This is a genomic window from Paraburkholderia sp. Cy-641 (genome assembly GCF_011752945.1).
In the GTDB taxonomy this organism is placed as follows: domain Bacteria; phylum Pseudomonadota; class Gammaproteobacteria; order Burkholderiales; family Burkholderiaceae; genus Paraburkholderia.
On the sequence record NZ_VWWM01000030.1, the window covers coordinates 1 to 57,671 of the forward strand.

A 57,671-nucleotide genomic window follows, 5' to 3' on the forward strand; every position below is an offset into this window, starting at 1 on the left:
TGGGCGTGCCGACCGCGATGTTCACGCCGATCTTCGTGATCGCGCGCACGGCGGGCTGGAGCGCGCACATCATCGAGCAGCGCATCGACAACAAGATCATCCGGCCGAGCGCGAATTACACCGGCCCCGAGAATTTGAAGTACGTGCCGCTAAATAGGAGAAAATAGCGCTCGCTGCGCGCTTTCGAAGCGCGCGCAGTTCAACCCGCGCGGCCCCCGGAACCGGTCTCCCGTGCACTGTTTAACTGAAATTAGATAGAAAGGTTTTCTCCATGAAAAAGCTGATGATCGCCGCCGTGATTGGCGCCCTGTCCACGACGATGCTGTCCGTCTCGACTGACGCCGCCGCGCAAACGGCGACCACCACGAAGCCGACCACCAAGCCGGCTGCCAAGAAGGCCGTCGCCAAGCGTCCGGAACCGCGCCGCCTGATCAAGCGCAAGCCGAACCCGGCGAAGGAAGCGAAGGTCGATCCGGTACCGGACGGCGCCGAAAAGTGGTCGTGCAAGGACGGTCTTTCTTTCGAAATGAAAGGCGACATGAAGCGTGACCAGATCGTCACGGTTCACTGGGCCAACAAGAACTACAACCTGCCGCGCGAAACGACCACCACGGGCGCGGACCGCTTCCACGACGCCGCAAGCGGCATGGACCTGGTCGTGATCCCGACCAAGGCGATGCTGTTCCAGGACAAGGACAGCTCGCGTCTCGCCGACGAGTGCCAAACCGCAGCCATGGCGCAAGGCGCGCCGGCAGCGACGCAATCGAACGCGATCAACAAGCTCGGCAACTAACTGATTTCCGCCGTCAGGAACGCTCCCCGATGTCTGCTCCGCTGATGTCAACGATATCGAACGTACGACCCGCCCCGGACACCGTCCTGGCGGATATCGTCGACTACGTTCTGAACTATCGGATCGACAGCACGCTCGCGCTGGAAACCGCGCGGCACTGTCTGATCGACACGCTCGGCTGCGGACTCGAGGCGCTCACCTACCCGGCCTGCACCAAGCTGATGGGACCGATCGTGCCGGGCACGATCGTCCCCAACGGCGCCAGGGTGCCCGGCACGTCGTTCCAGCTCGATCCGGTTCAGGCCGCCTTCAATATCGGCGCGATGATCCGCTGGCTCGACTTCAACGACACCTGGCTTGCCGCCGAATGGGGTCATCCGTCGGATAACCTCGGCGGAATTCTCGCGACGGCCGACTGGCTCTCGCGCACCGCCATCGCAGCGGGCAAGGCGCCGCTGACGATGAAAGACGTCCTGATCGCAATGATCAAGGCGCACGAAATTCAAGGCTGCATCGCGCTCGAAAACTCGTTCAACCAGGTCGGGCTCGATCACGTGCTGCTCGTCAAGCTCGCCTCGACCGCCGTGGTCGGCCAGCTGATCGGCCTCACGCGCGACGAACTGATCAACGCGGTATCGCAGGCGCTCGTCGATGGGCAGGCGCTGCGCACCTACCGCCATGCGCCGAACACGGGCTCACGCAAATCGTGGGCAGCCGGCGACGCGACTTCGCGCGCGGTGCGCCTCGCGCTGATTTCGAAGACCGGCGAGATGGGCTATCCGTCGGTGCTCACGGCAAAAACGTGGGGCTTTTACGACGTGCTGTTCAAGGGCAACGCGTTCAGGTTCCAGCGTCCGTACGGCTCGTACGTGATGGAAAACGTGCTGTTCAAGATTGCGTTTCCGGCCGAATTCCACGCGCAGACCGCCGTGGAAGCCGCGCTCGCGCTGCATGCGCAACTGGCCGCGCAAGGCCGGCGCGTCGAAGACATCAGCAAGATCACGATTCGCACGCACGAAGCGGCGCTTCGTATCATCGATAAGAAAGGGCCGCTCGACAATCCGGCCGACCGCGATCATTGCCTCCAGTACATGGTCGCGGTGCCGTTGATTTTCGGCCGCCTCACGGCCGCCGATTACGAAGAGTCGGTCGCGCGGGACGCACGCATCGACGCGCTGCGCGCGAAGATGGCATGCGTCGAAGACGCGCAATTCACGAAGGATTATCACGACCCGGAGAAGCGTTCGATCGCCAATGCATTGACGATCGAATTCGACGACGGGGCGAAGTTCGACGAAGTCGTAGTCGAATACCCGATCGGGCACAAGCGCCGTCGCGAAGACGGTATCCCGTTGCTGGTCGAGAAGTTCAGGACCAACCTCGCGCGGCGCTTTCCGGTCAAGCAGCAACTGGCGATTCTCGGCGTGTCGCTCGATCAGGCCAGGCTCGAATCGATGCCGGTCAATGAGTACGTCGATCTGTACGTCATCTAGGTTAAGTACTGTAGTTCCGCGATCCAAACCAAGGAAAACACCATGGCCCACAACCTCCACAAAACGCTCAAGGAATTCGACAGCGGTTCCGGCAAAGGCAAGTTCTACTCCCTGCCGCAACTCGGCAAGGCACTGAACATCAAGATCGACCGCCTGCCGGTTTCGATCCGTATCGTGCTGGAATCGGTGCTGCGTAACTACGACGGCAAGAAAATCGCCGAAGAACACATCACGCAACTGGCGAACTGGAAGCCGACCGCCGCGCGCGTCGACGAAATCCCGTTCGTCGTGTCGCGCGTCGTGCTGCAGGACTTCACGGGCGTGCCGCTGCTCGCCGACATCGCCGCAATGCGCGGCGTCGCGAAGGCCGTCGGCAAGAACCCGAAGTCGATCGAGCCGCTCGTGCCGGTCGACCTCGTCGTCGACCACTCGGTGCAGATCGACCACTTCCGCGAGAAGGGCGCGCTCGACCTGAACATGAAACTGGAATTCCAGCGCAACAACGAGCGCTACCAGTTCATGAAGTGGGGCATGCAGGCATTCGACACGTTCAAGGTCGTGCCGCCGGGCGTCGGCATCGTTCACCAGGTGAACCTCGAATACCTCGCACGCGGCGTGCACAAGAAGGCTGACGGCGCGGACACCGTGTACTACCCGGATTCGCTCGTCGGCACCGACAGCCACACGACGATGATCAACGGCATCGGCGTAGTCGGCTGGGGCGTGGGCGGCATCGAAGCCGAAGCCGGCATGCTCGGCCAGCCGGTGTACTTCCTCACGCCGGACGTGGTTGGCGTGAACCTGAAGGGCAAGCTGCGCGAAGGCGTGACCGCCACCGACCTCGTGCTGACGATCACCGAACTGCTGCGCAAGGAAAAAGTGGTCGGCAAGTTCGTCGAGTTCTTCGGCGAAGGCACGCGCTCGCTGTCGCTGCCGGACCGCGCGACGATCGGCAACATGGCGCCGGAATACGGCGCGACGATGGGCTTCTTCCCGGTCGACGAAAAGACCATCGACTACTTCAACGGCACGGGCCGCACCGACGCCGAAATCTCCGCGTTCGAAAACTACTTCAAGGCGCAGGAACTGTTCGGCATCCCGAGCGAAGGCGACATCGACTACACGAAGGTCGTCACGCTCGATCTCGGCACGGTCGCGCCGTCGCTGGCCGGTCCGAAGCGTCCGCAAGACCGCATCGAAATCGGCAACGTGAAGTCGACCTTCAGCGACCTGTTCTCGAAGCCTGTCGCCGAAAACGGTTTTGCGAAGAAGGAAGCTGATCTCGACGCGCAATACACGACGAGCAACGGCGTCGACGTGAAGAACGGCGACGTGCTGATCGCCGCGATCACCTCGTGCACGAACACCTCGAACCCGAGCGTGCTGCTGGCTGCCGGTCTGCTCGCGAAGAAGGCTGTCGAGGCTGGCCTCACGGTCGCGCCGCACATCAAGACGTCGCTGGCGCCGGGATCGCGTATCGTCACCGAGTACCTGACGAAGACTGACCTGCTCAAGTACCTCGACAAGCTCGGCTTCACGCTGGCCGCTTACGGCTGCACGACCTGTATCGGCAACGCGGGCGACCTGACGCCGGAACTGAACGAAGCGATCACGAAGAACGACATCGTCGCGGCAGCGGTGCTGTCGGGCAACCGTAACTTCGAAGCGCGTATTCACCCGAACATCCGCGCGAACTTCCTCGCCTCGCCGCCGCTCGTCGTCGCCTACGCGATCGCCGGCAACATCACGCGCGACCTGATGACCGAGCCGGTCGGCAAGGGCAAGGGCGGCAAGGACATCTACCTGGGCGACATCTGGCCGACCAGCGAAGAAGTCAACGCGCTGCTGAAGTACGCGCTCGACGCCGACGCGTTCCGCAAGAACTACTCGCAGCTCACGAAGAAGGGCGACCTGTGGAGCAAGATCGAGGGCGAGGAAGGCCAGGTCTACGACTGGCCGAAGTCGACCTACATCGCCGAGCCGCCGTTCTTCGGCAAGGACTTCTCGATGACGCCGGACACCAGCATCGCGCCGGTCAAGGGCGCGCGCGCACTGGGCATCTTCGGTGACTCGGTCACGACCGACCACATCAGCCCGGCCGGCTCGATCAAGGAAGACTCGCCGGCAGGCAAGTGGCTGAAGGCGAACGGCGTGCAGAAGGCCGACTTCAACAGCTACGGCTCGCGCCGCGGCAACCACGACGTGATGATGCGCGGCACGTTCGCGAACGTCCGTATCAAGAACCTGATGATTCCGGCGAAGGCGGACGGCACGCGCGTCGAAGGCGGCCTGACGATTCACCAGCCGAGCGGCGAACAGCAGTCGATCTACGACGCAGCGATGAAGTACATCGACGCCGGCACGCCGACCGTCGTGTTCGCGGGCGAAGAGTACGGCACGGGCTCGTCGCGCGACTGGGCGGCGAAGGGCACGCAACTGCTCGGCGTGAAGGCCGTGGTCGCACGCAGCTTCGAGCGTATCCACCGTTCGAACCTCGTCGGCATGGGCGTTCTGCCGCTGCAGTTCAAGGGCTCGGATAGCGTGCAGTCGCTCGGCATCACCGGCGAAGAAACGTACGACATCGAAGGCCTCGGCGACGACTTCAAGCCGCAACAGGAAGTCACGCTCGTGATCCACGGCAAGGACGGCGACAAGCGCGTTCCGGTCCTGCTGCGTATCGATACGCCGATCGAAGTCGACTACTACAAGCACGGCGGGATTCTGCCGTTCGTGCTGCGTTCGCTGCTGGCTGCTTAAGCTCGGCGACGACGCAAACAGCCTCGCTGTTTTGCAGGGGCTGCGTCCTGTGGAGGGCGCAGCCGACTTTGAAGCCCGACCTTTGGTCGGGCTTTTTTTGTCAAGATTCGAACAGGCAATCAGCGACTCGCCGGCTGCAGTTCAAAACGTTGAATCTTTCCGACGACGAACAGGTAGCAGACGATTGCAATGAGCGCATTGGCGCTCACGAACACCAGCGCGGCCGCGAACGAACCCGTCCCCTGGACCAGATAGCCGATCACGATCGGCGTGGTAATGCCCGCGGTGTTGCCGAACGTGTTGAATAGCGCCGCGCACAGGCCGCTTGCCTGCTTCGGCGCGGTGTCCGCGACGACCGCCCAGCCGAGCGCGCCAATGCCCTTGCCGAAGAAAGCCGCGGCCATGATGCCGACCACGATCCACTGATTGTCGACATAGTTGCAGGCGATCATGCAGGTCGACAGCAGCATCCCCACGACAATGGGCACTTTGCGGGCCGCCGTCGTGGAAAAGCCGTGCTTCATCATGCGGTCCGAAATCACGCCGCCGAGCACGCCGCCAAGAAAGCCGCATATCGCCGGAATGGACGCGACGAAGCCGGCCTTCAGAACGGACATATGGCGCTCCTGCACCAGGTAAATCGGAAACCACGTCAGGAAGAAATAGGTCAGCGTGGTGATGCAGTACTGTCCGACGAAGACCCCCATCATCATTCTGTTTTTCAGAAGCTGCCCGACCACGCCGGACGATTTCGCAGCCGCGGACTGGCCCGTCGATTGCGCCGCGCGGCGCTCTTCGGCGAGCACCGGGTCTTCGAGATCGACAAGCGCGCCGCCGTCGGCGATGAAGCGGACTTCAGCCTCGTTCGCGAGCGGATGGGCTTTGGGCGCATAGACCGTCTTGACCCAGATGCCCGCGATCACCACGCCGATCCCGCCCATCGTAAAGAACACGTACGGCCAGCCGTAGGCGTGCGTGATCCAGCCCATCAACGGCGTGAAAATCACCGCCGCGAAGTACTGCGCGGAATTGAAGATGGCGCTGGCGGTGCCGCGTTCGTGCGTCGGGAACCATGCCGCGGTCAAGCGCGAATTGCCGGGGAATGCCGGTGCTTCGGCGGCGCCGACCAGAAACCGCAACACGAACAGCGTGGCGACGGCCATCACCGCAGGCAGCAGCGTAACCACCCCCTGGAGCGCGGTCAGAATCGACCAGAACAGGATGCTGCCGGCATACACCCGCCTTGTGCCGAAACGGTCGAGCAGCCACCCGCCCGGTATCTGCGCGATCACGTACGACCACGCGAACGACGAAAAGATGTACCCCATCTCAACGGGGGACACGCCGAGCGAATGCTGGATCGACGAGCCCGTGATCGAAATCGTCGCGCGATCCGCGAAGTTCAGGGTCGTGACCACGAACAGCATCGCAACGATCAGGAATCGCGCCCGGCTTCTACCGGCATGCGGATCGGTCCGCCCCCCGGCCGAAGGCAGCGAGCCTGCTCCGAGGTCCGGTCCGGGTGCCGCGCTGCCCTGCATCTCACCTGTATGCCCAGGTCCTTGTCGCATCTGTGCCTCCGATTTTTATCAGATGTCCTATGACTTCGACAGATTATGTTTGCGCAAACATTTTTAAAATAAGGGTTTCCCCGGTGTTTTAGGCTATCTAAACATACGATGTCATATGATATATATCGCGTTTTCCCAGACCTTTAACCCCGGCACACAACGGGGAGGCGGAAAAAATCCGCTTAAAATAACGTCCACCGACGGAGCAAGGAATGGACGAAGCTTTGACACAAGACGCCGCAGGACAGGCCCCCCGGACCGGCGCGAGCGTTACCCTGGAAGATGTGGCCCGGGTCGCGGGCGTCACCGCGATGACGGTGTCCCGCGCACTGAATCGCCCCGAACTCGTCCGCAGTGAAACGCAAAAGCGGGTTATCGAGGCGGTGCGCAAGACGGGCTACGTGCCGAACATGCTGGCCAGCGGATTGACGAGCAACAGGAGCCGGCTGGTGGCCTTGCTGTTGCCCACCATTGCGACGTCCATCTTTACGGATATGGTCCAGGCGCTGATGCACACGCTGTCCGCGTCGGGCTACGAGACCCTCCTCGGCCTGACGGAATACTCCTCGATGCGCGAGGAAGAACTGGTTCGCACCCTGCTCGGCCGGCGGCCCGACGGGATCGTCCTGACCGGCACCGACCACACGGACCTCACGCTCGAACGGCTGAGCCAGGCCAACGTGCCCATCGTCGAGATCTGGGACCTCACCGATAAGCCCATCGACATGCTGGTCGGGTTCTCGCACGAGGCGCTCGGCTCGGCGGTCGCGCGGCACCTCATGGAAAAGGGCTACAAGCGGTTCGGCGTCGTTTCCGCGGACGACCCGCGAGGATTGAGGCGGAGCCACGCCGTCATCAACGAACTGCAAAAGCACAGTGCGTCGCCAATTCCCCTTGAAGTGCTCCCCGCACCGGCGACGCTCCAGACCGGCAGGGAAGGCCTGACGCGGATGCTCGAAGCGGGGCTGCCGGAAGTCATCGTCTGCAGCACCGATACGCTGGCTCAAGGCATTCTGGCCGAGGCGGCAAGCCGCGGCCTGCGCATTCCCGAAGACGTCGCGGTCATGGGATTCGGCGACCTGAGTACGGCCGCTCATGTTTATCCCGCGCTATCGACCGTGCGCGTCGATGGAGCCGCGATCGGCAAGACCGCGGCCGAAGCGTTGCTGGGCCGCTTCGGTGCGCGCGAGAGCGCCTCTTCGGCGCCCGTTCGGGTCGATACGGGGTTTTCGATCATCGACCGGGCGAGCGCATAGCGGCGCGTGCCGCGATTGATATGCGCGGTATCGACGTCTCAAACAGCGGACGCGTGCGGGCTCACGCGCACGATCAGCGCATCACCCATCCCCCATCCACGGACAGCGTCTGCCCGGTAATGAACCCCGCTTCCTCGGAGGCGAGAAAGACGACCGCGGCGGCAATATCGTTCGCGTGGCCGCGCCGCTTGATGGACTGGCGCTCGAGCACCATGCGCTCGTAACCCGGCAGGTCGGGATGGATGGCCTCGGCCGCCGTCGGAAATGCGCCCGGCGAGATCGCATTGCAGGTGATGCCCTCGGCGCCGAACTCCCGCGCGAGCGCGCGCGTGTTGCCGACCATCGCGCCCTTGGATTCCACATAGGGCTGCAACCGCTCCCAGCCGCCCGAAAGCGTGATGGACGCGACGTTGATAATGCGGCCCCATCGCTGTTCGCGCATGCCCGGCAGCGCCGCGCGAACGATCTGCAGTGCGGCCGAAACGTTCACGCGGTAAATCAGCGCGCGCTCGTCGTCGGAATACGCTTCGAAAGGCCTGGACGGATAAATGGCCGCGTTGTTGATGACCACATCGAGCGGCGCCTCGGCCGTCAGCCGGTCCAGCGTCCGCTGCAACGCGGCTGCGTCGGCGAGATCGATCTGCAGGGTTTGCAATGAGTCGGCGAACGCGGGCCCCGCCGCGTCGCGCAACCGCGCCAGCGCCTCGACGTCGCGATCGAGCGCGAGCAGGCGCGCGCCCTGCCGCAACAGCGCCAGGCTCATGCCGTGGCCGAGCCCGCCCGCCGCGCCGGTCAGCAACACGCGCCGGCCACGCAAGGAAAACTGCATCGCTTGCGCGCTCATACGGCGGCTCCTCGTCCTTCGCGTCCGCTCAACGGCGCAAACTGGCCGGAGAGTTCGGGGTAGTCGTCGGACGGCTGTTCGGCAATCGCGCGAATGCGCCGCTCGCTGCCGGCAATTTCATCCGCGCCGGCGAGGATGCGGATGTTGGTCCGATAGCGGCGCTCGTCGCCATGTTCGAGCCAGATCAGTTCGCCGCGCTCGCGCGCGCCGCCTTCTCCGAGCACGTGATTCGTCGAGGGCTCGATGCCGAGCGCGTACTGTCCGGCCTGCAGGTTCTGCCATTGATACTGACAGGGAAACTGGTCCTTGCGGGTCGTCACTTCCACGCCGATGCCGAGCCGGTCGTTGACCAGCGCCACGGGCACGAGGCCCGCGTCGTCCGCCTTCATTTCGTGCTGCCAGACCTGCTCGTGAAAACCCAGCTGGGGCGCCGGCATGCGCCGATAGCCGACTCCCTGGGCACGGTACGCATCGGCATGTGCCGCCCATACCGCGTGCCGGATCGGCGCGAGGTAGCGGGCGCCCTCGTCGAGCACCGGGTAGCCGATGTTCAGGTGGTAGCACAGCATGTGCGGCGTGCGGTAGAAACCGCGATTGACCACGCGGTCGCTCAGTTGAATGTCGTTGGTGCCCACCTCGATCTCGATGCGCCGATGCAATTCCAGGTGCTCGCCGAACACCGTGCCCTGCGAAACGATGCCCTCGGCCCACAGGAAGCAGCGCTCTCCGTCCCAACGCTCGCCATAGCCCGCGAGGCGCGCCGGGATCGTGCCGACCCGGCCGTGGATCGAGTGCTGCACCTTCTGGCGCGGCTTGTACACGTAGTTGTCCGCGGGCGCGTCATGCATGAAGAGGATATGGTCCAGCCCGCAGGTGACCATCAGGCCCGAAAACGACCGCAGCCAGCCGAGACCGCCCTCGCCCTCGTACTCGTGCAGGCCGGGATGCCGGAAACCGGCGGGCGAATGCCAGCCCACCGCATAGCCGCGAAACTCGCAGTCGGCGATATCCATCGCGCGATCCACCAGCACGGTAAAGCGCAGACCCGTGCCGCTGCGAAACTCCAGTTGCCGGATGCCGCGCTCCAGGCCATCTTCGAGCGTGACCAGTCGCACGCCGGCAAACTGGGCCAGTTGTCCGCAGCGCGCTTCGATCTGCTGCCGGTTCATCGTCGTGGCGTATAGCTGCACCATGTGTACGTCTACTCCGGAAACCGGCACTCGCGGTGCCGGGTTGATGTGGAAGGCGGGAACTCGCGGCGCGGCGGCGCGCCATTTTCAAACCCCGTTGGCGCGCAGCTTGCCGTCCAGAAACGCCTTGGCGCGCGGCACGTCGTCTTCGGTCAGGTGCTCGATGATGATGGGGATGTTGGGGTGACGCTTCGCGAGGCGCCGCAGGTACAGGTCGTAGTTCAACGCGCCGAGCCCCGGCGCCGGTAACTCGATCTCGCCGACACCGCGAAACGTATGGCTCTCCGCCGCATCGGCATCGCCGATATCGGAGTGCTTTTCCGACTTGTCGCCGCCGGCACGTTTGACGTCCTTCGCGTGAGCAATGCAGATCTTGTCGGACAGCGCATCGAACACCTGGTTGAGCGTCTTGTCCATCTGGTCGATGTTATGGTCTTCGAAGTAATTGGTCGGGTCCATCAATAACCCGAGTCCCGGATGATCGACTTCGGCGAACATGCGCAGGGTTTCTTCCACCGAGCCGACGACGTTGTTCACGTAGGTTTCGAGCAGGAACACGGCGCCATGATCATAAGCATGCTGCGCCAGTTCCTGAATCACGGCCCGGCATTGTTCCCAGCCTTCCTCGGTCTTGTTGCGGGGGTGATGAACCCAGTCGCTGTCGGTCGCGAACGTACCCGTCTCCGAGATCACATACGGCGAGCCCAGATACTGCGCATGAGCGATGATTTCCTTCAGATAGTCATTGCGCCGCTGCCGTTCCTGCGCATCGGGATGCACGATGTTGGTATAGCCGGAGATGCATGAGACCGGCAGGTTGTGATCGCGGAACGTGTTGCGGATGCGCTCGCATTTGTCCCGGGTGATCTGGCCGCGGCCGAGGTCCATGTCCTTGAAGTGCAAGTCCAGTTGCACGGTGTTGAAGCCGTGCGCGCGAATCTTGCCCGCCGCGGTGGCCAGGTCGTACGGAAAATAGCCTGAGAAAATGCCGGGTTGAATCATCCTCTGTCTCCTTGGGATGAGCCGGCCGCCTCATGGGGCAACCGGTTGCCTGCCTGCCAAGTGGTCCTGCGGGAACGGAAACGGCTGGGAACCTGAGGCAACGCTCCTAGCCGGGAAGCGGAATTTCGGTCATGCGCACGGTACGGCGCTCGGTGGCGGACCGATACGCGGCCTCGACCAAGGCCATGGTCCTGACGTTGTCGGCCACCGTCAGCGCGGGCTCGGTGCCGCTCGCGAGCGCGTATTGCAACTGCTCCATCACGCCGATGAAAGCGTGCGGGAACCACATCGTCGACCATTCGGGCGTGACCCACTGGCCGTCCGTCATGCGTTGCGACGCGTAGCTCAGCGTGGAGGGCTTGCCGTGCGGCCAGCCGATCGTGCCCTTCGCCACGCCCTCGGTGCCCTCGACGCGCCAGTTGATGTATTGATCGTCCGCGAAACCGTCGTGGCGCGGTCCGGCCCAGACATCCTCGAGCGAGAAGGCGATCACGCCCGAATCGAACCGTAGCGTCGTCCCCACGATGCCGTCCTGATGCGCGAAGCGCGTACGCGGGTCGGTGCGCACCACGCTGGTGACTTCCGTGGGCTCGCCGAACAGATGGCGCAGAACATCGAGGTGATGCACGCTCATGTTGGACAACGTGAGCCGGTCGTAGCCTTCGAGAAAGCCCTGCCAGTGCGGAATCGCATGCATGTCGATCTGGGCCAGCACCGGTTCGCCGAGCGCGCGTTCATCGAGCAGCTGCTTGAGCACGCGCATGGACTGGTCGTAGCGCATGTTCTGGTTGACCGACAGAAGCTTGCCGGCCCGGCGCGCCTCGTCGCGCAACGCCAGCGCTTCCGGCAACGACAGGGCCAGCGGCTTTTGCGCGAGCACGGCCTTGACGTGGGGTGCCGCCAGCGCGGCGCGAATCAGCGCGGGTTGTTGATCGGGGGGAAACGCGATGTCCACGATCTGCACCTCGGGATCGTCGATCAACGCCTGGGGCGTGTCATGCACGCGCCCGATCGACCATCGCTGCGCCACCGCCTGCGCCCGGCCGGGCGTGCGCGAGGCGATCGCCGCGACCTTGAAGCCGGCCTCGCGATAGGCGGCCAGATGGCAATCCGCCATGATCATGCCGGCGCCGATGCAGCCAATGGTGTAGCCGCGTTCGCGCACAGGCGCATCGGGTTGGAAGCCGATTACGGACATGCTCGTCTCCTGTTGGTATCGGCCGGCGAAAACCGCCCCGCTCGCCTGCCGGGGGCCGATCGATCGCCGATCCGTTTAGACGCGAATATCACATCTTTTTTATTTGAATGCAACATCATTTTGCTTACTAATTTCACTTTATTAACATCAATTTGATGTTATCGCTATTCCATGCTGCCAGTCTGCTGCGACCTGAAACGCAACGCCTGTAATGCCTTACCGGTGCGAGAGATGAGCCTCAAACCACAAGCCGTAGTCAGCCAGTATCAACCCATCAAAATGAGGCAATTCAATCAAAATGATGTGATATGATCGGCTCATGAACCCAACCACCGAGCCAATCACGCCATGACCCGCGCCACCATCACGGCCATTGCCGAAGCCGCGGGCGTCTCGACCGCCACGGTGGACCGCGTCCTGAACGGGCGCGAAGGCGTGCGCAGCCACACCCGCGACCACGTGCTGGCCGTTGCACGCAAGCTCGGTCACGCCGGGGAAGCGGACCAGGGCGCCCAGGCCGGCATCCGCCTGAGCTTCGTCCTGCCCGCCGGCGACAACAGCTTCATGTCCCTGCTGCATCAGCATCTGCTGGTGGAAGCGCAATGCCGGCCGGAAGTCCAGGCAAGAATGCATCTGGTCGAGGGCTTCAACGCCGAAAAGCTCGCCGCCCAGTTGCATCAACTGAAGGGCAATACCGATGCGGTCGGGCTCGTCGGGCTCGATCATCCGCAGGTTCGCGATGCCATTGCCGCCTTGCAGGCAAGCGGCGTCCATGTCTGCACGCTGGTCTCGGATATCCCGACGTCGGCGCGCATGGCCTATGTGGGTATCGACAATCGCGCGGCCGGGCGTCTCGCCGCATGGCTGCTGGGGCGCTTCCTGCCGCAGGGCGTGCCGCAGGAAGTCGCGGTGTTTCTCGGCTCGCTGGCCTACCGGGGACACGAGGAGCGCGAAATGGGATTTCGCGCGTTGCTCAGCGAAGAGTTTCCGCACATCAGGATCGCCCGCATGCTCGAAATCGGCGACGACCGTGCCCGCGCCTACGAGCTGACCCGGCAGATGCTGCAGCAGGGAACGCCCGCAGGCATCTACAACATCGGCGCGGGCAATTCGGGAATCGGCCGCGCCTTGCAGGAAACCGGGCTGCAACGCCAGATCATGTTCGTCGGCCATGACCTCACCCACATTTCCCGGCAATTCCTGCTGGATCGCACCATGGACGCGGTCATCGAACAGAATCCCCGCGTCGAGGCGCGCGAAGCGGTCCGGTTGCTGGCGTCGGCGGTGCGTGGGCAAACCGAACCGACCTATATGCCCCGGCTACAGGTCATCTTCCGGGAAAACATTCCGCTGAGTTGATGAGCGCACGGGCCTGACAAACAGGCCCGGCCTGCAACACAACCCCGTAAAACTAGGTACTTTCTCTGACGACGAGATCGAAGCCCACGTCGAGCGCCTCGGTCTCCAACGGCTGCTTGTTCAGGCGGCGCACGAGCAGGCGTGCCGATTGCGCGCCGATGTCGCGTGCCGGCACATGCACGGTCGTCAGTCCCGGATGCAACTGCCCGGCAAAGTCGTAGTCGCCAAAACCCGTGATGGCGATTTCATCAGGAACCCTGATGGACGCGCCGATGCACTCGAGCAACGCGCCACCCGCAAAGACGTCGCTCGAAAACACGATCGCATCCGCCTCCGGGTAACGCTGCCTGATGTCGTGGAAAAGCTCGGCGCCGACGCTCATCGATAGAGGCCGGTCGCGATAGATCACCTCGCGCACCTTCTTGCCCTTGAAGTGTTCCGCGACGCCTTCAAGAAAGCCCGCGTGGCGCTGCTCGGCCCGATAGTCGCCCGGAAAGATGACGGCGGCAAAGGCGAGCTTTTTGTAGCCACGCCCGGCGAGATGCGCCACCACCGCGCGGGCGGCGTCGCGATTCGAGAAGCCGACCAGCATGTCGATCCGCTCCTCGGTCCAGTCCCAGGTTTGCACGACGGGAATCCCCGCCTTGCGTAGCAGCGAAATCGTCTCCGGACGATGCACCGTGCCGATCAGGCAGACGCCATCGGGACGGCGGCCCAGCATGCTGCGCACGAGTTCGTACTCTTTCTCGGGCGAGTAGTCCGTGTGACCGAGAAAAAGCTGATACCCCTCGGTCAGCAATACGTCGGACATGCCCTGCACGGTCTCGGCGATCACCGAGGCCGCGAGCGTCGGAATGATCATCGCGATCGTCTTGCTGCGGTTGGACGCCAGCTGGCTCGCGGAAAGATTCGGTACGTATCCGGTGGCCTCGACCGCGGCCGTAATGCGCGCGAGCGTGTGCCCGGCGACCGTGTCCGGAAATCGCAAGGCTCGCGATACGGTCTGCGCCGACACGCCCGCCTGCGCGGCGACCTCGGCCAGCGTGACCGTATAAGAAAGCGATTTGCGACGTGATGCGGGCCGATCCATTCCTGCTCCAGTTAAGGGTTTGCCGCCGATGCGGCGGTGCAAACCATCATTTTCGTCAGATTTCCGCGGTTCCACCACCTTCACCCCCTGCGCCGGGTAAACACCTGGTTTCGATCGCCACATCTCAACGCTAACATTAACGCTAACATTAGCGCTAGCGAAAATTTCGTTCGAGTCGCGCAAGTACACAAAGAAGGGACCAAAGGAGACAAGGATGGCCGGCACTTCCCAACCACGGCAGAAGCTGTGGATTCCCCTTACCGCCAGCGCGGTAGGGACGTTCGTCGAATGGTTCGACTTCATTCTGTACGGCGCCGCGTCCGCCTTGATCTTCAACAGACTGTTCTTCCCGAGCTTCGATCCGGTCACGGGCACGATGGCCGCCTTCTCCGCCTACGCGGTGGGCTTCTTCTTCCGGCCGCTCGGTGGCGTGGTGTTCGGTCACTTCGGCGATAAATACGGCCGCAAGCCCGTGCTGATCGTAACGCTGTGCATGATGGGGCTGTCGACGGCCGCGATCGGGCTGCTGCCCACGTATCAGCAGATCGGCATCTGGGCGCCCGTCATGCTCGTCGTTCTGCGCATCGTCCAGGGCTTGGGCGCCGGTGCGGAATACGGCGGCGCGGTGCTGGTGGCAGCCGAGGCCGTCAACCGGCGGCACGGCTTTTTCGCCAGCTTCCCCGCGGCGGCAGTCGATCTGTCGCTGGTCTGCGCAACCGGCGCGATCGCGCTGTTCAGCCTGATGCCGAGCGAGCACTACCTGACGTGGGGCTGGCGCATTCCGTTTGTCGGCAGCCTGCTCGTGCTCGCGTTCGGCCTCTTCGTACGCCGCAATCTCAAGGAAACGGACGACTACCGGCGCGGCACCGACAGGCAGGCGCGCAAGATGCCGCTGCGCACGCTGCTGCGCGAACACAAGGCTCGCCTGCTGGTCGCCATGGGGGTCAATCTCACCCCGAGCCTGTCCTACGTTTTCCAGATCTTTGCGTTGTCCTACGCAACGAAGCAGCTGCATATGCCGCAGGACACGATCCTGATCGGCGTGATCCTGTCGGGCATCTGCGGTGCGATCGCGACCGTGGGATTCGGCGCGCTCTCCGACCTCGTCGGCCGGCGCACGGTGATTTTCGGCGGCGCGATCTTCGTCTGCCTGTTCGTCTTCCCGTTCTTCAGGATGCTCGACAGCGGGACGCCGTGGATCGTCTGGGCCGCGGTCGTGCTCGCCCATCTCGGCGAACGCGCGGTCTTCGGCGTGCAACCGGCCTATTACCGCGAGCTGTTCCCGGTGGAAGTGCGCTACAGCGGCATTTCGGTCGCTCGCGAGGTGACGGGTTCGCTGATCGCCGGCCCGCTGCCGCTCGTCGCCACCGCGCTGATCGCCTCGACGAGCGGACAGACATGGCCGCTGGCGTCTCTCGTCATCGGCCTCGCGGGTCTGACCGCCATCTCGATCCTGTGCGCGGGACGACTCGATCGCCCGGCCGCCAACACGAACCCAGCCACGGCGAACGGCTGATACTTTTTATAGGAAGCATGCAACATGCAAAAGAATGAACCCCGCGGCGCGCTGAGCGGATACCGCGTACTCGACTGCTCGATCGCAATGGCGGGCCCGTTCGCGGCGCAACGCCTGGGCGACCTCGGCGCGGACGTCATCAAGGTGGAACCGACCACCGGCGAATGGCAACGCCACACTTCGGCGGGCGGCGCGCGCGGCAACCAGATCAACGTCTCGTTCCTTTCGCTGAACCGCAACAAGCGTTCCGTCGCGATCGACCTGAAGGCCGAAGAAGGGAAAGCGGCCCTGTACGAACTCGTCAAGAGCGCGGACGTGTTCCTGCAGAACTACCGCCCCGGTGTGGCGAAGCGGCTCGGCGTCGACTACGACACGCTCAAGGCGCTGAATCCGAAGCTCGTGTACGTCTCGATGTCGGGATACGGCGAAGACGGCCCCTACGTGCAGCGTCCGGGCCAGGATCTGCTGCTCCAGGGGATGTCGGGTGCGATGCTGTCCGCCGGTCGTGCGGACGAACCGCCGCAGGCCGCGGGCCAGTTTCTCGTCGACGCGGTCGCGGCCTCGACCGCGTTCGAAGCGGTCCTCACTGCCCTGCTGCATCGCGAGCGCACCGGCGAAGGCCAACTGGTCAAGGTCAACATGCTCGATGCGATCGTGACGCTGCAGATGCAGGAGCTGACCGTCTTCACCCAGGGCAAGGTGCCGCAAAAGCGCAGTCACGAGCCGCATGGTCACGTGTTCATTCGTGCGCCGTATGGTGCTTTCGCCACCCGCGACGGCTACATCATCGTCGCGTTCCCGCCGCTCAAGAAATTCGGTGAGCTGATCGGTGAGCCGAGCTTTCTCGACATGGTCGACGAAGTCGACGGCTTCGCACGCCGCGATGAGATTTTCGCGCGCACGCGCGAGCGTCTGACCGCGCGCACGAGTGAGGAATGGCTGGCACTGTTCGCCGAGCACGATATCTGGGCGGGGCCGGTCTACAGCTATGCGGACGTCGTCGAAGATCTGCAGATCCGGCACAACGGCACGTTCGTCGAATACGAGCACCCGACCGAAGGCCTCGTCAAGGCGCCGGGCTTCCCGTACCAGTTCGAGAAAACGCCCGGTTCGGTGCGGATGGGCGCGCCGCTCGTGGGCGAACATACGCGCGAAATCCTTCGTTCGGCAGGCCTCGACGATGCGGCCATCGACGCTCTGGTGGCGCGCGGCGTGGTCAAGGAGCATGCGCACGAAACGGAGAAGGCATGATGCGCCCCTACCGCGCACTCACCTGGGATCATCCGCGTGGCTATGACGCGCTTGCCGCCGCAGCAAGCGCGCGGGCGGATCTCGACGGTGTCGATATCCAATGGGAAAAGCAGCCGCTGGAAGGCTTCGAGTCGCATCCGATCGAGGAACTGTGCAGCGCGTATGACATCGTCGTGCTCGATCATCCGCATCTCGGCGAGGCAGTCGCGCGCGGCTGCCTGCAACCGCTGGAAGCGCTGTTCGAAGCGAGCGACATCGCCCAGTGGCAAGCGCAATCGATCGGTCCGTCCTTGCGCTCCTACCAGATCGGCGGACAAACGTGGGCGTTGCCGCTCGACGCCGCGGCACAGGTCATGGCCTGCCGGCCCGACCTGCTCGACGCGCCGCCGCCCGCGACGTGGGCCGACGTAATCGACCTTCCGGCGGCCACGCCCGTCGCGCTTTCTCTGGCGGGACCGCACGCGATCCTGACGTTCATGTCGATCGCGGCGACGCTCGGCGAGCCGATCGGCTCGCTGGAACCGGGGGTTTTCGTCTCGGAGCCGACGGGCCGCAAGGTACTGGACGTGCTCAGGGCGCTGTATCGCCGAACCGCCCCAGAGACGATCGCGCTCAACCCGATCCGGATGCTCGACCTGATGAGCTCGACGGATCGTCTCGCGCTGTGTCCGCTGATCTTCGGCTACGTCAACTACTCGCGCGGCGCGACGACCTCGCGCGCGGTCCGTTTCGCGGATGTGCCGACGTTCTCCGGCGCGCCGTCGGAGGCCACCTCGGTTATCGGCGGCACGGGCATCGCGCTCAGCACACGCTGCGAGGCGACGCCGGCGCTCCTCGCGCATCTGCGCTGGCTGCTTTCCGAACCGGCGCAACGCGAGTTCATTCCGCAGCATGCCGGGCAGCCGAGCCACCGGGCCGCGTGGCATGACGGCCGCGTGAACGAACTGACGCACGGCTTCTTCGAGCGGACTTCGCGAACACTCGAACAGTCGTGGGTGCGGCCGCGCTTCGACGGCTACATCGCGTTCCAGACCGAGGCGTCGGCCATGGTCAGAGACGCGCTCGCGCGCGGCGCCGGCGATGCCGATCTGCTGAACGGGCTTCAGTCGTCGTACCGGCAATGCTTCAAACCCGTCTGAATACCCGGCCATGACTAGGCAATGACCAAGAAACTATCAGGCAACTACCAGGAAGCGAAAATGAGTGAGCATGTTGAAGGTTCCGTGTCGTTCGAGGTGAGCGACTTCGTTGCGACGGTCACGTTGAATCGCCCGACCAAACTGAATGCGATGACGCCGATGATGGCCGCACAGGTCGTCGAATACATGAAGCGCTGCAACGAGGACGACGCGATTCGCGCCGTCGTTCTGACGGGCGCGGGACCGAAGTCGTTCTGCGCGGGCTCCGACATCGGCACGCTCGACGACTACACGACGCCGTGGAATTTCCGCAATCGCCCCGACTATTGCGACGCGGTGCGCGGCCTGCTGAAGCCGTCGATCGCCGCAATCAACGGATACGCGTTCGGCGGCGGCCTAGAAACGTCATTGAGCTGCGATATCCGCATCGCGTCGGCCAATGCGCAATTCGCCGCGCCGGAGATCAAGCTGGGCTGGATCGGCGGCGGCGGCATGGCGGCCTTCCTGGTCAACTCGATCGGAGCCTCGAATGCCGCGCTGATGCTTATGACTGGCGACCCTATCGACGCCGAGCGCGCACTCCAGTGGGGGCTGATCAGCGAGGTTGTCGAGAGCGCGGAGCAGGTCTTGCCGCGAGCGCAGGACGTCGCCCGGACCATTGCGCAACGCGCGCCGATCGCGGCGGAAACCGCCAAGTCGAATCTGCACGCGGCATTCAACATGCCGCTGGAAAACGCGATCCAGTATGAACGCGATCTGCAAACCATCTGCTTTGCCACCGACGACGCGCGCGAAGGGCGTGCCGCGTTCAAGGAGAAACGGCAGCCGGTTTTTTCGCGCAAGTAGGGTTGGGGAGCGGCAGGGGGGGTTGTCGTGAGGGTTGCCCCGCTCCACGATTCCATTGTTCAGGAAAACGAAAACCGCTCCCTATACACCTGCGGAGCAACTCTCAACAAACGGACGAAACTGCGCCGCATGCTTTCCTCACTACCGAACCCGCAACGGGTTGCAATGCGTTTGACCGGCCACGAGGTCTCGCCGAGTAGTCGCTGTGCCGCTTCGACCCGAAGTTGCTCAACCGCGCGCGCCGGCGTGCGGCCCGTTTCCGCCTTGTAGTGACGCATGAAGCTGCGTTCGCTCATGTGGAGCCGTCGGGCCAGCGTGGGAACGGAAAGATCGGACGCAAGGTGCGCCGTCATCCACGCATGCAGTTCGCCGAACCGGTCATCCGCCTTTTGCATCGACAGCATGGCGCTGAACTGCGACTGGCCGCCCGGCCGCTTCACGAAGACGACGAGCTCGCGGGCAACGTCCAGTGCGACTGAACGGCCGAGGTCTTCTTCCACGAGCGCAAGAGCGAGATCGATTCCCGCGGTCACGCCGGCGGATGTCCAGATAGCGCCGTCGCGCACGAAGATCGGATCGGTTTCCACGCACAGCTTCGGATAGCGGTTCGCGAGTTCGTCGCAGCGGGCCCAGTGCGTGACCACGCGCCGCCCATCCAGCAAGCCGGCCTCGGCCAGCAGGAACGCCCCCGAACACACGGAAGCGATGCGTTGCGCCCGGCCGGCTTGCCGCCGTGTCCAACGCGTCAGGCGCGCATCCGCCGATGCCGCGGAAACGCCGCGCCCGCCCGGAACGACAAGCGTATCGACGGGCCCTCTCACGGAACCGATGGAACGCGCCAGCAAGGCCACGCCCGAGGACGACGTCACGAGCCCGGCCTCGGCGGCAACGAGCCGGGGTGCATAGGGTTCCGCGAGCCCACGCTGCACGGCCAGCTCGTTGGCGGAAGCAAAAACCTGCAATGGCCCGCTGACGTCGAGCAGCTGGACGTCCGGAAAAGCAAGCATCAGGATAGATCGCGCTTCGGCTGGCATGACGTGGCAAAAACAGAGCGTGGCAGAAACTGAGGGGTAAATGGCAATCTTGCCAAAGGCTACCTGCATAGAATCGATTCGTCCACCTCGAAACACCCATCGAAAAATCGTTTCTACATTTGACAAGGTATCCTCATGACACTCCAGATCGGATTTCTGGTATTTCCGCAAATACAGCAACTCGACCTGACCGGTCCCCACGACGTACTCGCATCGCTGCCCGGCGCAACGACCCGATTGATCTGGAAAACCCGCGAACCCGTGGCATCCAGCAGCGGACTGCTCCTGACGCCCACCGCCACGTATCAGGACTGCCCGCCACTCGACGTGATCTGCATTCCCGGTGGAAGCGGCGTGACGGATCTGCTACAGGACGCTCAGACGATCGAGTTCGTTCGCAAGCAGGCCGCCGGCGCCCGTTATGTCACGTCCGTCTGTACCGGCGCGCTATTGCTTGGCGCTGCGGGCTTGCTTCGCGGACGGCGCGCCACGACTCACTGGGCCTTCCACTCGCTGCTCGAACCGCTCGGCGCCATTCCGACGCGCGAACGGGTTGTCCGTGACGGCAACCTCATTACGGGCGGCGGCGTGACCGCGGGCATCGATTTCGGGCTGACGGTGGCGGCGGAATTGGCGGGGGCCGAGGAAGCGCAGACGATTCAGCTCGGACTCGAATATGCTCCGGCGCCGCCGTTCGAGGCGGGAGACCCGGACGTCGCACCGCAAGCGATCGTGGAACTCGTCAGGCAACGGTCCGAACAGGGATTTGCGTCGAGGCAGCGAATCGTCATGGCAATCGCCGCGAGTCAAACCTGAGCGGCCGCGTCGACGAATGCATGCGGAAGGTGTGCGCCCGAGGAGAGCGAAGACAAACCCATTAAACCGGCCCATAACGGGCCGGCACCTCTCCTCGCGCCCGCCTTGTACTTCACAGATGCTTGAACACACCGCTCGCCAGCTTGCGCAGTTCGTCGAACTGCGTGACGAGTTCGAGGCACAGAATAAAAGCCAGCATCGCCGAGGGTCCAGGATAGCGTTCGATCCATCGCAGCACCGGAGTCGCGTAGCGCACGCGAATCGCATCTCGCGTCATGACCAGGGTAATCACGACGCCGATGGCCGCGCCCACCAGCAGATCGGTTGGGTAGTGAAAGCCGAGATAGGCGCGCGGCAGGCAAATGAACACCGCGGTATAGAGAATCGCCAGCACACCGATGCCCCGCCACACGAGGAAGATGCCGGTGGCGACCGCCATCCAGAGCATCGCGTGATCGCTCGGAAAGGAGCTCCAGCTTGTCAGCAGTGCGTCCCTGGTCGCGCCGCTCGTAAAGTGCAGATGCAGTTCGTCGCTATAGACGGGACGCACTCTGAACGGCAGCCAGTGCGTCAGCAATCTTCCGACGAAGAGCGCCACGATGCCGCTCAGAAACGTCGCGAGCGCCATTTCCCGCCGCCATTCGCGCCGCCCGTCCTGCTGAAACCACATCCACCACAGCACGGGAACGAGTACGAGGCCCTTGAAGGTGTACAGGTCGGCGATGGCTTGTATGGATTGGGTCGCGAAATGGCCGAAATGTACGTTGGACAGATATGTTTCGATGGACGAATCGAAGTTGTTCATCATCTTGTAAGAAACTTGGGCTAGTCGCATCAATAGTTAGCATAGTCTATTGGATGTGCGGCATTTTCTAGTACTTACTTTCACTGACAACTTTTACGGCGCAATCCGGCAGCCGGCGTTCAGCGGCCGCTTACTACGCGAGCGTTCTGTGTGGGTGGCGGATACGCCGGGAACACGATGGGATCGTGGCGAGCGCGAACGGCTCGCGATGGGGTGAAGGGATAGTGAAAGCGCCGTCACGCCGCGTGATCTGTACGCGGCATGACGGACATGCGCCACGCAAGCGGCACGCGCGCGCCGCTCTCACTTCAGGCCAAAGTCCACGCGCGTGGTCGCGCCTTTGTCCTTGATACCGTCGGCGTTGAGCTTCGGCGCGACGATGAACAGACGGCTGCTGTCGATCTTGCCATCCAGATACTGCTGCACGCTTTGCGCGCGCTGCTGCGCAAGCTGACGCAGGCTCGCGTCGTCGATCGGCGCATTGGCGGCAAGCGCACCCTTCATGTCGCCCTCGGGCAGCGTCTTCGTCATGCCGATGAAATTGCGCGGCTTCTTGAAATCGCCCGACTTGTACGCCTTCGCCAGATATTTGTCGTAATCCTGCTGATCGACGGTGACCGTCGACAGATCGACGCTCTCGCCGTTGCCCACCACGTCCTTGATCTTCTGCTGCTTGACGAGCCGGTCGACGTACTGCGTGCGCAGCGCCGGTTCGTCGACCTTCGGATCGACGCGGCCGATCAGGTCCATGCGGATCGACGGCTTGTCCGAGAGCGCCTTCACGATCGTGTCGAGCTTCTGCTTGTCGGCGTCGGTGAGCGTGGCCGAGCCCGCGTCGAACTCGACGTAGCCGAGCTCCTCGCCGTTGCCGCCGAACGCGTTGGCGATCAGCGAGAACGGCGCGGTCACCGCTTTCTCCAGCAGATTGAGCACCGCATGCCAGATCAGGCCGCCGATGCTGAACTCGGGGTTCGACAGCGAGCCCGACACCGGCAGGTTCACGTCGATCTCACCGCGCGAATTTTTCAGCAGCGAGATCGCGAAACGCACCGGCAGCTTGGTGGCCGTGTCGTTGTCGACGTGATCGCCGAACGTGAGCTGATCGATGAACAGGTGGTTGTTCGCGCTCAGTTGATCGTTGTCGAGCTTGTAGTGCAGATCGACGTTGAGCTTGCCCTTCGTGATCGGATAGCCGGCATATTTCGCCGAATACGGCGTGAGGTTGGTCAGCTCGATGTCGTGCGCGGTCGCGGTCAGATCGAGCGCCGGCTTGTCGATCAGCGGATTGACGCTGCCGCGGATCGTCAGCGGGCCGTTGGCCGCGAGCTTCGCGGCGACGTCGACCGGCGCGGGGGTCGTCGATTGCGTGCCGAACGCGCCGACCGTGCCCTGAATGTCGACGAGGTTCGCCGTGTAGTTCGGCCGGATGAAGTTGTCGGTGTAGGTGACGCGGCCCTGCTGCAGCACCAGTTGCCCGAAGTGTAGCTTGACCGGATTTTGCGGCGGCGTGGCGGCCGTGACGGTCGCGGGCGTCGCCGAGGCCGCCGAGGCCACGACCGGCGCAGACGCGGCTACCGCTTCCGACGCCGCCCCCGGCGTCAGTTCCACGTGATCGGCGCCGCTCTTGTCGCGCGTGAGCGACTGCGCCTGACCGCTTTCATGCGCGACCACGTCGTTCAGGTTGAGCTTGCCTTGCGCATCGAGCAGCACGCGCCCGTAGAACTTCGAGAACGTGACGCGGCCCGCGTCGACCGTGGTGCCGTGTTCGTCGTAATCGGCCTTCAGGTTTGACAGCGCAAGCGAGCCCCAGCCCGCGAACGGGTCCGAGGTGGCCTTGTCGAGCATGCGCACGTCGACGAGCGCGACGTCGCCGCGATAGTTCGCTTTCAGCGCCTTCGCATTGGTAACGGCGAGTTCGCCGTTTGCGTTGAGCAGCGCGCTCGCGATCACCGCGTTGAGCTTGCTGCCAAAGTACGGCTCGAACGCCGCCGCGTCGAGCCGGTTCGCGTTCACCTTGACGGCGAGCTTCAGCGGCGTCGCGGTAACGTCGCCCTTCACGCCGAGCGTGCCCTTCCTGTTCAGCGTGGCTTGCAGGTCGACCGGCAGCGGGTGGCTCAGGTCGTCGCTGATCTGCTGCACCTTCAGTTGCAGCGGCGCGATGCTGAGCTTGACCGGCTGCGGCGTGGTGTTGTCGGTGAAATTGGCGGTCGCGTCCTTCAGCGTCAATTCGCCGATCTTGTAGTGCCACGCTGGACCTTCTTCGGCCTGCGGCTTCTTCTCCGCGTGCACCGCGGTGCGCGGCTGCGCCGCTGCATGCGGACTGGCGAGCGATGCGAGGTTGATACTGCCGTCTTTCAGGCGCTGCGCGTCGATCGCGAGGCCGGTCGCGTCGACGCTCGTCACGTCGGCCGTGCGCGCCGCCACATCCACCTGCTTGACGGCTACGTTGCCCTGCGCAAGCGAGATCAGCGGCGCCTTGCCGTCGCGCGCCGCGAGCTTGAACGACTGCATGTCCACCTGCGTATCGGCGACCGTCAGCGCCATCGGCGACTTCGACCAGTTCGCGTCGATATTCGTCGTCACCGAAAGCGCGCCGTCGAGCACCTGCGCCGAGGTTGCGGAGTCCAGATACGGCTGTATCGGCGGCAGCTTCAGCGACTTCAGATCGAGCTTCGCGCTGGCCGTTTTCGCCGCGAGGCCGAGCGTGCCCTCGCCGGCGAGCGTGCCGCCATCCTTGAAGACGGTGTTCAGCGTGTAGTGAGCAGGCGCCGATGCGAGCGTCGAAAAATCGTTCAGCGTGACCGCGAGATTCTGCAAACCGGCATCGACCGGGCGCGGCACCGCTTCGTCGTGAACGTTGACCGTGCCGTCGTTGAGCGCGAAGTGCTTGATCGACAGATCGAGCGGTGGCGCGGCTTTTTCAGCGGCCGCGGTTTGGGTGTCGGCTGCGGCCTTGGCGCCCGAAGCCGGGGACGCCGCGCTGGCCGCCGCCGTGGCCGTCTCGTTCTGTTCGGGCGCCGGCGCGAACATGCGCTCGACGCTGAGCACGCCGTCCTTGTCGCGCGCGAGGTTCGCGTTCGGCGCATCGATGCGAATCTCGTCGAAGTGATAGACGCTCTTCAGCGGTTCGAGCGACGCAGCCGCCACGTGTACGGCATGCGCCGCGAAAAACGGCGCCTTGCCCTGATCCCGCACGTCGACGTCGTTCAGATCGACGGTGCCCGCGACGCGCAGCGAAGGCGTCTCGTTCGACATCGCGAAGTTGAGCTTGAGATCGGTCGAGAGCTTGCCCGACTGCACGATCACCGGCAATTTGCTCGGCGCATAGGAGATCAATTTCGGCACGTCGAGATCGTCGAAGCGCAGCGACACTTCCGATTCGCGCGACTCTGCAAACGGCTTGGTCTTGCCGTCGATTGCGAGCTGGCTGTCGCCGTCGATGCGCGCGCGCAGCAGCGGCTCGACGAAGATGTTGGTTTTCGAGGGCAGCGTCGCGATGAACGGAATGCCGAGCTTCCATTGATCGATCACGTGCTTCGTGCCGAGCAGCCGGTCGTCGAACGTGATCTGGCCGTTTTCGACGCGAATATTGGAAACGGAGAACAGCGTCGGCTTGCTGTCGGGTTTCGCGGGTTGGCTCGCGAATTTCTCGATCAGATCGCTGAAATTGAAGCGCTGCGCATCGTAGCGCACGATATGAAAACGCGGTGAATCGACCTGGACTTCATCGACGATCGGTGCAGCGCGAAACAGCGAACTCCACGACGGCTTCACGATGAGCCGCGAAATATCGACGAATTCGCCCGCGCCGCCGCGCTCGCCGATATGCACGTTATCGGCTTCGAAGCGCAGCGTGTACGGATTGAGCGCAATGCGGCCGATCGTGGCGGGCCGGTCGAGCTGCTTGCTCAACTGCTGGCTCGCGATGTGGCGAATCAGCGGCGGTGCCGCGAAAAAGCCCAGCAGGCCGAATACGACGAGAAAGATCAGCAGACCTATGAGAACACGACGCGTACGACGCGACTGCGCGACTTTGCGCACGGTCTGCATGGAGGAGGCTAACGATGCTTTATTGAGGCTTGCCATGCTCGCTCTGGATGAATGCGGCGGCAAGCCCGCCGCGAAAAACAGAAATCCCGCAAGCGGCAGTATAAGTCGTGAATCAGTTGTAAGACAGTATTGTCAGAGACGGTTTGAAGATTCGCGCCGCCGATCGATGACTGTCCGGGGCCGTCTGTCCGTTGTGCAGTGCGCTGCGGACAGACGGCGGGAGACATCGATCGATGTCTCCCGGCGCGCCGCTGTCATGTTGATGACGCGCTTCATCGAGGCTTTTTGGGTTGGCCGCTTTCTGATTTTTATCGATGCTGCATTGAAATGCGTTAATGCCATGGCTGCCGTTGCTGCCTATCGAAGAGGTCCTGCATGCGTCGTTGCCGCAGCCCTCATCGCCGCACGACCGGCGGTGGCTGCCAGCTGCCGTCGGTAGCCTGCGGCTTCGGCGCATAGAGACGCAACACGAGCTGCATATCGGCGCGCGGCGCCGGCAGCCAGTTGCCGGTCCTGCTGCGCGTCGACGACACGACCACGTCGAGCGAACCATCGCGATTGCGGCGCGCACCGTTGCGATCGCCCACCGCAAGCCGTGCCGGCGCGCCGTCGCTCAACGCGCCATCCTTCGTGTAGGCGGTGATCGACCAGAAGCCGCGCACCGGCGGCAACTGGTTCGCCGCGAAGTGCAGCACGTAGCGATTCGCGCCGTTCAGCGAGTTGCCGTCGCTGTCCTGCGTGACGACCGCACGTACTTCGTCGTCCCGGGTACCGATGCCCGGCTGCGTGCTCGCCGCGTATGCGCGCAACGCATAGTCGGGGCCGTAGTTGCCGACGCCATCGCCGAACCAGTTCCAGCCGTTCGCGCTGAGCAGATTGGACGGCGCTGCGGCAACCCGATCGCGGCCATCGGCAAGACCGGCCGCAACCGCGTCCGACGCTTTCGGCAACTGCACCGGATCACCCGGCGTCACGCCGAGGTCCGCGAGAAACTTCAGCGCGTGCGGATCGGCCGGCGTGGGCGGATTGTCCGGCAGCGCATCCGCGAGACGGCTGAAAAAACCGTTCGCGTCGAGCGCGGCTACCTGCTGCGCCGGCGTGCCGTTGGCGCCCGAGGCGCCGCCGTTGCCGCGCGACAGCGCGACCGGCGCCACGCGCTCGTCGTCGCCATAGACACTCAGCGGCGCGAGACGGATCGCGTGTTGCAGCTTGCGCACCGCCTTCAGATCGCGCGTGCCGTTCGACTGGATGCGCACGCTCACCCATGCATTGCGGGTCGGCACCTCGATGCGCTTCGCGCCCTTCGGCAGTTCGCCCTGCCAACCCGGCGTGACGAATGCGAGCGTCTGCGCGTGGATGCCTTTCGCGCCGGCCGTGCCCGCGACGAACTGCGGTCCCGTGGACCACACGACATTGGTCCACATGTCGAGCACGCGCGCGTCCATGTAGCGGCCATGCGAATCGGGCAACGAGAGGATCACCGGCTCGTCGGCGACATCGAGCCAGCCGGTCGAATCGAGCGTATCGAGGCTCGGCTGCGGCGGATTGGCCGCGCCGACCGGCGGCAGTGCCTGGGCATGCCGCAACGTGTTGAACGGCGCTTCGCCCGGATCGGTGCCGACCGCCGCGTCGCGCGCGGCGCTCATCAGCACGAGCGGATAACCGAATACGTAGGAATCGGCGACTTCATCCTTGATCCAGCCGGTGCTCGGATGCGTCACGGATGGGGCCGACGCGCAGCCGGCCAGAAATGCGAGGCCGGCGAGCGATGCGCAGGTCCGTTGAGGCGAAAACAGTGCTTGGCGATTTTTTATCATTCTTTCAGAGTGCGGAACGTGCAGTCCTATGGGAGATGCCGGTGTGCAGCGCAAGGAACATGCGCGGTCCCCCGAAGGCCTGCGCAGCCAGTCCGCGGATTGCGACCCCGACAACATCGCGTTGTATCGTATCCTTGCTAACCAGGCAAGCAGAAAGCAGGGAATTGCGCTTGCTGCCGCGTACAGTTCATATAAACGGCACAAATGGCATTTTTGCGGTCGCCACGTTGGCGACCCGCCGCCTGCACACGCCATAGTTTTCGATTCGGTTTCGCCTTCAATTTCGATTCGCCGACACGCCTTCGCCGTTCGCATCCGGAGCGCTTCAATGTATATGCCCGCCCATTTCGAAGAGAACCGCCCAGAGGTTCTTCATCGCCTGATTGCCGAGCAGCCGTTCGGCGCGCTGATCACGAACGGCCCGCACGGGCTCGATGCGAATCATCTGCCGTTCGAGGCACAACTGATTCCCGGCGACGGCGGCAACAATAGCGGCCACCGCAGCGACAGCGGCAACGCGGCCGGCGCGCAGCATGCATCGCGCTGCATACTGCGCGCTCATGTCGCACGCGCGAACCCGGTGTGGCAGGAAGCGGCCACCCATCCCGACGCGCTCGTGATCTTCCAGGGACCGGCCGCCTACATTTCGCCGACGTGGTATCCGAGCAAGCACGAAACGCACAGGCAGGTGCCGACCTACAACTACATGATCGTGCATGCACATGGCAGGATTGTGGTGCATGACGATGAAGCATTCGTGCGCGGCCTCGTCGCGCGGCTCACGCGCAAGATGGAAGCTGGCGAGCCGGTGCCGTGGAAAATGGGCGACGCGCCCGCCGACTTCATCGCGCAGATGCTCGGCGCGATTGTCGGCATCGAGATCGAGGTGACGCGGCTCGTCGGCAAATGGAAGCTCGGGCAAAACAAGGCGGCCGAAGACCGGCGCGGCGCGGCGCAAACGCTGCTCGCGCGCGACGGCGAGCAGCAGAAGGCAGTCGGACAGGCCATGCTGGATGCACCGCCGCCGTTTTGAGCGGACGCGTTCGGTACGACTTTCCGTCATGCTTCGCGCTTCCGCGTGCAAGCCATGTCGCGTTGCCGGCAAGCGCGGCGCGGCCGCCGCATAATCCGTGCTTGACCTTCCTGGCATGGGAAGGTCGATACTGGATTCACGATGCGGCCCGATGCCGCCACGAACCTTGCCTGCCATGACCGCACTTGCCAACGAGCAGCGCCCCGCTGCCGCCTCTTCCTCTTCTTGCGCCACGCGCGTCGTCGAATTCGATGTCGGCGGCATGACGTGTGCGTCGTGCTCGGCGCGCGTCGAAAAAGTACTGGCGAAAATGCCGGGTGTCGTGCGCGCATCGGTCAATCTCGCGACGGAGCGTGCTCGCGTGGAAAGCACTGTCGCAATCGAACCCGAGCAGCTTGCCGCCGCCGTGCGCAAAGCCGGCTATGACGTCACGCTCGATGTGGATGCCGATATCGCAACCACGCCAGCCGAAGCAACCACAGCAGCAGCTGCAACAGCAACTGCGACGCCGCCAGTCACCGAACTGTCGATCGGCGGAATGACCTGCGCGTCATGCGCGATGCGTGTCGAAAAGGCACTGGCGAAAGTGCCCGGCGTCGAGCGGGCGACGGTCAATCTCGCGACCGAAACCGCGACCGTTCATTCAGCGGGCGCGTCATCGGCCGATACCGAGGCGCTCATCGCCGCCGTGAAAAAAGCCGGCTACGAAGCGACACCGATCGTAGCCACAGCAATTCCCGCTCCCGGGCCCATCGCGTCGCTCACAACCGGCGCGCAAACAGCGGCACACGACACCGCCGCCCACAAGCAAACCGAAGCCCGCCGCGAACTCGCCACCGTACTCGCCGCGGCCATCCTGACGCTGCCGCTCGTCGCGCCGATGTTCGGCGAATGGTTCGGCATCCACGCGATGCTGCCGCCGTGGCTGCAATTCGTGCTCGCGTCGATCGTGCAGTTCGCGTTCGGCGCGCGCTTCTATCGCGCGGCCTATCGCGCCGTGCGCGCCCGTGCGGGCAACATGGATCTGCTCGTCGCGCTCGGCACTTCGGCGGCATACGGCATCAGCGTCTACGAACTCGCGATGCATCGCGGCGACACGATGCATCTCTACTTCGAGGCGTCGGCGGTCGTGATTACGCTCGTACGCTTCGGCAAATGGCTCGAGGCGCGCGCGAAGCGTCAGACCACCGACGCGATCCGCGCGCTCAACGCGCTGCGCCCCGAGCGCGCGCGCATCCGCGTCAATGGCGACGAGCGCGACGTGCCGCTCGCGCAGGTACGCGTCGGCGCAGTCGTGATCGTGCGGCCGGGCGAGCGCATGCCGGTCGACGGCACGGTGCTCGAAGGCCGCACGCATATCGACGAATCGCTGATTACGGGCGAGAGCCTGCCGGTGCCGAAACAGACCGGCGACGCGGTCACGGCCGGCTCGATCAACGGCGAAGGCGCGCTCGTGGTGACGACCACCGCGATCGGTGCGGAGACGACGCTCGCGCGCATCATCCGCCTCGTCGAAAGCGCGCAGGCCGAGAAGGCGCCGATCCAGCGGCTCGTCGACCGCGTCAGCGAAATCTTCGTGCCGGCGATTCTCGCGATCGCCGCGTTGACGCTGATCGGCTGGCTGATCGCCGGGGCGGGCGGCGAAACCGCGCTGCTCAACGCGGTCGCCGTGCTCGTGATCGCCTGCCCGTGCGCGCTCGGACTCGCGACGCCTGCCGCGATCATGGCCGGCACCGGCGTCGCCGCGCGTCACGGCGTGCTGATCAAGGACGCGGAAGCGCTCGAAATCGCGCATCGCGTCACGGTCGTCGCGTTCGACAAAACCGGCACGCTGACGCTCGGCCAGCCGTCGATGACGGCGTTCGAGCCAGTCGACGGCATGCGCCGCGACGAAGCGCTCGCGCTCGCCGCGGCGGTGCAGCGGCATAGCGATCATCCGTTGGCGCGGGCGGTCGTCGCGGCGTATGAGGCGGAAAGAGCACAGGCGGCTATCGGCAGCGCCGGCGCCGAGCCGACTGATTCGCTGGTCGCTGCGGCAAGTGCTGAGTCGAACGCTGCTGCGGCGAATTTGGCCGCGAATTCATCCACTGGTTCTTCGGCAAGCTCGCACGCCGATCATGTCGCCAGCACGATCGACAAACCCGCCACGACGGCAGCGTTTCACGCCACCGCAGCGCGCGCCATCGCGGGCCGCGGCGTCGAAGCCGACCTCGACGGCCACACGTTCGCGCTCGGCAGCACGCGCTGGCTCGACGAACTCGGCATCGCGCCGCCGCCCGCGCTCGGCGCGCGCGCCCGCGAGCTCGAAGCCGCCGGCAACACGGTCTCGTGGCTGATGGCACGCGCGCCGCAAGCGCCGCGAGCGCTCGCGCTGATCGCGTTCGGCGACACCGTCAAACCGTCGGCGCGCGCGGCCGTCGAGCGGCTCGAACGCATGGGCATCCGCAGCGTGCTCGTCACCGGCGACAATCGCGGCAGCGCGGCGAGCGTCGCGCAGGCGCTCGGCATCGGCGAATTCCACGCCGAAGTCCTGCCCGACGACAAGGCCCGTGTGATCCGCGACCTGAAGATGCGCGACGCCGGCATCGTGGCGATGGCGGGCGACGGCATCAACGACGCGCCCGCGCTCGCCGCCGCCGACATCGGCATGGCGATGGCGACCGGCACCGACGTCGCGATGCACGCGGCCGGCGTCACGCTGATGCGCGGCGACCCGGCGCTCGTCGCCGATGCGATCGACATCTCGCGCAAGACCTGGCGCAAGATCCAGCAGAACCTGTTCTGGGCGTTCGTCTACAACCTGATCGGCATTCCGCTCGCCGCGCTCGGTCTGCTGAACCCGATGCTCGCGGGCGCGGCGATGGCGTTTTCGAGTGTGAGCGTCGTCACCAATGCGCTGTTGCTGCGCACGTGGCGCGGAGCGGCGAACCATCGGAGCGGGCGGGTGCGCTGAGCATCGCACCCGCCCGGGCATGCCGTTCGCCGGATGTGTGCCGCTCGGCCCGCGCTCAGCCCAATATGCCGGCGGCGAACAGGGCAACAACGTTTCAGGCGTCAACGCCGTCACGAAAGCGCGGTTGCCGCCGCACGCATGGCACAAAGCGAACCGCCTACGCGGTCGGCCGGAACATCTGGAACATCGCGCCGATCTCGGCGTAGTCCGCGCGATAACCGGCACGCATGATCGGCTGCGCGGCATGCGTGTCGAACAGGCCGTCCTTCAGATACTGCTCGTCGATATGCACGCCGACCACCTGGCCGAGCGCCAGGTAGTTCCCCACCGGTTTGCCGTCGAGGTCGTGCAGCTCCATGATCTGCAGCAGCTTGCATTCGAGCGCGGCCGGCGACTCGCCGACGTGCGGCACCGCGACGTTGCGGCCCGGCGCGGGCGTGAGCCCGGCCAGCTGAAACTCGTCGACGTGCGACGCAACCGGCGCCGACGAACGGTTCATCTGCTCGGCGAGCGGCCGCGTGGCGAGATTCCACACGAATTCGCCGGTGGCTTCGATATTGGCCATGCTGTCCTTGCGGCCTTCGCTGCAAAAACCGATGATCGCCGGCGGTGCGGCGAACAGGCCGAAGAAGCTGTATGGCGCGAGGTTGAGCGTGCCTTCGCTATCGCGCGACGAAATCCAGCCGATCAGCCGTGGCGCGACGATGGCCTTGATCGGATCGTGAGGCAAACCGTGGCCGGCGGCGGGATCGTAAAAGTAATGAGACATGACGTAGCGTTGGGTTGGTGTGTGACAAGTTGCCTGAAAAAAACTTACTTAGCGTGAATATTGCACTAGCCGCGGCCGATCACGCGCTTACGCCCTTCCCTGACGCGCGCAAGCCGCGCTTCGTCCCACTCGTGAAAGCCCGCGCCGCTGCGCACGCCGACCCGCCCCGCATCGACCTGCGCGCGCAGCAGATCGATCACGTCCTCGTCCTTCGCGAGTTGCGGCATCAGATGCGAGGCAATGTCGACGAAAGTGTCGAGCCCGCCCATGTCCGCGCTCTCGAACGGACCGACGATCCCCCAGCGGCGTCCGAGCGACGCCTTCATCACGCGGTCGACCACCTCGGGCGTCGCCGCCCCCGACCGGACGATGTTCAGCGCCTCGCGCAGCACCGCGAACTGCAGCCGGTTGCCGACGAAACCCGGAATCGCCTTCGCGAGCACGACCGGCTCCATGCCGATCGCGCTCATCAGTTCGGCGGTCCGCTGCGTGACTTCGGGCGCGGTCGCGCTGCCGGGCACGACCTCGACGAGCGGAATCATGTGCGGCGGGTTCCAGAAATGCGCGATCACGAAGCGTTCCTTCGCGCGCAGCGGCGTGGCGAGCCGATCGGGCGGGAAGCCGCTCGTGTTGCTCGCGAGAATCGCGTCCGCGGCAAGCAGATCGGTCAGCGTCGCATAAAGGCGATGCTTCAGTTCGAGCACCTCGGGAATCGCCTCGATCACGAATTGCGCCGACGCCATCGCATCGAGTTGCGCGTGCGTTTCGATGCGCGCGAGCGCCGCCTGTTTGTCCGCATGGACGATGCGGCCCGCATCGATCAATTCGTCGAGCACCGCTTCCGCTTTCGGCGCGACGCTCGCGAGACGCGCCGGGTCGACGTCGTGCACGATTGTCCGGTATCCATGCAATGCGCTCTGCGTCGCGATGCCGACGCCCATCAGGCCCGTGCCCACCACGCCTATCGTTGCGTTCTGCGTTGCGTTGTCCACATGCGCTCCTGCTGCCGTCGATGAAAGCTCCGAAGCATAGCGCAGCATGCGCAAAACGCACGCCCAGATGCGCCGAAGCCGGCCTTCCCGCGAGGGAAAGGCCGGCTTCGTGGACTCACGCCGCGAGAGGCGGCGCCGTCATGCCTGCATTAATAGTGGCGCGGGGGCGGCGGACGATGATCGTCGCGGTGATGCGGATCGTAGTCGTGCGGATGATGGCGCATCCAGTCGTCGTGCGCCCAGTAGCGATGGCCGTCCCAATAGCGGTCGCCATGCCAGCCGATGTTGATCGACACGCCCACCGGCACCATGTGCGGCTGGCCGTAGACGACCGGCGCCGGGCCGTTCTGGATGTACATGTGATCCTGGGCGAATGCGCTGCCGGCTGCGAGCAGTGCGCCACCGGCGAGCAGCGTTGCGATAACCGAGCGCGATGCCTTGCTGAAAGTTTTCATGATGACCTCCCGTCAAAGTTTTATTCAAGCCAGCGTCCGTGCTGTTCGGCTTGCCCGTTCGGGATCGATTGGGTTCGAACCAGACGCCGTACGCTTGAGAGGCACTTTAGCGGCCCGCGGCGCATGAAGACGTGAGCACTTGTAAGCGCGCATTTCTTAGATAGGGACGGATGACTCAGGGCGATTTTCGCTTTCGAGCCCCGTTCACCAAGGCTTACAGCCCGATTCCTCGACGCGGCCCGGCGAATCGGTGTGAGCGGCCGTTACATTCATTTCGCCGGAGAAATATTTCGTAAGGACGAGAGCGCCCGCAACGTCGCCCGCACGGCATGGCGGCTCAAAAACAAAAAGCCACGATTCGCTGATGCGAACAGTGGCTTCATTGAGATGCGCACCCGAAGTGCGCGCCCCGGCACGTTATGTTTGCGCCTGAGACGGTGAGGCAGCTTTTAGTCGGTCAGCTTGATGCCGAACAGCGTAGCTTGCGTGCGGCGCACACGGTCCGCTTCGCGGCTGCGCGCTTCGTACGAGTAGTCCGCATCCAGCGGCAGATGGGGCGACGCAAAGAGGTCGCTGACCTTTTGGAACAGTGCAAAGATGAAGCTCATGGCGACTCCCGGTTAGTGACTGCGTTTCTAGGGTTTTCCCTTATGCGCAACTATAGGGTTTTCCCCAATAAAAAGCTAGTGCAACGCAGCATTTTTTCGGTGTGGCGCGATGTCACGGCCTGTTTCGGTCATGATGCGTTGCATCAGGACAACGTCCCCGATTTAACGTTTGGGCGGTTTGGGGCGTGTTTGCGGTTAAACAGGTGACCGCTGGAAGGTTGCGGGCGCGCGGCGGGCAAGGGAACGAGTCGCCGCCTGGACAAGCGGCGCCGCGGTGTGAGTTTCGGGTGAGCACTTCGCCTCGGGCACGGGCGATGGGGCCATCATGAAGCGCCGGCGCGCCCGCCTTGCACGGCGCGGCGGCGAGAATCATCAGTGCGTCGGGGCGGGTGCCTTCGCCCGGTGGCCGTGCGGCGGGCGGACGCTGTGCCGGCCATGAGCCGTCTGCGTCGCGGCGACCTGCTGGGGTGCAACCGGTGCCGTGGCCGCTGGCGCTGGCGCTGACGGGGCGGTGGCCGCGGCCACCGCCGTATGCGCGTCGAGCAGGCTGACCATCGCCGCCTGCTGGTTCTGCATCATCTGCTCGATGCGCTGCTGCTGCGCCGTGGTTTCGCGCGTCAGGCGCATCAGCAGCAGCGTTTGCGCAACGCCGATCGCAACCGTCACGAGCAGCGCGCCGACCACGATCGACAGCATCCATTTCATACGGCGCGAATGATCGGTCGCGGCGCGGCGCTGATCGGCGATCACGCCGTAAAGCGCATCGACGGTATCGGCAAAGGCGGTCGCCCGCGCGCGATCGAGTTCCGGCTCGGCGCGATGTGCGTCGCGCCACGGTGTGGCGAAGGCGGCGGGAGTGTCGAGCGACGCGGGTGCGGGTGCGGGTGCGGGTGCGGGTGCGGGTGCGGGTGCGGGTGCGGGTGCGGGTGCGGGTGCGGGTGCGGGTGCGGGTGCGGGTGCGGGTGCGACAGTAGACGCGGCAGCCGAAGGCTTGTTCGGCTGCACATCGCGCTGATCCGTGAAAACGGTGGAATCGACCGCAGCAACGGATGCGTCACGCGCTTGAGCCGAAACGTCCACAGCGGATTGACTTGTGGTGTTCGCGCCCGCGTGACTGTCAGGTGCCTCGCGCGAAGCCACCGCGGCCTTCGTGGACGTCGCGGCAAAACGCTGCGACGGCTTGCCGCCGCCCACGGCCGGCGCGGTGCCCGAACCCGCCGCGGCTCCTGCTTCCGTCGCCTGACGCAGCGCGGTCACGCTGCGCGCGACGGTAGCCGCCATCGTCGAGGCAAGCGGCGCGGACTGTTCGCGCGCGGCTGCGGCGGCTGAGTCGCCGGCAGTCGCATCGGCTTCCGGCGCCGCTTCGCCTGAAGCACCCGAGGCCTTCGACTCCTCCGCAGCCCCCGCCGCATCCACCCCACCGCCCGCTACCTCACCCGCCGGCACAACCGCCACTCCCGGCTGCGGCTCGATATCGAACCCGCTCAACTGCGCATTGACCGGCTCCGCCACATCGGCCTTCGCCGCACGCGGCGCGCGGCGCGCCGCCTTGTCGGGCGATGCGTTGTCGTCGAGCGCACCGACGGCCTGCAACACCACGTCGGGCAGCTCGAAGCCATGCAGCGTGCCCTGGCGAATGTCGATATTCATCGCTTCGAGCCGCGCGCGGGTCGGATCGTCGGGGAACAGGTCGAGCGTGCTGTCGTCTCGCGCGGCGCCGCTCAGTTGCGCGAGGCGTTGTGCCGAGCGCGCCGCGCGCGCCAGCTTGTTTTCGGTTTCGGTGGAGACGGCGCCCTGCCGCTGCTTCTTCGAAGCAGCGCGCCTGGGCTTGGACTGCGGGGATGCTACTGAATCTGCCATAGAGAAAAAAGCGGTCGTCGCCGGGAACGGGGCGCCGGATACCGCTCGTCATTGCCATTGGAATTTTTAGACCCCGCATTGTCGCACGGCGCTCCGCCCGTGCCGAAGCCATTCGCCGACGATTTGCGCCGCTTCCGCCCATCCCCCATCTCACGACGCCTCACGGAAAATCACGCCGAATCACAACGCCGTATTACAACACCGCGTCACGACGTCGCGTCATCCTGGCGAAACTGCCTCACACCGTGCAGTTGCCGCAAGCGTGCGCAGATCGAGTCGTATTCCACATTCGACACGCGGTGCAGCGTAATCATCACCTCGTCGCACTCGGGCGCGTCATCGCTCTGCTGCATCACGAACTGCTTGACGCGCGGGCTGGCGGCGCCGAGTTCGTCGTGCAGCGAGTGAAACGTGAGCGCGCCGCGCTCGACGATCATCGTCAGTTGGCGGCGCTGCTTGGCCGTGATGAAGCGCCGCTCGAGCGGCTTGATACCGGCGAGGATGATCAGAATGATGATCGTCGCGGCAATCGACGCCGTGTACAGCCCGCCGCCGACCGCAAGCCCGATCGCCGCGACCGACCACAGGCTCGCCGCGGTGGTCAGCCCGCGCACGATCTCGCCGCGCAGCAGAATCGAGCCCGCGCCGAGAAAACCGATGCCCGACACGACCTGGGCGGCCATCCGCGACGGATCGAGCACGACGTGTTCACCCTGCAGCACTTCGGCGAAGCCATACGCGGACACGATCATGATGAGCGCCGAGCCGACGCAGACCAGCATATGCGTGCGCAGTCCCGCTGCCCACGAAAGCCGCTCGCGCTCGAAGCCGATCACGCTGCCGAGCGCCGCGGCCAACACGAGACGGGAGACCAGTTCGAGATTGCCGAGCATGGTTGTTCCTCCTTATCTGAAATGAGCGCGGGGCCGCTCGCTTCGCTCATGCTTCATCGCGCGGCTTCATGCCCCTTTCGCGGTCCACCTCGCACGCGAACTCCGCATCGCGCATGCGTCGTGCATGTCACAGACTCATGCCGACGTCCGTGCCAGCGCGAGACGTTTGCTTTATGCTAAGCCGCACATTGGCGCGCCCGAGTCCGCTGCCTTGAATCGCTGTCCTGAATCACTGCCTTGCATCGCCGCCCTCAACGCCACGCCGAAACGCCGCACCCGCCCCATCCGCCTATGCCGAGCCCGACCCCGCCCTTCGCCACGACCACCACCGCCACGACAGCGACCGCGCTGCGCGGGCACTTCGCGAACGTAGTGCTGCCGATGTGGCGCGGCTCCGGCTTCAACACCACCCTGAAGCTGCCGTACGAAGCGCTCGACGCCGGCGATCATCGGCCGCTGCCCGCGCAGCGCTATCGGGCAATGGCCTGCGCGCGACAGTTGTTCACGTTTGCGCAGGCGGGCGACATGGAGCATGCGCGCGTGCTGTTCGATTCGCTGAAGCACACCTTTCAGGACACCGACCACGGCGGATGGTTCTACAGCGTCGATGCGCTCGGTGTGCCGCTCGACACCACCAAGGACCTCTACACGCACGCGTTCGTCATCTTCGCGTGCGCCGAATACGGCCGGCGCTCCGGCAATCGCGACGCGCTCGCGCTCGTACACGGCACGACCGCGCTGATCCAGTCGAACTTCGCGGCCGACGACGGTCTGTTCAACGCCGCGCTCAGTGTCGACTTCTCGAAAGTCACCGGCACGCCGCTGCAAAATCCGCTGATGCACCTGACCGAAGCGTGGCTCGCCGCCTGCGAGGCTACCCACGACAACGCCTTCGGCGCCGCGTTGCGCCGCCTGGCCGGCGCGGTCGCGCGGCATTTCGTGCATGCGCCGAGCGGCTGCATCGCCGAATTGCCGATCGGCGCAAGCGACAACCGCCTCGAGCCGGGGCATCAGTTCGAATGGTTCTGGCTGGTCAGGCAGGCGGGCAGCCTCGTCGACGGGACGGGCCTCGCCGAAGCGCTCGCGCGCGCCTTTACCTTTGCGCGGCAGCACGGCGTGGACCCGCACAGCGGCGGCGTATGCGCCTCGCTCGACGAAGCCGGCCATATCAAGGACGCGACCGAGCGGATCTGGGCGCAAACGGAATATCTGCGCGCGCTCGCCTGTCACGACGACCCGGCCGTGCGCGCCGCGTTACCGCAACAGATTGCGCTCTTCGCGCAACGGTTTTTGCATTCGCGCGGCTGGTTCGAATGCAAAACATCGGCGGGCGACGTGGCGCGCGCGGACATGCCGTCGACCACGCCGTATCACCTCGCCACGGCGTACGCGGCACTGCCCGCCGCCGCGGAATCGGCAACGCTGTCTTAGGCGAAATTGAAAGACAATAGACGAAGATAGCCGGCCGAACCAATCATCCGGAGACAAACGTCTTTGGCTGAAAAAACGCGCTGCCGCTCTTCACAGGAAGTGGCCGCAAGCCGGTCTCGCTGGTTTACCCTGACGACAAAACAATGCCTTTCGAAGGCTTTTCGGGCGTCAAAAAATATCAGAACCGGGGAATACCCGGATACGGGTTGATTGGCGTCCGTCATAAAGACGTGATACAACTCTCCCCTCGCGCTTTGCCTCACGTCGAGGGATAACGAACGCGAATGCAACACACAACATTTATTGGATCAAAAATGGCAACAGGTACTGTTAAGTGGTTTAACGATGCAAAGGGCTTTGGCTTCATCACCCCGGACGACGGCGGCGAAGACCTGTTTGCACACTTCTCGGAAATCCAGTCATCGGGCTTCAAGTCCCTGCAGGAAAACCAGAAAGTGACGTTCGAAGTCAAGCAAGGCCCGAAGGGCAAGCAAGCTGCGAACATCCAGTCGGCCTAAGTACTTCCGTACTGTCAGGACGACCTGGATAGCGCGCATAGGTGCCTTTTCCGGCGCCTGCCGCATCTAATGCAAAATGGCTCGCTTTCGCGGGCCATTTTCTTTTTGATGCTTTTTCGATGCGCTTTTCAATACCTGCTTTTCAAAGCGCTACCGCATTAAATCGCATGCATTGCGCTTAATCCGAATTCCGCATTCGCGGCCGGCATCGCGCCCGGCTGTTGCGTGCGCAACACAGTTTCCGAAATTTCGAACACCGAGACGGCCTGCTTCAACTGCTGCGTCTGCTGATGCAGCGAAGCCGCCGCCGCCGCGGCCTCTTCGACGAGCGCCGCGTTCTGCTGGGTCATTTCGTCCATCTGCACGACCGCCTGGTTCACCTGCTCGATGCCGGTGCTCTGTTCGAGCGACGACGCGCTGATCTCCGCCATCATCTGCGTGACGCGCGAGATCGACGCCGACACGTGGCTCATCGCCTCGCCGGCGCGCTCGACGAGCGCCGAGCCGCCCTGAATCTCGGCAACCGACTCGCTGATCAGCGTCTTGATTTCCTTCGCCGACTGCGCGCTGCGCTGCGCGAGTCCGCGCACCTCGCCGGCCACGACCGCGAAGCCGCGGCCCTGCTCGCCCGCGCGCGCGGCTTCCACCGCCGCGTTCAGCGCGAGGATGTTGGTCTGGAAGGCGATGCCGTCGATCACCGAGATGATTTCGGCGATCCGGTCCGAGCTTTGCGCGATGCCGCGCATCTTGTCGACCACCTGGTTGACCACCTCGCTGCCGCGCGAGGTCGCGTCGAGCGCGGTCTCGGCAAGCGCGTTCGCTTCGCGCGCGTGATCCGCGTTCTGGCGCACGGTCGCGGTCAGTTCTTCCATGCTCGACGCGGTTTCCTCGAGCGAAGCGGCCTGGTTTTCGGTGCGCGCCGACAGATCGGCGTTGCCGGTGGCGATTTCATCGGCGCCGATATGGATCGAGTCGGCCGATTCGCGCACGCTCTGCACGGTGCGCGCGACGCTCGCCTGCATCGCCGCGAGGCCCGAGAACAGGCGGCCGATCTCGTTGGTGCCGCGCGCGGCGATCGGCTGGTCGAGACGCCCTTGCGCGATGCGCTCGAAGTGGCGGCCCGCCTCTTCGAGCGGCGCGACGACACCGCGGCGCAGCGCCGCGTAGACCGCCAGCGTGCCGCTCACGAGCACGAGCAGGATCACGACGCTGACGATGCGAAACGCCGCCATGCGCGCATCGATCGAATCGAGCGACGCGCGGCTCGCGGCGTCGCCGAATTGCACGAAGTTGCGCACTTCCGTCAGGTAGGTGTCCTGGAACGACTGCGTCGGCTGATCGAGGAAGGCCTGCAGGTTGTTCGAATCGAGGTCCTGCGCCAATTCGGCGAGCGCGTCGTGCAGCTTCTTGTAGCGTTCGGCGAGTGCGGCGGCGCGCGCGGTGTTTTCGCCGCTGGTTTTCTGCGCGCCCGTGAACGCCGCGAACGACTGCTCGGCGGCGGTAAGCTGCTCGCGCGCATGCTGCACGATGTCGGTCGGCTCGGTGCCGCCGCGCGCCATGCGCGTGCCGGCGCGCGACAGGTTGATGCGCACGTCCATCAGACGCTGCGTCGTCTGGTTGACCGCATTCACCTGTTTCAGCGCGATGTTCGAAAGCTCGCCGACGTCGTCGTGCGAACGCGTCAACGACCAGAAGCCGAGACCCACCGTGACGAGCTGGAATACGCAGAACGCGACCAGAACACTTAAGAGGCCGGATGCGACCTTGATCTTGCTGAACATCGTGGACACCTGAAGGGCAAAGGGTGACGAGGAATACACCAGGGTTTACGGCAAGCTGACGCGCAACTTGAGGCCAAGTTCAGCAAACAGCGCGCTATGTCCACGGTTCATCGGCGATCGTCGAAATTAGAGTCGTTTTGCGCAACAATGCAGCATGTATTTTGCGAAATCGCCTTGACGCGATGCAGCCACGCTTCCTAGAGTGGGTAGGGACCGCGCGGAGTACGCCGCCGCGGATGCCCGCACGGGCCTTCCCCAAGGAACGACGATGACCGACCTTCTCGACCGGGCGCGCGGCGCACTGCACGCCCAGCCGTTCAGCATGCTGCTCGGCGCGGAATTGATGCACGCCGACGGCAACGAACTCACGCTGAGTCTGCCGATTCGCGATGAGCTGAGGCAGCAGCATGGCTTCGTGCACGGCGGCGTCATCAGCTATCTCGCCGATAACGCGCTGACCTTCGCGGGCGCGCTGTCGCTCGGCCCGAAAGTCGTGACCGGCGAATACAAGATCAACTATCTGCGCCCGGCGGTGAACGGCATACTGATCGCGCGCGCGAGCGTGATTTATGCGGGCCGGCATCAGGCGACCTGCCAGTGCAGCGTGTTCGTGATGGACGGGAATCGCGAAAAGCTCGTCGCGGTCGCACAGGGAACGGTGAATCGGATCGGCCAGAATGGGGACGACGTGCCGGCGGGGTAGCCAGCCGTACCGCGCGTGGCGCAAAGCGCCGGCTGAAGTGGAGATGCATACGAAAAAAAGCCGTTCCTTTTACGGGAACGGCTTTTTTTGCTGGCCGCGGCATCCGCGCGCCGAAACTGACGCGCGCGCGGCCTTCGAGCGTCGTGCGGCTTATTCCGCCGCGTAAGTCTTCTGCGTCTGCTCGCCGAGACCCTCGATACCGAGGCGCACCGTCTGCCCCGGCTTCAGGAACACCGGGTTCGGCTTCACGCCCATGCCGACGCCCGGCGGCGTGCCGGTCGAGATCACATCGCCCGGTTGCAGGCTCATGCACTGCGACACGTACGACACCAGTTGCGCGACGCCGAACACCATCGTCTTCGTGCTGCCGTTCTGGTAGCGATGGCCGTCCACTTCGAGCCACATGCTCAGGTTCTGCGGATCGGCGACTTCATCGCGCGTGACGATCCACGGGCCGATCGGGCCGAACGTGTCGAAGCCCTTGCCCTTGTCCCACGTGCCGCCGCGCTCGATCTGCCATTCGCGCTCCGACACGTCGTTGATGATGCAATAGCCGGCCACGTAGTCGAGCGCGTTCGCTTCGTCGACATACTTCGCCGCCTTGCCGATCACGACGCCGAGTTCGACTTCCCAGTCGGTCTTCTTCGAGCCGCGCGGAATTTCGATGTCGTCGTTCGGGCCGCTGATCGCGCTCGTCCACTTGTTGAAGATGACCGGCTCGGTCGGCACCGGCAGATTCGATTCCGCCGCGTGATCCGCGTAATTGAGCCCGATGCAGATGAATTTGCCGATCTTGCCGACGCACGGACCCATGCGCGGATTGCCTTCAACGACCGGCAACGTGGCCGGATCGAGCGCGCGCAGTGTCGCGAGGCTTGCGTCGCTGAGCGCTGTGCCGTCGATATCGGCGACCACCTTCGACAGGTCGCGAATCTTGCCTTGCGCATCGAGCAGGCCCGGCTTTTCCTGGCCTTTCGGCCCATAACGAAGCAGTTTCATCGTTGCACTTCCCTTTACGTTCAGTAGTGTTGCGTCAATCAGGCAGAATCAGTTCGACCAGCCGCCGTCGATCACATGGGCCTGGCCCGTCGTGAAGGACGACTCGTCGGACGCGAGATACAGCGCCAGCGCGGCGATTTCTTCCGGCTTGCCGATGCGGCCCATCGGCTGGCGCGCGACGAAAGCGGCCTGCACCGCGTCGAGCGTCGCGCCCTGCGCCTGAGCCTGCGCGGCGATTCGCTGTTCGAGCGACGGCGAGGACACCGTGCCCGGGCAAATCGCGTTACAGCGTACACCACGCGTGACGAAGTCCGCGGCGACGGCCTTCGTGAGCCCGATCACCGCGGCCTTCGACGCGCCGTACGCGAAGCGGTTCGGCACGCCCTTCACGCTCGACGCCGCCGACGACATGTTGATGATCGAGCCGGCGCCCTTCTCCAGCATGCCCGGCAGGAACGCGCGGATCATCCGGTACATCGCCTTCGCGTTGAGGTCGAACGCGAAGTCCCAGTCTTCCTCGCTGCATTCGAGGATGTTGCCCGCATGCACGAAGCCCGCGCAGTTGAACAGCACGTCGACCGTACCGACCTCGGCGGCGAGCGCCTTGATCGCCGCGCCGTCGAGCACGTCGAGCTTGCGCGCCTCGACCGGTTTGCCCGCGAGTCCGTCGATGCGGATGTCGGTGGCGATCACGCGCGCACCTTCGCGCGCGAACAGTTCGGCGGTGGCGAGACCGATGCCTTGTCCCGCCGCGGTGATCAGGGCCGTTTTGCCGGCCAGTCTTTGTGTCATCTACGACTCCAGTTGGGTGGGCTGCTAACGTTGCTGAATGACCTGAATGGCCTGAATGGTCCGGGATGGCCGGCGCTCAGAGCCGGTAAAACGCGGCGGCGTTCCCGCCGAACACGGCGTTGCGCTCGGCATCGCTCAACGACGCCAGCAGCGTGGCCGCCACCGAATGCCAGAGCAGATAGTCGCCGTTCAGTTCGAGCACCGGCCAGTCGCTGCCCCACATCAGACGCGCGGGGCCGAACGCCTCCAGCAGATGCTCGACGTAGGGCCGCAGTGTGTCCTCGGTCCAGCCCGGCGACGCCTCGGTCGCGAGCCCCGAGAGCTTGCAGTGCACCTGAGGCAGCGCGGCGAGACGCGTGATCGCATCGCGCCACGCCTGATAGCCCGCCTGGCCGTAACGGATCGGCGGCTTCGCGCCATGATCGACGACGATGCGCAGCGCCGGAAAACACTGCGCGAAGGTTTCGACGTACTGGACATGGCGCGTGTAGATCAGCGCATCGAAGGCGAGATCGTGCGCGATCAGCGCGTCGACGGCAGGCGCGAGATCGGGGTTCGCGATCCAGCTGTCGTCGGGATGGTCCTGCAACATCGGCCGCACGCCCTTGAACTTCGGCTCGCGCGCGAGCGCCCCGATCAGGTCGGGCGCGTTCGGCAGCAGCAGCGGCACCCAGCCGACCACGCCGGCAATCGACGGCTCGTGCCGCGCGAGGTCGAGCAGATAGCGCGTTTCGTCGAGCGTGGGCGCCGCCTGCACGACCACGGTCCGCTCGACGCCCGCCTGCTCGCGCAGCGGCCGCAGATCCGCGGGGCCGAACGGCCGGTAGAGAATTTTCAGCTCCGGCGTGAGCCACTCGTAGTCGCCACGCGCAGGGTCCCAGTAATGCTGGTGAGCGTCGATCGGCATGATCCAGTCAATCCTTGGGGGCGGGGGCGGGGGCGCGCGCGTCGAGCAGACCCTCATCGCGCAACGCGGACCACAAGGCCGCGGGGATCGGCTGCTCGAACGACGCGACGTTCTCGCGCAATTCGTCGGCACTGCGCGCGCCGGTCAGCACGGTGGCGACCGCCGGATGCGCATACGGAAACTGCAACGCGGCGGCGGCGAGCGGCACCTGATGCACGCGGCAGACCGCCTCCAGACGCGCGACGCGCTCGATCACGTCGGGCGGCGCGTTGCCGTAATTGAACTTCAGATCGCCCGCGACGCCGCGCGCCAGAATGCCCGAATTGAACGCGCCGCCTAGCAGGATGCCGACGCCGCGCGCTTCGCACGCGGGCAGCAGATCGTCGAGGGTGGTCTGTTCGAGCAGCGTATAACGGCCGGCCAGCAACGCGCAATCGATATCGAACTCGGCCAGCGTGTCGAGTATGACGGCGCCTTCGTTGACGCCGAGGCCGACCGCCTTGATCGCGCCCGTCGAGCGCAGCCGGTCGAGCGCGCGAAAGCCGCCGCCTTCGGTCAATTGCCGCCAGTAGTGCGGGTGCTGAGCGCCGTGCGTGAGCCGGCCGATGTCGTGCACGAGCAGGATGTCGATGTCGACGATGCCGAGGCGCTGCTGGCTATCCTCGAACGACCGCAGAATGCCGTCGTGCGTGTAGTCGTAGATCGCTTCGAACGGCAATGGATTCTGCCAGCCCTCGCGGTCGTCGAACGGCGTGGTGCGCGGCACGAAGCGCCGCCCCACCTTGGTGGAAAGCACGTACTCGCCACGCGGATAATGACGCAACGCGGTGCCGAGCCGATGCTCGGCCTTCGTGTTGCCGTAGTGCGGCGCGGTGTCGAAGTAACGCACGCCGGCGTCCCATGCGGCGGCGATGGTCGCATGAGCCTCCTCGTCGGACAGATCGTGGTACAGGCCGCCGAGCGGCGCCGTGCCGAGACCCAATCCGCTCACTTGCAGCGAGCCGCGGCCGATACGGCGCCGCTGCCCGATCTTCGAACCGATCGCTGCGGTCATTGAGCGCGTCTCCTTGTTGACCGGAGTGAGGGCTTTCTTGGGCTAGCGATCCGAAGTGGGTGCTTGAGCGCCTACTCGGGTCCCGTGCGAAGCTCTTTCTCCGGTTCCATGCCTGGGTGTCTGGTGTTTTACCATGCGCGAACGGGATTTGCCCACTGCGTTACCGGATTGATGCAGGGCGGGTTTTGATTGGAAGGGGAACGAGTAGACGCGTGCACTTCGCGATGGACTCAACACCGTTGCAAAAAAAGCCCGTATGTCAGCGGGCCGTTCGGTTATTACTTTTCCGGCTCCATCAGGCGTTGGCTATCCCACATACCGAGTTCGATAGCACGTTGGAGCATCCCGGCCGTTAGTTTTGTCGATTCGTTTTTTTCGCGTACCTCTTTGCGAAATTTTTTGAAGAACAGCGCGAATAAAAGCGTGCATACGGTAGAAAAAATATTGACGCCCCCCCCATCAAAATACTTATCGTATGTAAAGTCGCCGCTCCTGATCTGGAATACCTCGAAGAAGTCGGGAAAAAAATGTACGGCATCGTGTCCATCCATTCCCAAATCCCATCGAATATCCATATCAGGCCGCAATACCTCACGCAGAGACAGATATTTCCGCTCTCTCAGGAATTTCTCGAGCTGTTGCCATGCCTCTTTAGCCGAGTGCTCCGACCGTTCGATCACTGATTCTGTCCTCTGGTTTTGCGAGCTTGTTGAAGTGCAAAGTAGTCGTGAGATCAATCATAACAACGTCATAAACCACGATCATCGCGCCAATTTGAGGCGTCCATCGACCTACAACGGCCCCAAGATTGCACGTCATTGAAAAGCGCAAGGCCGCCATAGACTGATTGGTCAGCGTTGGAACTCTAACTGGAAGATTGAAATCAAGAAGCTCCCTGGCGATCTGCGATGCGATGGAAATTCCGGGCGTAGTGCCTGCAAATTTCTGTCTGGTTGTGAGAAACGGCTGACCGATCAAGAATGCAATAATCGCAGCAACATCCGCCGCGCCCAGTCGCTTACATATTTCCTCCGTCAGCACCGCAATGTACAACTCACAGGCCGTAAGATCATTGCGTCCCCATACGAATAGTGATTTACTGGAGACGTTGACTCGTCATTTAGTAGCCGCTCGCATTCATTCATTGCTGCGTAATCTCAACTGACATTATTCTGCTTCACATCAATCAACGCAGTCACTGTCCCCCGACTGCCGCCAGTCGCGCTTTGCACTACATATTCCTTCTTGATGCGTGCAAACGACAGCGCGACAGGCTCCAAATCCAGGCCGTCATTGGCCGCCGGCTCAACGTGCGAAACAATCACGTCGTACAGCGTGATTTTCAGATACTCCAGAGGAGCACCGCCGGCCTTACGCATGGTGAGCACGGCCTTAGGAACATGTGTTCCCCGAAAACAGTAACTCGCCAGATTAGGACTTGCACGATCGATCCTGTGTACGAAATGCAAATCCGAAACTGTTGCCCTAGCTGCACCACGACCCGAACCGGAATGCATGCTGGACTGCTGTGTGATTTTCCAATTCCAACCAAGAACCTCGATTTCATCAGGATACGTTGTGTCCTGCGATTCACCGGTGATACCGTCGATCTTGATAAAGATATCGGCCATTTCAATTTCCGTTTATTTTCGAATTTCCTTGACGACTCCTCGCTACCGATTCTAATTGCGGATTCATCTTAAATTTCAATATTTAATTTCAGGATAGTCATTTTTAACAATCTAATTGTGTCGCCCCCGTTAGGCAAGGTAATCAGGGCATTTTCTGTCGGGCCGCACGCTATTCGTTGCTCTGCGCTCAACGCCACGAACCGCTACACCCCAACATTCATGGCGCGGCCCCAGTTTCACTCCCGGCATCGTGACCACTCCCCCACATGGTTTAGAATGGCGACCCTTCCAAAATTACGCCGCATGAGCAGACTCGTGCGCGCATCGATTGAGCAATGGCCAAACTTCTGACCGATTCCGAATTTCAGCGCTTTTCCGAACTCCAGCAGAAGCAGTCGAGCTTCACGATCACCCCTGAAGAAGCCGACGAACTGCGCGACATCGTCGCTCACGCGCAAAAGCGCCGCGACGATCGCGCCGCCGCGATGCAAAGCATCGAGACCTTCATCCAGCAATTCGACATCACGCCCGACGAGCTGTTTTCTTCCGAACAGATCGGCGAAGCGGCGCGCACCTTCGGCCTGATTCCGGCCGCGCGCAAGGAGCGCGTGCTGCCGCCGTCGCTGACGTTCAACGGCAAGCCGTATCAATGGACGACGCGTGCGCTGCCCGACGAAATCCGCGTGCCGCTGTTCGATGCGTTCAAGGGCGGCGAGTCGGTGAAGTCGTTCATCTCGACGCTGAAGGATGCGAACCGTTGTGCGGCGACGATCGCGCGGCTCGAGCGCGAAACCGGCGCGGTGTACGCGCAGGCCTGGCTCGACGAACTCGCCGTGACGCGCGAGCAGGTCGACGAGGCCGCGGGGAAGCTGGCGGCGTAAGCCGGGCTGGCTCAACCGCTCAACGCGCGGGCTGCGGCTCCCCGAACTTCGGCCCGCTCTTCGTATCCGCCTCGACGCTTTCGTCGAGCGCCATCCGGAAGCCGACCACGCCGGGATCGTCAGTCCGCGTGATCGTGAAGCCGCTCGACCTCGCGAGCGCGATCATCGCGCCGTTCTCGCGCAACGCCTCGCCCACCAGCCAGTGAGTGCCGCGCGCCCGCGCGTACGCGATGATCCGCTGCATCAGCAACTGGCCGAGGCGCCGGCCTTTCTGGTCCGAGCGCACGGCCACCGCGAATTCGGCCGTCTCGTTGTCGGGATCGGCCACCGCGCGCACCACGCCGAGCGTCTGCGCGACGCCCGCTTCGTTGTCGATCGTCGCGATCAGCGCCATTTCGCGGTCGTAGTCGATCTGCGTCATGCGCGCGAGCTGCGAATGATCGAACGCCCCGACCGCGCCGAAGAAGCGCAAGCGCAAATCCTCGGGCGTCATCGCCTGCACGAAGTCGCGATGCGCGATTTCGTCTTCGGGACGAATCGGCCGCACGGTCACGCGCATGCCGTGCCAGTCGAGCGTCTCCTCGAAGCGGCGCGGATACGGCACGATCGCGAGGCGGCTGCGCTGCGCGCCGAGACTGAGCACGGGATCGACCACCGTCACGCGATCCGCGTAGACCCTGAGCCGCAACGCAATCCCGACGATCTCGCGCACCTCGCAGACCGCCTGCGAGAGCGACGTCAGCGCCGCGAGCGTCGGCTCCGGCGCGACGAGCCGCGCGTAGTGCGAACGCGTGACGATATCGCGCGCGAGCATCGGGTTGAGCGGCGGCAGGCCGTAGACGCGTATCGCCTCGAACACGCCATCGACGGGCGGCGTGGTGAAGCGGAATACGGGGCCGAAGTTGTCGTCATCGTGGAGTTCGACGGTGATGTCGACGATGGGATTTGGGGGCTGTGCCGTAGCGTTTACCGTAGCGCTTGGCGTCGTACTGGCGGTGTTGCCTGGCGCGCTGCCCGTTGCCTCATCTGTTGCTTCGTTCGTTGCGCCGCCTGTTGCGCCATCGACCACGCCGCCCGCCGCATGACTTGCCGCGCGCCGCGCCGCGTCCGCGCCCTCATGCCCCTCCACCTGCAAGCCGAAGCGCCCCAGAAACCGCGCCGCCGCGGCCCCCGCGAGCCGGCTCTCGCCCGCCGCCAGCGTCTCCCGGACCTGCGCCTGCGCCGCGTCGATCGCCTCGGGAATCCGCGCGGGCAAACCCTCCGGCGTTTGCATCAGCAGTTCGCGGCCGAGCCGGTAATCGACGAGACGCGCGAACGCGCGCGCGAGCCGCTGCGGCGTCGTATGAACCGGAATGCCCTGCGCGTGCAACGCGTCGCGCATCGTCGCATCGACGCCGCCGAAGAAGCACGCGAGCAGCCCTCGATACGCGAAACGCTGATGCTCGATCAGCGCCTGCGCGACTTCGCCAACCGGCGCGCCATGCGTCGGCGCGTGGACCACGAACGCGGTGCCCGTGTCGCGATGCTCGGCGAGCAGCTTCAGCGCGGTGCCGAAATGCTCGGGACGCGCGTTGTCGCCGAGTTGCAGCGGATTGCCGCCGGCCGCGTGCGGCAGCGCTTCCCGCAGCGCCTCCGACACCTCGGCGGGCCACGGCGCGAGCATGCCGCCGGCGGCCGCGAACGCATCGCAGGCGAGCGTCGCGAGCCCCCGGTCGCTCGTAATCAGCGTCGCGGTGCCACCCGCCGCCACACGCCCCACGCCGAGCGTTTCGATTTCGTCGAGCAGATCGTCGAGCGCATCGACGCGCACGAGGCCCGCGCGCCGGAACGCGGCGGTGTAGAGGCCATCGGCGGGATCGGCGCGGCCCGAGCGCAGCGCCAGCACCGGCTTGTTGCGCGCCGCCGCGCGCGCGGCCGACATGAACTTGCGCGCGGCCCGCACGCTATCGAGTTCGAGCAGGATCGCGCGCGTGCCGGGATCGCTCGCGAGGTAGTCGAGCACGTCGCCAGCGTCGACGTCGGCTTCCTCGCCGAGCGCCACCGCATGCGAAAAGCCGAGCCCGCGCGCTTGCGCCCAGCCGAGCACGGCGTTGGTCAGCGCATTCGACTGCGACACCCACGCGACGCCGCCCGCCTTGACCGTGCACGACGGCGCGCCGAGATGCGCGCCGAGCGCCGGCGACACCACGCCGAGGCTGCCCGGCCCGACGATGCGCAGCAAATGCGGCCGCGCCGCCGACAGCGCCTGCCGCAGCGCGAGCCGGCTTTCCTCGCCGCGCGCCTCGCCGACGATGATCGCGGCGCGCGTGCCCATGCCGCCGAGCCGATGAATCAGCGCGGGCCACGTCGCGGGCGGCGTGCAGATCACCGCGACGGTAGGCGCTTGCGGCAGATCGCCGGCATCGCGAATCACCGCGTGGCCGCCGAGCGTTTCGTACTTCGGATTGACCGGCCACAGCGGGCCCGTGAAGCCGCCTTCGAGCACGCGCGCCCAGACCATCGCGCCGGTACTGCCCGGCCGCTCGGACGCGCCGATCACGGCGACGGATTTGGGTCGGAACAGGGCGTCGAGATTGCGAACGGTCACGGGCGCTCCATGCGGTTGGAGTGGAAAAGAGCCGGCTTCGCGACGAGGCGGGCGCTTCCGTCAGCATAGGCGAAGTCGGACGCGCATTCCGGATTGCCGGTGATGGAGCGGTATGTGCAGGCGCTGGGGGCTTGGCTGCGGGATGAGGTGCCGAAAATGCGGCGATGCGTGTGGTTGACGCACTGCGCCGCAGTATCGCGGTGTCGCGATGTTCCGCGCCGCAAAGAAAAAACCGCGTCGATATGAACCGACGCGGTTTTTTCTCCATGCAGCGCTGAAAAGCTCGGAGGCGAAGCGGCGAAAAGCGGACTTATCGCTCGCCTCACGCCCTTACATCGTCCTCCTGAACGGTGCCCCCGAGTGCTCGCGCAACTCGTTGAACACGATCTTCGGCCACGCCTTCTGCGCGACTTCGATCTCCGACACGTGCGAGGCCAGATAGGTCGGCGCGTCGGACGCATCGAGCGCGATCCGCGCCGAGTACGAATCGGTGAAGCGGCGCAGCTCGGCCGCGTCGTCGCAGGTCACCCAGCGCGACAGGCGGTAACGCGCCGGCGCCATGCGCACGTCGACCTTGTACTCCGTCGACAGCCGGTGCGACACCACCTCGAACTGCAGCTGGCCGACCGCGCCGAGAATCATCAGGCCGCCCGCTTCGGGACGGAACACCTGAATCGCGCCTTCCTCGCCAAGCTGCTTCAGCGCTTCGCCGAGTTGCTTCGCGCGCATCGGATCGACCACTTCGACGGTCTGGAAAATTTCCGGCGCGAAGAACGGCAAACCGACGAATTGCAGTTGCTCGCCTTCGGTCAGCGTATCGCCGAGACTCAGCGTGCCGTGATTCGGAATCCCGATGATGTCGCCCGGATACGCCTCGCTCACGGTCTCGCGGCGCTGCGACAGGAACGTCACGACGTTGTTCGCGCGGAACGTCTTGTTCGAGCGCGTGACCTTCACCGCCATGCCGCGCTCGAAACGCCCCGAACACACGCGGATGAACGCGACGCGGTCGCGGTGCGCGAGGTCCATGTTCGCCTGCACCTTGAACACGACGCCGGTGAACTTCGGCTCTTCGGGCAGCACGGGGCGCTGCACCGTCATGCGCATCGACGGCGGCGGCGCGAGATCGACGAGCGCGTCGAGAATTTCCTTCACGCCGAAGTTGTTGATCGCCGAGCCGAACAGCACCGGCGATTGCTGGCCCGCGAGGAACTGCTCGCGATCGAACGCGGGCGTCGCGCCGCTGATGAGGTCGATCTCTTCCTTCGCGCGCACCCATGCGTGGCCGAAACGGCGCTCGCCTTCCTCGTCGGAGAGCGCCTGCAGCGTTTCGACTTCGCCGCCGGCCGTGTCCTGACCCGCGCGGAACACGCGCACCTGGTCGCGCTGGACGTCATAGACGCCCTGAAAATCCTTGCCCATGCCGATCGGCCACGTGAACGGCACCGCCGACACGCCAAGGTGCTGCTCGATTTCGTCGAGCAGTTCGAGCGGCTCGCGCACTTCGCGGTCGAGCTTGTTGATGAAGGTAACGATCGGCGTCTTGCGGCTGCGGCAGACTTCGAGCAACTTCAGCGTCTGCGCTTCGACGCCGTTCGCGCCGTCGATCACCATCACGGCGGCGTCGACCGCGGTCAGCACGCGGTAGGTGTCTTCGGAGAAGTCCTCGTGGCCCGGCGTGTCGAGCAGGTTGATGACGCAATCGCCGTACTCGAACTGCATCACCGAACTCGCGACCGAAATGCCGCGCTGCTTTTCGATCTCCATCCAGTCGGACGTCGCGTAGCGGTTGCTCTTGCGGCCCTTCACGGTGCCGGCAATCTGGATCGCGCCCGAGAACAGCAGCAGCTTTTCGGTCAGCGTGGTTTTACCCGCGTCCGGGTGGGAAATGACCGCGAACGTGCGGCGGCGTTTGAGTTCGGAGACTGACATCGGATCGGGCGGTCACGGAAAGGGGTTCGGGCGATTGCCGCGGCCTCGGGCGGCCGGTATGCCGCGCGTGGCGCGGCGGCGTCGAGTTGCGGGAGTCGGACGAGAGCCGGGATCGACCGGCTCGTGCCGCGTCGAAAACGACGGGCGAACGGGTCATGGCTCAGCGTTCGACAATGCGGGAATCGCCGCGCAAGGTGCGAATGATACACGTCCGGCGCGGCGGCCGGGGGAAAGGGGGTCGGTGGAAACGGCGCGATGGGCGGGGCATGGGCCGCCCGATGCTCGGGCATGGACGCCGGCGTGCGCATTCGCGCGGGAAAGGTGAGCGTTTTCGGGACTCTCGCCAATGGCAATCGAAACGCGACGAAAGGTGAGGATCGCGAAGATCATCCCTGCACCTGCTACGGCGCACGGAACGTAAAAGCAAGCCGTGGAGAAACGGCGGCAACGCTCTGCATCGCTATCGATACGCCGCGCCGAACCGCTCGAAAACGCCTGGAAACGCCCGCCAGCAAAGGCGGGTACGGGTTTTCGGCAAGCGCTGTATGCCACCGGAACGCAGCGGCGGCGTATGCGCCCGGCGGTGCGTCGCGCAATAAAACCTGGCTCACCGAAGCGAGCACGCGAGTCTCGAACGCATCGACAAAGCTCGCGACTCGCATTCGAACCCGGCTCAAAGGTGAGCGTTTTCAGGACCTGGACAACGGCGCGGATGAAAGCGGATCACATCGGGAAAAGAAGGCGGCAGCGAATCACGGCGAGCATCGACGCCTTCGATAAGCGTCGGTGAGCATGGACCAACGGCGCCGGAACGCCTCAAACGTCGATCAGAAAACGCTCGCGATTCTTGCCGGCCAGCCAGGCGGGCGAACGCCCGCGACCGCTCCACGTTTCGCCAGTTTTCGGGTTGCGGTACTTGGCAACCCCTGCCGAAGCAGCCTTGCGCTTCGGCTTCGCCGGGCTCGTGAAACCGAGTTCCTCGGCGGTGAGATCGTATTCGGCCACCTTCTGCCTGATCTCGGCAATGGCCTGCGCGATTTCGCGTTCGCGAGCCACAGCGACTTCCTTATGGAGTTTTTCGAGTTGTGCGGTCAACTGTTTGTAAGAGGCCATGCCGGTGCTCCCCACTCATTGGACGAACTGCTGTGCTGTGCGGACACTATCAGAGGAATCAAGCACAGCATAGTGAATCGCGCGACCGTGTGAATGCGGCGTATACCTGGATGGCTTGAATGACCGCGCGAGCCGTGCCGCCCGCGCGATGAGTGCGATGGGCACGAGGCACACTCAAGGCGCTCAATCGTCGACGATCGGGAGGGCGCACCGGCCAGCGCTTTTGCGGCTTCGACCAGTCAGCCGCGCGAGCGCGATAGGCGCATGCCGGGTCGAAAAAATTGCCCGGCCGAAGAATGCATGGACTTCCTTGATTGCCGGAATCAGGTTCCCGGCAATTAAACTTTCCGCCGTTTTTCGAGTGCATTAAGCGCCGCATTCAGGCGTTTGACGCGAGTGGCCTGCGACGGCACCAGAGCCGCGCAGGAAACCAGTTCGATCCGGTTGCGCCAATAGGACAACGGAATACGGTCTTCTGCGGAAATATGGGAAATTATCTGCTCCAGATGCTCAATGTCTTTTTCGAGTTGCTGATGATTCATTGCTTTTCCCCGTTTTCTATTGATTAATATCGAAGCAAAATCGAAACATGAGTGCGATAGCCAGCGCACGCTGACATGGCCCGACCGTGAGCGGAAAATACTTCCTGAGCGCCTGCTAGCATCAGAAAAACCCGGCAAAATCTGCCCGCCGGGGGTTAAATCGCTAACGGTTTAAAAAGAATACTGCTGTCGAACTTCGCGTTCCGTTACCTTCCGCACCGACGACGTTCGACGGTGAACCCGCTAACGCTTAATCCATGTTCTCGCGGAAAATAATTGTGGGGGTACACGGCGCGCCTCCGGTAAAGCGCCGCTCGTAAAAGCCATGTTGTATGTCAACCCGATATCGGACGTGTATTACACGCACCGATTTGTGACGGCCATGCGCTCGTCGAAATAATACGAGCATGCTAAATAAAGAGATTGAGGCGGTGGAAAAACGATTAACTGGCGCAGCGTCAATGTATAGCGCCTGAAAAGCCCGCATGTTTTACTGGATCGCAATCCGCAGAAAGCGCCGGTGCCGTAGCGACTGTACGGGCGGCGCCGGCGTTGCACCGGCGCGGCGTTGGCGTGACTGGCGTGCCGGTTACTTCGCGCGGCAGGCGTAGATCAGGCTGAGCGTGCCGCCCTCGCTCGACTGACGCACGACGTCGTATGCGCCGCTGCAGCTGGCGCTCGCCTGTTGGGAACACGAGTCGGAGCCGACCGGACATTGCACGAGCGTGGTCGCGCGGCCATCCGAGAGAAACAACGGCGCACTGCTGCTGCAACCGCCGAGCGCGACGACCGCACCGGCAGCCAGCATGATGCCCGAACGGCGCGCGAAGAGAGAAAGACAGCGTTTCATTGGATGCCCCGATCACGTCTTGTTGTTCGATCACGCGATTGTGCCACGCGGCACTCGCACTGCGTCACTTGCGGCGGCATGCGCGCGAACGCGCCGCTCAGACCTCGATGCCGTGCGCCGCGATCTTCTTGTACAGCGTCGCGCGGCCCATGCCGATCTGCTTCGCGGTGTCGATCACACGGCCGCCGTTCGCGCGCAACGCATCGCTGAGGAAACGCTTCTCGTAGGCGGCCATGGCGTCGCTCCATAAGGCCGGTGCGGCGGCGATATCCGCGAGGTCCGCGGCACCGGAGGCATGGGCCGGCCCGGCTGCCTTCGGCAAGACGGCGGCAAACGCGCCGCCCTGCCCCGCGCCGAGGAACGGCGCGAGCGTGCGCGCGTCGATCCGCTCGCTGTCGGACAGCATCACCGCGCGCTCGAGCGTGTTGCGCAACTCGCGCACGTTGCCGGGCCAGTCGTATGCACAGAGCAGGCGCAAGGCGTCGTCCTGCAATTCGAAGTGAGCGCCGCCGCGCGTCTGCGCCGCGAGGTCTTCGAGCATCGCATACGCAAGCGCTTCGATATCGGACGGACGCTCGCGCAGCGCGGGCGCGTGGATCGTCAGCACGTTGAGCCGGTAGAACAGGTCCGCGCGAAAACGCCCGGCCGCGACTAGCGCGGGCAAGTCCACCGAGGTCGCCGCGATGATCCGCACGTCCGCGTGCGCGATCCGGTTCGAGCCGGGCGGCTCGAATTCCTTGTCCTGCAACACACGCAGCAGCGCGCCCTGCAACGGCAGCGGCAGATCGCCGATTTCGCCGAGAAACAGCGTGCCGCCGTTGGCAAGCTCGAACTTGCCGACGCGCCCCTTGCGGTCCGTGCCCGCATACGCGCCGGGCGCGGCGCCGAACAGTTCGGCTTCGAGCAGCGTCTCCGGAAGCGCCGCGACGTTGACGCTCACGAGCGGCCGATGCGCGCGCGCCGAGCCGCCGTGGATCGCATGCGCGAGCAGTGCCTTGCCGGTGCCGGTTTCGCCGGACAGCAGCACCGGCGCTTCGAGTTGCGCCGCGCGCCGCGCCTGGCGCTTCACTTCGAGCGACGCCGCGCTCGTGCCGACGAAGCTGCCGAACGTATGGCGCGCGCGACGCGCCTGCGCGAGCGACTGGCGCGTCGCGATCAGTTCCTGCTGCAGCCGCGAGTACTGCGAAAAGAGCGGCGTGAGCGCCTTCAATTCGTCGAACAGGGCGAAGCCGACCGCGCCGATCGTCGCGCCGGCGTCGTCCTTGAGCGGCAGACGCGTAACGACGAGCGGTTCGCGATCCGTCTCCATGATGTCGAGCAGGATCGGCTTGCCGGTGTTCACGACCTCGCGCATCAGGCTGTTCGGGATCACCGCTTCGCAATCGCGGCCGATCGCCTGCTGCGGGTCCGGGAAGCCGAAGCGCGCCGCGTAGCGCTTGTTGATCCAGACGACGCGCGCTTGCGCGTCGACGATGAAGGTGCCTTCGCTGAAATTCTCGAACGTGCGAAAGAGCGAATCCATCGCCCGGCGCAATACGTCGCCGTAGGTGGCGGGCAAGCCCGCCCAGTCGGTCATCATGCTGTCGCTGTCTCCACGTATCGTAGTGCTTGTTTTTGTCTCTTTTCGTGGACACGATTATCTCCATTTAGAGACACGCGGCAAAGCCTGTTTTATTGAGGTTTATCCTAGGTTTTGACTATCTTCAGCACAATGACGTCCCGAATCGGAGACGTTTCTGTACAATCGGCCGCGTTGCCTCGCGATGCCGTCACAAGCGTCCGGCTCACGCCATCGGGCACGGCACGAGCACGCGCTTTCGCCGCCGCCCCGCCGTATCGTCAGCGCGGCCTACATGCAGAACAACCAAGCTTTGGAGACTCAATGTCCTTTGTCATCGTCCTCGCCGCGCTGGCGTTCCTGATGTTCGCCGCGTATCGCGGCTACAGCGTCATCCTGTTTGCGCCGATCGCCGCGCTCGCCGCCGTTCTCGCCACCGAACCCGCCGCCGTCGCGCCCGTCTTCACGAGCATCTTCATGGACAAGATGGTCGGCTTCGTGAAGCTCTACTTCCCGGTGTTCCTGCTCGGCGCCGTGTTCGGCAAGGTCATCGAACTGTCGGGTTTCTCGGAAGCGATCGTCGCAGCCGCGATCCGCTATATCGGCCGCTCGCGCGCGAATGCGGTGATCGTCGCGGTGTGCGCACTGCTCACCTACGGCGGCGTATCGCTGTTCGTGGTCGTGTTCGCGGTCTACCCGTTCGCGGCCGAACTGTATCGCCAGAGCAATATTCCGAAGCGCCTGATGCCCGGCGCGATCGCGCTCGGTGCGTTCTCGTTCACGATGGACTCGCTGCCCGGCACGCCGCAGATCCAGAACATCATCCCGACGACGTTCTTCAAGACGACCTCGTGGGCCGCGCCGACGCTCGGCGTGATCGGCTCGCTGTTCATCATCGCGGTCGGCCTGACGTATCTCGAATGGCGCCGCCGCGCCGCGATGGCGACCGGCGAAGGCTACGGCACGGAGCTCGTCAACGAACCGGAGCGCGTCGAGTCGAAG

At 64.4% G+C, this 57,671-nt stretch carries 49 protein-coding genes (1 of these 49 running past the window's edge); 19 read left to right on the forward strand and 30 right to left on the reverse strand.

Annotation, left to right across the window (positions count from 1 at the left end; translation table 11 throughout):
* From F3J20_RS17815 to acnA, 4 genes are all read left to right on the forward strand, one after another.
* On the forward strand, positions 1-167 hold a 167-nt coding region (locus F3J20_RS17815), incomplete at its 5' end, for a citrate/2-methylcitrate synthase (RefSeq protein ID WP_275691470.1).
* A gap of 104 nt (positions 168-271) precedes the next feature.
* On the forward strand, positions 272-793 hold the full coding sequence (locus F3J20_RS17820) for a hypothetical protein (RefSeq protein ID WP_167039065.1): 522 nt from the start codon (positions 272-274) through the stop codon (positions 791-793).
* 29 nt (positions 794-822) lie between these two features.
* Entirely contained in the window at positions 823-2,286 is a 1,464-nt protein-coding gene (locus F3J20_RS17825; RefSeq protein ID WP_167039063.1) for a bifunctional 2-methylcitrate dehydratase/aconitate hydratase, read from the forward strand.
* A 42-nt stretch (positions 2,287-2,328) separates the two neighbouring features.
* On the forward strand, positions 2,329-5,043 hold the full coding sequence (acnA, locus tag F3J20_RS17830) for an aconitate hydratase AcnA (protein WP_167284072.1): 2,715 nt from the start codon (positions 2,329-2,331) through the stop codon (positions 5,041-5,043).
* A 119-nt stretch (positions 5,044-5,162) separates the two neighbouring features.
* Here the strand turns inward: acnA and F3J20_RS17835 are convergent, their stop codons facing one another.
* A complete protein-coding gene (locus F3J20_RS17835; protein ID WP_275691468.1) occupies positions 5,163-6,614 on the reverse strand; it encodes an MFS transporter in 1,452 nt (483 codons plus the stop codon).
* Positions 6,615-6,826: 212 nt separating this feature from the next.
* Here F3J20_RS17835 and F3J20_RS17840 point away from each other — a divergent pair, with 212 nt between their 5' ends.
* Complete coding sequence (locus tag F3J20_RS17840) at positions 6,827-7,870, forward strand: LacI family DNA-binding transcriptional regulator (RefSeq protein WP_167284073.1); 1,044 nt, start codon at positions 6,827-6,829, stop codon at positions 7,868-7,870.
* Between the two features lie 73 nt (positions 7,871-7,943).
* Here F3J20_RS17840 and F3J20_RS17845 read toward each other — a convergent pair whose 3' ends face one another.
* From F3J20_RS17845 to F3J20_RS17860, 4 genes are all read right to left on the reverse strand, one after another.
* Positions 7,944-8,714 (reverse strand): SDR family oxidoreductase, encoded by a 771-nt coding sequence (locus F3J20_RS17845; RefSeq protein WP_167284074.1) that lies wholly within the window; start codon positions 8,712-8,714, stop codon positions 7,944-7,946.
* Complete coding sequence (locus F3J20_RS17850; protein WP_167284075.1) at positions 8,711-9,907, reverse strand: aldose 1-epimerase family protein; 1,197 nt, start codon at positions 9,905-9,907, stop codon at positions 8,711-8,713. The genes F3J20_RS17845 and F3J20_RS17850 overlap by 4 nt, the downstream gene beginning before the upstream one ends.
* 84 nt (positions 9,908-9,991) lie before the next feature.
* Positions 9,992-10,906 (reverse strand): sugar phosphate isomerase/epimerase, encoded by a 915-nt coding sequence (locus F3J20_RS17855; RefSeq protein ID WP_167284076.1) that lies wholly within the window; start codon positions 10,904-10,906, stop codon positions 9,992-9,994.
* 106 nt (positions 10,907-11,012) lie between these two features.
* Complete coding sequence (locus F3J20_RS17860) at positions 11,013-12,104, reverse strand: Gfo/Idh/MocA family oxidoreductase (RefSeq protein ID WP_167284077.1); 1,092 nt, start codon at positions 12,102-12,104, stop codon at positions 11,013-11,015.
* 348 nt (positions 12,105-12,452) lie between these two features.
* On the opposite strand from F3J20_RS17860, the gene F3J20_RS17865 reads away from it, so the two are divergent.
* The gene (locus tag F3J20_RS17865) at positions 12,453-13,463 is read left to right on the forward strand and encodes a LacI family DNA-binding transcriptional regulator (RefSeq protein ID WP_167284078.1); all 1,011 of its coding nucleotides are present in this window, start codon (positions 12,453-12,455) and stop codon (positions 13,461-13,463) included.
* 52 nt (positions 13,464-13,515) lie between these two features.
* Here the strand turns inward: F3J20_RS17865 and F3J20_RS17870 are convergent, their stop codons facing one another.
* Entirely contained in the window at positions 13,516-14,778 is a 1,263-nt protein-coding gene (locus tag F3J20_RS17870) for a LacI family DNA-binding transcriptional regulator (RefSeq protein ID WP_205299328.1), read from the reverse strand.
* Here F3J20_RS17870 and F3J20_RS17875 point away from each other — a divergent pair.
* From F3J20_RS17875 to F3J20_RS17890, 4 genes are read left to right on the forward strand one after another with little or no spacing between them, the layout of a single operon-like run.
* Positions 14,768-16,069: an MFS transporter gene (locus F3J20_RS17875; protein ID WP_167284079.1), complete on the forward strand. Its 1,302-nt coding sequence runs from the start codon at positions 14,768-14,770 to the stop codon at positions 16,067-16,069. The genes F3J20_RS17870 and F3J20_RS17875 overlap by 11 nt on opposite strands.
* A 24-nt stretch (positions 16,070-16,093) precedes the next feature.
* A complete protein-coding gene (locus F3J20_RS17880) occupies positions 16,094-17,320 on the forward strand; it encodes a CoA transferase (RefSeq protein WP_167284080.1) in 1,227 nt (408 codons plus the stop codon).
* On the forward strand, positions 17,317-18,459 hold the full coding sequence (locus tag F3J20_RS17885) for an extracellular solute-binding protein (protein WP_205299329.1): 1,143 nt from the start codon (positions 17,317-17,319) through the stop codon (positions 18,457-18,459). Before F3J20_RS17880 ends, F3J20_RS17885 begins: the two co-directional genes overlap by 4 nt.
* 60 nt (positions 18,460-18,519) lie before the next feature.
* On the forward strand, positions 18,520-19,305 hold the full coding sequence (locus tag F3J20_RS17890) for an enoyl-CoA hydratase/isomerase family protein (protein WP_167284081.1): 786 nt from the start codon (positions 18,520-18,522) through the stop codon (positions 19,303-19,305).
* Between the two features lie 59 nt (positions 19,306-19,364).
* Here F3J20_RS17890 and F3J20_RS17895 read toward each other — a convergent pair whose 3' ends face one another.
* A complete protein-coding gene (locus F3J20_RS17895) occupies positions 19,365-20,339 on the reverse strand; it encodes a GlxA family transcriptional regulator (protein ID WP_167284125.1) in 975 nt (324 codons plus the stop codon).
* 135 nt (positions 20,340-20,474) lie between these two features.
* On the opposite strand from F3J20_RS17895, the gene F3J20_RS17900 reads away from it, so the two are divergent.
* The gene (locus tag F3J20_RS17900) at positions 20,475-21,155 is read left to right on the forward strand and encodes a DJ-1/PfpI family protein (RefSeq protein ID WP_167039041.1); all 681 of its coding nucleotides are present in this window, start codon (positions 20,475-20,477) and stop codon (positions 21,153-21,155) included.
* A 112-nt stretch (positions 21,156-21,267) separates the two neighbouring features.
* On the opposite strand, the gene F3J20_RS17905 is transcribed toward F3J20_RS17900, so the two are convergent.
* From F3J20_RS17905 to F3J20_RS17915, 3 genes are all read right to left on the reverse strand, one after another.
* The gene (locus F3J20_RS17905) at positions 21,268-21,960 is read right to left on the reverse strand and encodes a phosphatase PAP2 family protein (protein ID WP_167039327.1); all 693 of its coding nucleotides are present in this window, start codon (positions 21,958-21,960) and stop codon (positions 21,268-21,270) included.
* Positions 21,961-22,263: 303 nt separating this feature from the next.
* A complete protein-coding gene (locus F3J20_RS17910; protein WP_167284082.1) occupies positions 22,264-26,046 on the reverse strand; it encodes a DUF748 domain-containing protein in 3,783 nt (1,260 codons plus the stop codon).
* A gap of 359 nt (positions 26,047-26,405) precedes the next feature.
* On the reverse strand, positions 26,406-27,827 hold the full coding sequence (locus F3J20_RS17915) for a DUF1254 domain-containing protein (protein WP_167284083.1): 1,422 nt from the start codon (positions 27,825-27,827) through the stop codon (positions 26,406-26,408).
* Positions 27,828-28,155: 328 nt separating this feature from the next.
* Here F3J20_RS17915 and F3J20_RS17920 point away from each other — a divergent pair, with 328 nt between their 5' ends.
* Positions 28,156-28,860 carry an FMN-binding negative transcriptional regulator gene (locus F3J20_RS17920; protein ID WP_167284084.1) on the forward strand — a complete coding sequence of 235 codons (705 nt, stop codon included), beginning with the start codon at positions 28,156-28,158 and terminating at the stop codon, positions 28,858-28,860.
* A 175-nt stretch (positions 28,861-29,035) separates the two neighbouring features.
* A complete protein-coding gene (locus F3J20_RS17925; protein WP_167284085.1) occupies positions 29,036-31,813 on the forward strand; it encodes a heavy metal translocating P-type ATPase in 2,778 nt (925 codons plus the stop codon).
* A 157-nt stretch (positions 31,814-31,970) separates the two neighbouring features.
* On the opposite strand, the gene F3J20_RS17930 is transcribed toward F3J20_RS17925, so the two are convergent.
* From F3J20_RS17930 to F3J20_RS17955, 6 genes are all read right to left on the reverse strand, one after another.
* Complete coding sequence (locus F3J20_RS17930) at positions 31,971-32,582, reverse strand: flavin reductase family protein (protein ID WP_167039031.1); 612 nt, start codon at positions 32,580-32,582, stop codon at positions 31,971-31,973.
* 65 nt (positions 32,583-32,647) lie between these two features.
* Positions 32,648-33,523: a 3-hydroxyacyl-CoA dehydrogenase family protein gene (locus tag F3J20_RS17935; RefSeq protein WP_240162832.1), complete on the reverse strand. Its 876-nt coding sequence runs from the start codon at positions 33,521-33,523 to the stop codon at positions 32,648-32,650.
* Positions 33,524-33,723: 200 nt separating this feature from the next.
* A complete protein-coding gene (locus tag F3J20_RS17940; protein ID WP_167039027.1) occupies positions 33,724-34,029 on the reverse strand; it encodes a hypothetical protein in 306 nt (101 codons plus the stop codon).
* A 449-nt stretch (positions 34,030-34,478) separates the two neighbouring features.
* Positions 34,479-34,637, reverse strand: a complete 159-nt coding sequence (locus F3J20_RS17945; RefSeq protein ID WP_167284087.1) for a hypothetical protein — start codon at positions 34,635-34,637, stop codon at positions 34,479-34,481.
* Positions 34,638-35,009: 372 nt separating this feature from the next.
* On the reverse strand, positions 35,010-36,497 hold the full coding sequence (locus tag F3J20_RS17950) for a hypothetical protein (RefSeq protein WP_167284088.1): 1,488 nt from the start codon (positions 36,495-36,497) through the stop codon (positions 35,010-35,012).
* Positions 36,498-36,703: 206 nt separating this feature from the next.
* Positions 36,704-37,390, reverse strand: a complete 687-nt coding sequence (locus F3J20_RS17955; RefSeq protein WP_167284089.1) for an MgtC/SapB family protein — start codon at positions 37,388-37,390, stop codon at positions 36,704-36,706.
* 291 nt (positions 37,391-37,681) lie between these two features.
* Between F3J20_RS17955 and F3J20_RS17960 the strand changes: the two genes are divergently transcribed.
* Positions 37,682-38,821: an AGE family epimerase/isomerase gene (locus F3J20_RS17960; RefSeq protein WP_167284090.1), complete on the forward strand. Its 1,140-nt coding sequence runs from the start codon at positions 37,682-37,684 to the stop codon at positions 38,819-38,821.
* A 314-nt stretch (positions 38,822-39,135) separates the two neighbouring features.
* Positions 39,136-39,339, forward strand: a complete 204-nt coding sequence (locus F3J20_RS17965) for a cold-shock protein (RefSeq protein ID WP_167039016.1) — start codon at positions 39,136-39,138, stop codon at positions 39,337-39,339.
* A 158-nt stretch (positions 39,340-39,497) separates the two neighbouring features.
* Here F3J20_RS17965 and F3J20_RS17970 read toward each other — a convergent pair whose 3' ends face one another.
* Complete coding sequence (locus F3J20_RS17970; RefSeq protein ID WP_167284091.1) at positions 39,498-41,120, reverse strand: methyl-accepting chemotaxis protein; 1,623 nt, start codon at positions 41,118-41,120, stop codon at positions 39,498-39,500.
* 268 nt (positions 41,121-41,388) lie between these two features.
* On the opposite strand from F3J20_RS17970, the gene F3J20_RS17975 reads away from it, so the two are divergent.
* Positions 41,389-41,823, forward strand: coding sequence for a PaaI family thioesterase (locus tag F3J20_RS17975; RefSeq protein ID WP_167039012.1), 435 nt, complete (start codon positions 41,389-41,391; stop codon positions 41,821-41,823).
* Between the two features lie 150 nt (positions 41,824-41,973).
* Here F3J20_RS17975 and F3J20_RS17980 read toward each other — a convergent pair whose 3' ends face one another.
* The 7 genes from F3J20_RS17980 to F3J20_RS18010 form a co-directional block, all read right to left on the reverse strand.
* The gene (locus F3J20_RS17980; RefSeq protein ID WP_167284092.1) at positions 41,974-42,822 is read right to left on the reverse strand and encodes an ureidoglycolate lyase; all 849 of its coding nucleotides are present in this window, start codon (positions 42,820-42,822) and stop codon (positions 41,974-41,976) included.
* A gap of 48 nt (positions 42,823-42,870) precedes the next feature.
* On the reverse strand, positions 42,871-43,614 hold the full coding sequence (locus tag F3J20_RS17985) for an SDR family oxidoreductase (RefSeq protein ID WP_167039008.1): 744 nt from the start codon (positions 43,612-43,614) through the stop codon (positions 42,871-42,873).
* A 76-nt stretch (positions 43,615-43,690) separates the two neighbouring features.
* Positions 43,691-44,521, reverse strand: coding sequence for an amidohydrolase family protein (locus tag F3J20_RS17990; protein ID WP_167284093.1), 831 nt, complete (start codon positions 44,519-44,521; stop codon positions 43,691-43,693).
* A gap of 7 nt (positions 44,522-44,528) precedes the next feature.
* Positions 44,529-45,575, reverse strand: coding sequence for an aldo/keto reductase (locus tag F3J20_RS17995; protein WP_167284094.1), 1,047 nt, complete (start codon positions 45,573-45,575; stop codon positions 44,529-44,531).
* Positions 45,576-45,853: 278 nt separating this feature from the next.
* Entirely contained in the window at positions 45,854-46,255 is a 402-nt protein-coding gene (locus tag F3J20_RS32415; RefSeq protein ID WP_167284095.1) for a DUF1493 family protein, read from the reverse strand.
* The gene (locus F3J20_RS18005) at positions 46,227-46,628 is read right to left on the reverse strand and encodes an STM2901 family protein (RefSeq protein WP_167284096.1); all 402 of its coding nucleotides are present in this window, start codon (positions 46,626-46,628) and stop codon (positions 46,227-46,229) included. The genes F3J20_RS32415 and F3J20_RS18005 overlap by 29 nt, the downstream gene beginning before the upstream one ends.
* Positions 46,629-46,732: 104 nt before the next feature.
* On the reverse strand, positions 46,733-47,206 hold the full coding sequence (locus tag F3J20_RS18010) for a type VI secretion system tube protein Hcp (RefSeq protein ID WP_167284097.1): 474 nt from the start codon (positions 47,204-47,206) through the stop codon (positions 46,733-46,735).
* 335 nt (positions 47,207-47,541) lie between these two features.
* On the opposite strand from F3J20_RS18010, the gene F3J20_RS18015 reads away from it, so the two are divergent.
* Positions 47,542-48,087, forward strand: coding sequence for a hypothetical protein (locus F3J20_RS18015; RefSeq protein WP_167284098.1), 546 nt, complete (start codon positions 47,542-47,544; stop codon positions 48,085-48,087).
* A 19-nt stretch (positions 48,088-48,106) separates the two neighbouring features.
* Here the strand turns inward: F3J20_RS18015 and F3J20_RS18020 are convergent, their stop codons facing one another.
* Together F3J20_RS18020 and F3J20_RS18025 are read right to left on the reverse strand one after the other, a co-directional pair.
* Entirely contained in the window at positions 48,107-50,674 is a 2,568-nt protein-coding gene (locus F3J20_RS18020) for a GNAT family N-acetyltransferase (RefSeq protein WP_167284099.1), read from the reverse strand.
* Between the two features lie 330 nt (positions 50,675-51,004).
* On the reverse strand, positions 51,005-52,606 hold the full coding sequence (locus F3J20_RS18025) for a peptide chain release factor 3 (protein ID WP_167284100.1): 1,602 nt from the start codon (positions 52,604-52,606) through the stop codon (positions 51,005-51,007).
* A gap of 288 nt (positions 52,607-52,894) precedes the next feature.
* Between F3J20_RS18025 and F3J20_RS18030 the strand changes: the two genes are divergently transcribed.
* Complete coding sequence (locus tag F3J20_RS18030) at positions 52,895-53,386, forward strand: hypothetical protein (protein WP_167284101.1); 492 nt, start codon at positions 52,895-52,897, stop codon at positions 53,384-53,386.
* A gap of 36 nt (positions 53,387-53,422) precedes the next feature.
* Here the strand turns inward: F3J20_RS18030 and F3J20_RS18035 are convergent, their stop codons facing one another.
* From F3J20_RS18035 to F3J20_RS18050, 4 genes are all read right to left on the reverse strand, one after another.
* Entirely contained in the window at positions 53,423-53,719 is a 297-nt protein-coding gene (locus F3J20_RS18035; RefSeq protein ID WP_167038991.1) for an H-NS histone family protein, read from the reverse strand.
* Positions 53,720-54,057: 338 nt separating this feature from the next.
* On the reverse strand, positions 54,058-54,261 hold the full coding sequence (locus F3J20_RS18040) for a hypothetical protein (RefSeq protein WP_167038989.1): 204 nt from the start codon (positions 54,259-54,261) through the stop codon (positions 54,058-54,060).
* Between the two features lie 589 nt (positions 54,262-54,850).
* On the reverse strand, positions 54,851-55,111 hold the full coding sequence (locus F3J20_RS18045; protein ID WP_167038987.1) for a hypothetical protein: 261 nt from the start codon (positions 55,109-55,111) through the stop codon (positions 54,851-54,853).
* Between the two features lie 97 nt (positions 55,112-55,208).
* A complete protein-coding gene (locus F3J20_RS18050; protein ID WP_167284102.1) occupies positions 55,209-56,690 on the reverse strand; it encodes a sigma 54-interacting transcriptional regulator in 1,482 nt (493 codons plus the stop codon).
* A 303-nt stretch (positions 56,691-56,993) separates the two neighbouring features.
* Here F3J20_RS18050 and F3J20_RS18055 point away from each other — a divergent pair, with 303 nt between their 5' ends.
* Positions 56,994-57,671: the 5' portion of a GntP family permease gene (locus F3J20_RS18055; RefSeq protein ID WP_167284103.1), read on the forward strand. Its footprint extends 723 nt past the window's final position; 678 of the gene's 1,401 nt are visible here — the first part of the coding sequence; it begins with the start codon at positions 56,994-56,996; its stop codon lies off the right edge, out of view.

What these genes read in the sequence shown, in the direction of transcription:
- F3J20_RS17820 (WP_167039065.1), top strand. Translation starts at nt 272, where the DNA reads ATGAAAAAGCTGATGATCGCCGCCGTGATTGGCGCCCTGTCCACGACG.
- F3J20_RS17825 (WP_167039063.1), top strand. Translation starts at nt 823, where the DNA reads ATGTCTGCTCCGCTGATGTCAACGATATCGAACGTACGACCCGCCCCG.
- acnA (WP_167284072.1), top strand. Translation starts at nt 2,329, where the DNA reads ATGGCCCACAACCTCCACAAAACGCTCAAGGAATTCGACAGCGGTTCC.
- F3J20_RS17835 (WP_275691468.1), bottom strand. Translation starts at nt 6,614, where the DNA reads ATGCGACAAGGACCTGGGCATACAGGTGAGATGCAGGGCAGCGCGGCA.
- F3J20_RS17840 (WP_167284073.1), top strand. Translation starts at nt 6,827, where the DNA reads ATGGACGAAGCTTTGACACAAGACGCCGCAGGACAGGCCCCCCGGACC.
- F3J20_RS17845 (WP_167284074.1), bottom strand. Translation starts at nt 8,714, where the DNA reads ATGAGCGCGCAAGCGATGCAGTTTTCCTTGCGTGGCCGGCGCGTGTTG.
- F3J20_RS17850 (WP_167284075.1), bottom strand. Translation starts at nt 9,907, where the DNA reads ATGGTGCAGCTATACGCCACGACGATGAACCGGCAGCAGATCGAAGCG.
- F3J20_RS17855 (WP_167284076.1), bottom strand. Translation starts at nt 10,906, where the DNA reads ATGATTCAACCCGGCATTTTCTCAGGCTATTTTCCGTACGACCTGGCC.
- F3J20_RS17860 (WP_167284077.1), bottom strand. Translation starts at nt 12,104, where the DNA reads ATGTCCGTAATCGGCTTCCAACCCGATGCGCCTGTGCGCGAACGCGGC.
- F3J20_RS17865 (WP_167284078.1), top strand. Translation starts at nt 12,453, where the DNA reads ATGACCCGCGCCACCATCACGGCCATTGCCGAAGCCGCGGGCGTCTCG.
- F3J20_RS17875 (WP_167284079.1), top strand. Translation starts at nt 14,768, where the DNA reads ATGGCCGGCACTTCCCAACCACGGCAGAAGCTGTGGATTCCCCTTACC.
- F3J20_RS17880 (WP_167284080.1), top strand. Translation starts at nt 16,094, where the DNA reads ATGCAAAAGAATGAACCCCGCGGCGCGCTGAGCGGATACCGCGTACTC.
- F3J20_RS17885 (WP_205299329.1), top strand. Translation starts at nt 17,317, where the DNA reads ATGATGCGCCCCTACCGCGCACTCACCTGGGATCATCCGCGTGGCTAT.
- F3J20_RS17890 (WP_167284081.1), top strand. Translation starts at nt 18,520, where the DNA reads ATGAGTGAGCATGTTGAAGGTTCCGTGTCGTTCGAGGTGAGCGACTTC.
- F3J20_RS17895 (WP_167284125.1), bottom strand. Translation starts at nt 20,339, where the DNA reads ATGCCAGCCGAAGCGCGATCTATCCTGATGCTTGCTTTTCCGGACGTC.
- F3J20_RS17900 (WP_167039041.1), top strand. Translation starts at nt 20,475, where the DNA reads ATGACACTCCAGATCGGATTTCTGGTATTTCCGCAAATACAGCAACTC.
- F3J20_RS17905 (WP_167039327.1), bottom strand. Translation starts at nt 21,960, where the DNA reads ATGAACAACTTCGATTCGTCCATCGAAACATATCTGTCCAACGTACAT.
- F3J20_RS17910 (WP_167284082.1), bottom strand. Translation starts at nt 26,046, where the DNA reads ATGGCAAGCCTCAATAAAGCATCGTTAGCCTCCTCCATGCAGACCGTG.
- F3J20_RS17915 (WP_167284083.1), bottom strand. Translation starts at nt 27,827, where the DNA reads ATGATAAAAAATCGCCAAGCACTGTTTTCGCCTCAACGGACCTGCGCA.
- F3J20_RS17920 (WP_167284084.1), top strand. Translation starts at nt 28,156, where the DNA reads ATGTATATGCCCGCCCATTTCGAAGAGAACCGCCCAGAGGTTCTTCAT.
- F3J20_RS17925 (WP_167284085.1), top strand. Translation starts at nt 29,036, where the DNA reads ATGACCGCACTTGCCAACGAGCAGCGCCCCGCTGCCGCCTCTTCCTCT.
- F3J20_RS17930 (WP_167039031.1), bottom strand. Translation starts at nt 32,582, where the DNA reads ATGTCTCATTACTTTTACGATCCCGCCGCCGGCCACGGTTTGCCTCAC.
- F3J20_RS17935 (WP_240162832.1), bottom strand. Translation starts at nt 33,523, where the DNA reads ATGGGCGTCGGCATCGCGACGCAGAGCGCATTGCATGGATACCGGACA.
- F3J20_RS17940 (WP_167039027.1), bottom strand. Translation starts at nt 34,029, where the DNA reads ATGAAAACTTTCAGCAAGGCATCGCGCTCGGTTATCGCAACGCTGCTC.
- F3J20_RS17945 (WP_167284087.1), bottom strand. Translation starts at nt 34,637, where the DNA reads ATGAGCTTCATCTTTGCACTGTTCCAAAAGGTCAGCGACCTCTTTGCG.
- F3J20_RS17950 (WP_167284088.1), bottom strand. Translation starts at nt 36,497, where the DNA reads ATGGCAGATTCAGTAGCATCCCCGCAGTCCAAGCCCAGGCGCGCTGCT.
- F3J20_RS17955 (WP_167284089.1), bottom strand. Translation starts at nt 37,390, where the DNA reads ATGCTCGGCAATCTCGAACTGGTCTCCCGTCTCGTGTTGGCCGCGGCG.
- F3J20_RS17960 (WP_167284090.1), top strand. Translation starts at nt 37,682, where the DNA reads ATGCCGAGCCCGACCCCGCCCTTCGCCACGACCACCACCGCCACGACA.
- F3J20_RS17965 (WP_167039016.1), top strand. Translation starts at nt 39,136, where the DNA reads ATGGCAACAGGTACTGTTAAGTGGTTTAACGATGCAAAGGGCTTTGGC.
- F3J20_RS17970 (WP_167284091.1), bottom strand. Translation starts at nt 41,120, where the DNA reads ATGTTCAGCAAGATCAAGGTCGCATCCGGCCTCTTAAGTGTTCTGGTC.
- F3J20_RS17975 (WP_167039012.1), top strand. Translation starts at nt 41,389, where the DNA reads ATGACCGACCTTCTCGACCGGGCGCGCGGCGCACTGCACGCCCAGCCG.
- F3J20_RS17980 (WP_167284092.1), bottom strand. Translation starts at nt 42,822, where the DNA reads ATGAAACTGCTTCGTTATGGGCCGAAAGGCCAGGAAAAGCCGGGCCTG.
- F3J20_RS17985 (WP_167039008.1), bottom strand. Translation starts at nt 43,614, where the DNA reads ATGACACAAAGACTGGCCGGCAAAACGGCCCTGATCACCGCGGCGGGA.
- F3J20_RS17990 (WP_167284093.1), bottom strand. Translation starts at nt 44,521, where the DNA reads ATGCCGATCGACGCTCACCAGCATTACTGGGACCCTGCGCGTGGCGAC.
- F3J20_RS17995 (WP_167284094.1), bottom strand. Translation starts at nt 45,575, where the DNA reads ATGACCGCAGCGATCGGTTCGAAGATCGGGCAGCGGCGCCGTATCGGC.
- F3J20_RS18010 (WP_167284097.1), bottom strand. Translation starts at nt 47,206, where the DNA reads ATGGCCGATATCTTTATCAAGATCGACGGTATCACCGGTGAATCGCAG.
- F3J20_RS18015 (WP_167284098.1), top strand. Translation starts at nt 47,542, where the DNA reads ATGGCCAAACTTCTGACCGATTCCGAATTTCAGCGCTTTTCCGAACTC.
- F3J20_RS18025 (WP_167284100.1), bottom strand. Translation starts at nt 52,606, where the DNA reads ATGTCAGTCTCCGAACTCAAACGCCGCCGCACGTTCGCGGTCATTTCC.
- F3J20_RS18030 (WP_167284101.1), top strand. Translation starts at nt 52,895, where the DNA reads ATGGACGCCGGCGTGCGCATTCGCGCGGGAAAGGTGAGCGTTTTCGGG.
- F3J20_RS18035 (WP_167038991.1), bottom strand. Translation starts at nt 53,719, where the DNA reads ATGGCCTCTTACAAACAGTTGACCGCACAACTCGAAAAACTCCATAAG.
- F3J20_RS18040 (WP_167038989.1), bottom strand. Translation starts at nt 54,261, where the DNA reads ATGAATCATCAGCAACTCGAAAAAGACATTGAGCATCTGGAGCAGATA.
- F3J20_RS18045 (WP_167038987.1), bottom strand. Translation starts at nt 55,111, where the DNA reads ATGAAACGCTGTCTTTCTCTCTTCGCGCGCCGTTCGGGCATCATGCTG.
- F3J20_RS18050 (WP_167284102.1), bottom strand. Translation starts at nt 56,690, where the DNA reads ATGATGACCGACTGGGCGGGCTTGCCCGCCACCTACGGCGACGTATTG.